The sequence below is a fragment of the Halodesulfovibrio marinisediminis DSM 17456 genome (genome assembly GCF_900129975.1).
Lineage (GTDB): Bacteria > Desulfobacterota > Desulfovibrionia > Desulfovibrionales > Desulfovibrionaceae > Halodesulfovibrio > Halodesulfovibrio marinisediminis.
In genome coordinates this window covers 1-57671 of record NZ_FSRG01000008.1, presented here as the reverse complement: position 1 = coordinate 57671, position 57671 = coordinate 1, and the positions used below count along the sequence as shown (strand labels likewise).

Sequence of the window (57671 nt, the reverse complement as noted above, 5' to 3'; positions counted from 1 at the left end):
TTCCAGTATGCCAGAGTGCGGTTGAGCCACTCTTTATCGTTACGTTCCGGATAATCATCGCGTGTATGTGCCCCGCGGGATTCAGTGCGTTTGAGAGCGCCGAAGGCGGTGCATTGTGCAAGCTTGATCATGCCTGGAATACGTAAGGCTAACGAGATTTCCGGATTAAACCCGATGGCATTGCCTTGCAGACCGATGTTCTTGGAACGAGCGTACAGTTCTTCCAGTTTGTCCACTGCTGTCTGCAGGTCCTTACCATTACGGAAGATTCCTACGTAGTCCATCATTATATCTTGCATTTCATCACGTAAGCCGATGGCGCTTTCTTTTCCTGCCCCACTGGCAAGGAACTTGATGTGTTCGTCAACCTTCATGTGAGCATCGCGTAGGGCAGCCTGTTTGAAGTCAACAACGTTGCCTTGCAGGAACTCCACAACCTTTTTACCCACGTAGCGCCCTGCTACAACGGTTTCTGCAAGGGAGTTACCGCCGAGACGGTTAAATCCGTGCATGTCCCAACATGCGGCTTCGCCTGCGGAGAATAGACCTTTAAGGCCGTATGCAGCACCGTCTTTGTTGGTGCGTACGCCGCCCATTGAATAGTGCTGTGTCGGGCGAACTGGAATGAGCTGAGTAATAGGATCTACACCGAGGAAGCTGGTGCAGATATCATAAACTTCACGCAGCTTGGTGGTGATGTGTTTTTCACCGAGATGACGAATGTCGAGCCACAGGTGATCACCGTAAGGAGATTTAACACCGAAACCTTTTGCCATGTGTTCCTGCATACGGCGGGAAACAACGTCACGTGAGGCCAGTTCGGCTTTTTCCGGTTCATAATCCGGCATAAAGCGGTACTCGTTTACATCAAGGAGTGTACCTCCGTCGCCGCGGCAGCCTTCTGTTACCAGAATATCTGTCGGAACAGTACCTGTTGGATGGAATTGGATTGCCTCCATGTTACCCATTGGAACTAGGCCAGTATCAAGTGCAGCAATCTGACCGCCGCCATCACAGATAACTGCGTTGGTGGTCGCTTTGTAGATACGACCGTAACCACCTGTAGCAATGAGGGTGGCAGTGGCATAGTAAGCCATGAGCTCGCCAGTGCGCAGGCAGCGTACAATTGCGCCAATGCAGTTTTCGCCATCGTGGATAAGGGCTTCTGCCTGAGTACGATCATGAATGTTAACGTCGTAGCGCAGACACATGGAGTCGAGTGTGTTAAGAACTGAACGACCTGTCCCGTCTGCAGTGTAACATGTACGCCATTTGGCTGTTCCTCCGAAAGCACGGGCATGGATGAGGCCGTGCTTTTCTTTGCTTTCAACAGCTTCAAACGGTTTTCCGCCTTTGTAGTACGTGGCAGGGCCTTGTTCAACACGGTTCCATGGAACCCCCCAGTGCGCTACTTCACGCATAACGATAGGAGCGGTGTCCGCAAAAATTCTGGCTACTTCCTGATCGCATCCCCAGTCTGAGCCTTTTACAGTGTCTGCAAAATGAATATCAGGCGAGTCGCCTTCCCCCATGACGCAGTTGCCAAGAGCAGCTTGCATGCCGCCTTGAGCCGCAGATGAGTGGGAGCGGCGCGGTGGAACAATTGAAAGACAAGTGGCTTTGAATCCGGACTTTGCAGCTTCAACAGCTACACGTTCTCCGGCAAGACCTGCGCCAATGCATAATAAGTCGGTGTAGAAAATTTGCATCTGAATATTCCTTCTAGCTTACATGCCACTGTGCAGGGGCAGATACATAAAACGGACAAGAGTGATGAGGCCGATGAAGATGAAGCCGCCCATAAGTGCATATTCTTTTCGTTTGTACCAAGTACGGTTATTGGCAGTGATAACCCCGTACTTAACGCCAATGCGGTAAAAACCGATTCCGACGTGGGATTCGGCAACAGGAAGGAGGATGAGATAGAAAGGTAACCAGCCGCCATGCTGAATGCGGGCTGCGCTTTTAACGGCAGTAATCGGCAGGTCAGTAAGTACGACCCACATATGGATTCCAGCCATAATGAGGATTATAAGAGCCGTCACAACCTGTGCAACCCACATCCATGTGTCGCGGTGTTTCATCATGATGCTGTGTTTAATGAAGGCTTCGGATTCTGATATTTTCCAAGGCATCTTCCGTGCAGCAAGCAGAAAATGCGTAAAGATGAGAATACCAATAAGTGGACCGCCAACTTGAGCCATGTACGTAACTTCAAAGAACCACGCGATGGCGTTCATAAGGCTTGGGCTGATGATTACACTGGAAACAAGAAGCATGTGCGCCCACAGGAAAAGGATAAGCAGGACACCGGAAAGCATTTGGAGAAAATCCAGCCGACCAGAAGTCTTGGTTTTAGTGGGGACGTGCAGAGTAATGGTGCTAGAAGTCATTATTCATCCTCCATACTGGTTCCATAAAAAAGTTTTTAGTTGTGCGATAATAGGCAAAAAAAAAGAACAAATCCACATAGTATCCTAATTATATTAGTGCATTATGCGGATAAACAAAAAGCGCATGGTTGAGCGCGCATATGAAATGAAAAAAGATCTTTTAATATCGGAGTGTTGTTTTTATTAAGAGTAGATTGGGCAAATAAACAGGGCGGCTATATCAAAGTATGGTGTAACACACAATGAATAGTGAGCAGTGCAACGACGGGTAGCCAAGAAGAAATCTTGTCCGTTTCGTTATTGTGAAGAGGTAATAAGAAATGTCCGAAGGCTGTTAGAGAGGGTAGGATTCCCGGGTCTTTTGATGTGTAAAGCAAACCTTACAAAAGATAACCAAAATGCCCTCTGCGTGGAACAAACGTTCCTATGCAGGCGTTATCGAGGCGGTAGTTATCAATGTGCGATGTATGGTATACAGTATGAGTACATAGACATTTTCTTGCTTTAGAGTCCGGCCACCCTTGGGTGCATTGTCTCCAGACTCGAAAGCTGTTGCGCATAGGGTAAAAAAAGAAACTGTCAGTAAAACGCAAAAGACCCGGGAAATTCCAATAAACACCATGAGGGGCAGCTCATAGTGTCTTAGGCTGATTACGCGTGCAACCTGCTTGGACTCTACAATACCTTTTTGCAAAGTATACGGTTACGTATCGGTGCTATAAGATATGTGAATCCAGCACTGCACTAACTTGTCTCAGCCTGCAAAGCGGAAAAATTCAAGGAGCAACGCTTTTCCAGTGTGTGCACCAGAAAAGCGCACTCCTTTGAATATCTCTCACATTTTGTAGATTGAAATATGCTAGTAATTTCAATTTGTTCTACTGCAAGAGATACGCCTGCAAAAATAAAAAATCTCCCGCTCGTGGTACAGGAGATTTTTCAACAAAAAAGGAGGAAGAAGGTCATATATATTCACGTATCTTATAAATATGGCAGTACTAATAAGATACTTGAATTTGCGCTGTGAAGAGACAATAACCGGAGTAGATTTAATTTCAAGTTTATAATATTGAAAGATACATTCATTTTTTTTGAAAGAGGATCCTATGAATATTACCATCAGGCAAATCGAATTATTCCTTTCGCTTATGCGTAATCCACATATTGGAGCAGTAGCTCAGGAGCACTTCTTGACGCACTCTGCAGTTTCAATGGCGATTAAAGCATTAGAGCAGACTGTGGGTGAACGATTGTTCGACCGAATCAGCAATAGGCTCGTACCCAACGAGAATGGTAAAATTCTTATGGAGTGTCTTGAGCCTGCGTTTGAGCAGATACGTGACGTTGAAACCTTGTTTAAGCGTGACAGAATGGCTGGCGTGCTTCGTGTTGGCGCAAGCTCTACCTTTGCGGACTACATCCTTCCGCAAGTTCTCTATGCGTTCAAAACAAAATATCCTCAGAGTCAGGTTGAGGTTCTTAACTTCAACTCAGAGCAGGTTGTAGAGCAGGTCGAGAGTGGCGAGATTAGTTTAGGCTTTATTGAGGGTGATTATGAATCACGTTCTGCTGAGTTTGAGGAAATTTATAAAGAAGAGCTGGTTGTTGTGACCGCTGACAAATATTTAGCGGGATCACAGGAATATCAGTTGTCAGAATTGTTGGATCTGGACTGGATTCTGCGTGAGCAGGGATCTGGTACTCGTCAGACAATGTGGAACCATCTGGGACAGTCCAAAAAAGATTTAAATATCTTTATGGAACTTGAGCACATGGAAGCTATTAAGTCTGTCTTGAAGAATCCGGGAACGTTGAGTTGTATGTCTCCGTTCAGCTTCCAGCGCGAGTTGGCAAAAGGCGAGCTGTTCCCTGTACAGCTTGAGGGCATACGCCTTAAACGTAGTTTGTATGCCGTTATGAACCGGCAGAAGTATCGTTCCAACCTGCTTAATCAGTTTGTATTTGATGTACGAGAACATCTTGCGAAGATGTTACCTCAGATTGCAGGAGAAGAAGAGTAAGCCTTGCAATCGATATACAGCGAAAAACGTTGTTTTTAAGGGAAAGCCTGAGGAATCAGGTTTTCCCTATTTTTTTGTCCAATAACTGAAATCAGTAACCCCAAAAAAAGTACTATTTTTTGCAGATATAATAACAATATACTAGCATTAAATGCTGTTCTTATTCACCGTACAGGTACTCCCACAAATTTCTGGAAAAAAGCAAATCAAGGAGAAGGATATGGTATATTTCTTTTTGGCAGTAGCTGCTCTGATTGTGGGCTATCTAGTTTATAGTAAGGTGGTAGAAGCAAACTTTGGTGCAGATACCTGTAGAGCCACTCCTGCCTGCAGACTGGAAGACGGTGTAGACTTTGTTAAGATGAATAAGAAGCAGGCATATCTTATCCAGCTTCTCAACATTGCTGGTCTGGGACCTATTTTTGGTCCTATTCTCGGTGCACTGTACGGCCCGACAGCTCTTGTATGGATTGTTATAGGTAGTATTTTTGCCGGTGGCGTACACGATTACTTTTCAGGTATGATGTCTGTCCGCTACGATGGTAAGTCAATTCCGGATGCTGTTGGCTACAACCTTGGGAAGTTCGCCAAGCAGTTTATGAATGTTTTTTCCATCGTTCTCCTGCTGTTAGTAGGGGTCGTTTTTGTACTCGGTCCGGCAGAACTCTTGGCTAAAAAAATCGGTTTCGGGTTCGATAACATTACCTATGCAAAGTATACATGGACAGCACTCATCTTCGGTTACTACTTCATCGCAACAATTCTTCCTGTGGATAAAATTATTGGTCGTCTCTATCCTCTTTTTGCCGTAACTCTCATCATTATGGCGTTTGGCTTAAGCTTTATGCTTATTTGGGATGGCTACGAATTCTATCCAAATGGTCTTTCCCTTGCTAACACTAACCCGCAAGGCTTACCTCTCTGGCCGCTTATCTTCATTACCATCGCATGTGGTGCTATTTCCGGTTTCCATGCTACTCAGTCCCCACTCATGGCCCGTTGTATTCCGGACGAACAATGCGGACGTCCTGTATTCTATGGTGCAATGATCGGTGAAGGACTCATCGCTCTCGTATGGGCAACCTTAGGTATGACCTTCTACAAAACTCCAGATGCTCTGCAAGCAGTTATCTCCAATGGTGGCCCAGCAGCCGTAGTTGATCAGATTTCTGTAACGCTCATGGGGCCTATCGGTGGTTTCCTCGCAATTATCGGTGTAATCGCACTCCCGATTACTTCTGGTGATACCGCGTTTCGTTCTGCACGCCTCATTATTGCAGACTTTTTTGATATGCCACAGAAGGCTGCCATCAAGCGTCTTCTTATCGCGGTACCGTTGTTTGCAGTTGGCTTCCTTATTACCAGAACTGAATTCTCCGTTATCTGGCGTTACTTTGGTTTTGCGAACTCAACACTCGCAACCATTGTACTCTGGACTGCCGGTGTTTACCTTGTTCGACATGCCAAGAACTACTGGATCGCCGTTATTCCGGCTGTTTTCTTGACTGGTGTGGTTAGCACTTACCTTGCAAACGCTAAAATTGGCTTTAACCTCCCGTATGACATATCTTGCTGGTTCGGCGTGATCATCGCAGCTGGTTGTTTTGTTTGGTTTATGGTGAGAAAAGGTTCACTTAAAGTAGATCCTGATGCCGCTGATGGTCCTGGATTTATTGGATAGAGTGTTTTGATGTCTCCGATGGGCGGGGCTTTGCCCCTGCACCCCACAAGGGGGAATTCCCCTTGACCCGATTATACGCGGAACAATACACGCCTCTTATCGTGCTGGAAGCCGCGATTGTGGCGAACTTTCCATAAATAACAGAAATAGAGGGCTGCTCTTTTTGAGAAGGGCAGCCCTTTTGCTTCTGTGGTGATATTGAAAAAAGAATGCAACCAATCGTAGGTGATAAGAAAGCCCCTCCCAATGTTTCTTGGAAGGGGCTTTTTGTTTTTTGAAAAGTAGTGGAGCATAAGCCGCGAGATTATGTGAGCAACGTGCTGATCTCGCGAATAAAAGTTTTAGGAGATTCTTAAGAAGCCCTTTTTCAAAAGGGTTCTTAAGCCGCCGGAGGCAAGCCCCGCAGGGTCGCCGAAGGCAATGTACAAATCGAAATTACTTTTTCAGCCCACAGGTTTCTTTAAACTCTTTAGCGTAGCGTTCGCCTTCTGAGTAGAGGCAGCCGCAGTATTGCTGACGATATACGCCCCAGTCTTTGGAGGTTTCGATGCCCTCTTTCCAGCCGGTGCGGAAGTCGCGGTACAGAAACTTGGTTTTGCCGCCTTGTGTCATATCTTCCCCGAGTTTTTTGATTTCTTCATGCTTTTGCATTCTGGAGTAGAGCAGGGTTGTGGTCACGTAGTCGAAGTTTCCTTTGCGCCCAATGGAGAACGTGCGTTCCATACGCATGGCGTAGCAGTGGAAACAACGGTTTTCTTCTCTGTAGCACATGGCACGGAACCATTTTTGCGGGTCGTATTCCTGGTCACGCATGATGACCTTGATGTTGAACCGCTCGGCTACTTCGAGTGCTCCTTCACGTCGACGCAGGTATTCCTTTGTCGGGTGAATGTTAGGGTTGTAGAAGAATCCGGTTACTTCCAGTCCTTCGCTTTGCAACTCCTTGATCGTAGTTATGGAACAAGGGCCGCAGCACATGTGCAGGAGTACACGACTCATTATTATGCCTTGGCGATTTTAATCTCGATGGTAACCTTGTAGGTTTTTTCCAGTTCGAGAAGACGTTCGCGTTTTTGGTTAAGCATGTACATGGCAAGTTCGCGCTCAACTTCGAGTTCGTACTTAGCGGATGCATCTTTGTTGTGACGCAGGCGTCGCAGCAGGTCTTTAAGGGTCTGCAGAGACTGCCATTCCATATTTCGGCGTGAACCGGAGCCGTTACAGCATGGACAGACTTCCGTGCTGATGGACAGCGCAGAAGACCCAAGGCGCTGACGCACAATCTGGAGCAGGCCGAAACGGCTCATTTTGCCAACATCGTGGCGCGCGCGGTCAAGCTTCATGGCATTGCGGAGTGTTTTTTCAACTTCGCGCCAGTGGTTACGGTCGCGCATTTCAATAAAGTCGATAACAATCTGACCACCGATGTCACGCAGTTTAAGCTGCTGTGCAATGGTCTGGGCTGCTTCCATGTTGGTTTTAAGCGCCATGGATTCGAAATTTGTTTTCCCTGCAATTTTACCGGAGTTGATGTCGATAGCCATGAGTGCCTCTGTCTGGTCGAATACCAGACGTCCGCCAGATGGCAGCACAACTTCGCGGGAGTAAATTTGTTCAAGCTGTTTTTGCAGGTTGAAGCGTTCCCACATGGAGAGTTCCGGCTGGTTATGGATTTTTACCTGAAGCCCGCGGCGAGGGAATACGAGTCCTGCAAACTCTTCCACTGCTTCTGCGGTGCCTTCATCATCAATCCATACTTCGCCTACTTCATCTGTGAGATAGTCACGTACTGCGCGTGTTGCGAGGTCGCGTTCACGGTAGAGAAGTGAAGGAGACTCTTCCGTGGTGGCTTTTCTGCGTACATCTTTCCACATTCTTTTGAGGAATCGTAAGTCGCGAAGCAGGGATGTCTTAGGCTGTCCCATGCTGACTGTACGGACAATTACACCGAGGTCTTCACCCGGTTTCTGCTCATCAAAGATTGCTTTCAAGCGTGCACGTTCTTTTTCGTCGTCTACTTTACGGGAAACGCCGATTTGTTCGCGTCCCGGTGTAAGTACGAGGAAACGGCCGGGAATGGAGAGGTACGAGGTAAGAAACGCACCTTTGGTTCCGGTAGGTTCTTTAACAACCTGCACCAGAATTTCTTGTCCGGCTTTAAGAACTTTTTGAATTGGAGGGTATTTTTTACCCTTGGTAGGATCATGCGGTGCAAGGAAATATTCCGGATGTACTTCATCAATCTGAAGAAAGCCGTTTTTTTCTGCACCGTATGAAATGAATGCGGCTTGCAAGTTTGTGTCTATGTTGTTGATAACACCCTTGTAGATATTACCTTTAGTTTTCTGCTGATGCACCATTTCAACATAGTACTCCTGTACTATGCCTTCTTCGGCGAGCAAAACTTCAACCTGTTCGCCCGGCAAGGTGCTGATAAACATCTTACGCTTGCCTTTGCGTGGTCTGACCATTGTGAGTCCTTTAAAAATCCTTTCCGAATGCTGTCGGGGCATTCGGACTACTGGCAGGAGTAGAAGGGCTCATCTGTGTTGAGCGTTGCAGTGCGGTCTGGCTCTGACTTGTAAATGGCGCCTTCATGCTCCAGTGTGTCCAGTGCTCCTAGGACGTTGGATAGAGGAAGGGTGAGAGCAATCGCAAGCTGCGAAGGTGTCTGCGGTCTGCGTGTGAGAGACTCCAGAACACGTTCTTTTACGGCTGACCGGTCTTGTTCCGGCAAGTCCGCAAAGTTTCCAGTGGCAGGCTGCGAGGCAGCCGCTGGGGGTGCGTTTTCCTGTGTAGCGCGTTGGTGGCTGGCTGAGCCATTGGCATCAAATCGAGTTACGCATTCAGAGAGTGCGTTTTGCCATTCTTTGCGTACGTCTGGGGCAACAGCTTTTGCCAAGGAAAAGGCACCGGGTCTGGATAATGTTGTTACATCAACACGATGAGGCTGTAACCGAGTTACATACTCCTTGAGCAGGGTGAGATTCTCTTGTGAATCGTTAATGCCCTGCGACAGTAATATTTCTAGAAAAATTTTGCCGCTGTAGTTTTTGCTGAACTCAATAAGGCATTCAGCAATGTGTGCGGCGTTAACCCCCCCGCAGGGGCGATTCAATTTCGCAAATTCTTTATCTACAAGTGAATCCAGAGAAGGAAGCACGGCATCTGCTTCCCTAAGCGCCTGTTGCACTTCAGGATTACACAAGAGGGTACTATTAGTGAGAACAGCTACAGGGACAGAAGGAAGAATCTGTTTGCAGCCTTTAATTATGATGTCTAATTCACTGTTTAGACACGGCTCCCCTGAGCCTCCCAGAGTAACGTAATCAGGCAAGTTATTGCTATGCTCGTCGCGCCAACGACGTAATTCATTCAGCAGGTCTTCAGCTGGAACATATGGCTTCCGGGTCAAAGTCAATTCTTCTGTTCTGCCTACTTCGCAGTAGAGGCAGTCCATGGAGCAGATTCGATCTCCGAGGAGGTCGAGGCCGAGAGAATGACCGAGTCTTCCTGAATACACCGGACCAAAAATATATGTAAACTTCATGGCAATTATGTTCCGCACTCTGGTAGGATTAGTTATTATACGTACAGGCAGCACAAAAAGACAGCTATTATTTCAATCAAAAAAAGCCGTTAGTCGGCAGGTTTGGCATAAAAACCTTAAAAACCTTGAATTTTTAAGATGAGGCTGTCTCTTGACAGGTACCATATATATAAGTAGGGCGTTGCTCCAACCACGGAGGAAAAAAATTATGATTAAGCAAGGCGAATTGGTTCTGCTTGTTGGCCCGCGCGGAAAACGCGTTATGCGTCGTGCAGAACTCGGTAATGATATACATGGCAATGACGGCATTCTTAAAATGGAAGACATCATGGCTGCCGGTTACGGCAGTGTTGTTTTTACCCATAAAGAAAAGCCATACCGCGTGCAACGCCCTTCGTTGCACGATCTTGTGAAAGGCGTCAAGCGTCAGACACAGGTTATCTATCCAAAAGATATTGGCTACATTTGTATGAAGCTTGGTGTAGGTAACGGTTCTAAAATTATTGAAGCAGGTTCCGGTTCCGGTAGCCTCACTCTTGCTATGAGCTGGTTTGCTGGTGAAAAGGGTGAAATTCACACTCACGAAGCCCGTGAAGAGTTCATGAAGCTTGCTCGTCGTAACCTCGACTGGGCAGGTGTTGGTCAGAACGTAACCCTGTACAACCATAACATCGAAAACGGCTTTCTCGTTGATGATGCCGATGCACTTTTCCTTGATGTTCGTGATCCTTGGGAATACGTAAAATTTATTCCGGGTGCGGTTAAAGCTGGCGCAATGGTTGGCTTCCTCGTTCCTACTGTAGATCAGGTTTCCAGCCTTCTTACCGAATTGGAAAAAGGTCCTTTTGACGAAGTTGAAGTATCTGAGCTTCTCGTTCGTAACTGGAAACCAGTGCCGGATCGTCTGCGTCCAAACGATCGTATGGTTGCACACACCGGTTTCCTTATTTTTGCGCGCCATCAGGAAGGTCTTGAAGCTCTCGAAGGCCACAAATACGTTGGCACCCGTGAACGTAAGCAGGAAGCGGCACGTAAAGAACGTCTTGCAGCAGCAAAAGAAGAATCTGCAGAATAAGCGTTAGCTAAGCAGTTATGCTCCCTTGGTGAGTTTTTGGCACACAGAAAAACTCTGAGATTTTTCGTAGAAAACGTCTTTTGATTTTTTTATGAAAAAACTTATAGGATTTCCTCTGAGGTGAAATGCTGCCGATTCAAATAGATTTGAAATCCCGACTTGTTACGAGTCGGGATTTTTTTTTTATTCCTCACAAAAGGAAAAAAGGTTGCACATATTGTTTCATGTGGTATCTTCTTGAAATATATGTAGAAAATATAAAAAACTTGATTTTCTATCCAAACTTCTGTAAGGTTGGGGGTTAGTTCCGCATAAAAATTTCTTGTATGGAGAATTCACATGACCCGTAAAGACCGTACAGAAGGCATATATAGCCGACGTGAAGTGCTCGACGAAAGCGAACGTCGTCAATTTTACCTTATCCAGCTTAAAGACCTTCTTACCTACGCATACCGCTACTCAGAAGACGTTAAAAAACGTTTTGACCGTGCTCAGTTTCAGGTAGAAAAGTTTAAGTCTCTTTCCGATCTTAAACACATTCCTATCCTTAAGAAGAAAGAACTTATCTTCTTGCAGTCCATGGGCCCTCGCCTTGGTGGTCTTCTCACCAAAGACCTTGGCGAACTGAAGCGTGTTTTCCTTTCCCCTGGTCCAATTTTTGACCCAGAAGATCGCACTGATGATTACTGGGGTTACACCGAAGGTTTCTATTCTGCCGGTTTCCGTCCGGGTGACGTAGCGCAGATTACCTTTAACTACCATCTTGCACCTGCTGGCCTCATGTTTGAAGAGCCACTGCGTAACCTCGGCTGTGCAACTGTACCTGCTGGCCCAGGTAATGCTGCAACTCAGCTGGAAATCATGCAAAAGTTGCGCGTAAGCGGGTATGTTGGAACTCCAAGCTACCTGATGCACCTTGCACAGAAAGCAGAAGAAAAAGGTTTGAACCTGCGTAAAGATCTCTACCTCGAAGTTGCGTTTGTAACAGGTGAGCGTATCTCTGAGAAAATGCGTTCTTCTCTCGAGAAGAAGTTCGACCTTATCATGCGTCAGGGTTACGGCACTGCAGACGTTGGTTGTATCGGTTACGAATGTTACCATAAAACCGGCCTGCACATTGCCAACAGAACTTTTGTTGAAATCTGTCATCCTGATACTGGTATTCCTCTTAAAGACGGCGAAGTTGGTGAAATTGTTGTTACTGCATTCAACAAAACTTACCCGCTTATTCGTCTTGCAACCGGCGACCTCGGTTACATTGACAGATCTCCTTGCCCATGTGGTCGTACCTCTCCGCGTCTCGGCTCCATTGTTGGTCGCGTAGATACCACCGCTCGTATTAAAGGTATGTTCGTTTACCCACATCAGGTTGAACAGGTTATGGCACGCTTTGAGGAAATCAAGCGTTGGCAGATCGAAGTTACCAACCCGGGTGGCATTGACGAAATGACCTTGTACGTTGAAGCAAGCAACTTTAAACGTGGGGATGAACTGCTGCACCAGTTCCGTGAAAAAATTAAACTTCGTCCGGAGCTCAAGGTGCTTACTCCTGGCTCACTGCCTCCGCAGATTCGTCCTATCGAGGACAAAAGGATATGGGATTAACCCTCAGGATTCTTTTTTCTGTAGTGATGATAATGGGTGGTTGCGCTTTGGCGCAACCGCCTCTTTCCCGCGCCGCTCCTGCTCCGTCTGTTCATGAAACAGAGCAAGCCAAATCGGCGACACCTCAACCTGCCAGCCCCCAACCCTCCGAAGGCGAATTTTTTAATGCCAACGGCACAAAAGCTTCCCTTTCAGACGTTCTCGCCCTCGCAAAATCAAGCGACTACATCCTCATAGGCGAAACCCACAACGTTACTTGCGACCACATTGTTCAGGCAAAACTTATTGCTGCACTAGCGGAATCAGACATACGTTTTACTGTGGGCATGGAAATGTTTTCGTTGGATAAGCAGCCGCAGCTTGATGCAGTTAATGCCGGCATTATTTCCCAGGCTGAGTTTCCAGAAAAAGTTGATTGGAAAAACGCATGGGGATTTCCGTATCCTCTCTATGAACCCATTATTGAAAAAATTTATGCGCATAAAATTGAGATCTATGCACTCAATTTTCCTTTTGAAATTGCCAGAAAAATAGGTGACGTGGGGGTAGAGGATCTTACACCGGAAGAGCGTCAATATTTGCCTGAAAATCCTATTCCAGCCATGAAAGAGCAGGAAGAGGAGTTGGCAAAGATTCATGATCACCATGTTGAGCTGATGACAAAGGATAAGAAAAATCCGAAAGCAGCTGAAGTTGCGAAAAAGTCCTTAGCCCATTACCGCAAACGTTTTTTCCTTATCCAGTCGATGTGGGATACTGGTATGGCGGAACAGGCTGTTGCGATACGCAAGAAAACCAATATTCCAATGGTCATTCTGTCCGGTACCGGTCATGTTGAGCATGGCTGGGGGATTGCGTACCGTCTTTCCAAGCTTGATCCTGAAGCAAAGGTACTTTTGATTGTCCCTTGGCGGGATACAAAGCCGCTTGTCGCAGAAAAAGGGCATGTTCAGTTTTATTGTCCACTGACAAAACAAAGCAGACTCGGCTTTACGTTGCGCATGGAAAGTGATGGAGCAACTATTTTAAAGTTGGAAGATTCATCTGTTGCGTACAAAGCAGGCTTCCATGTAGGTGATAAAATCATCAAGGTTGGTGGAATGGACGTTGATTCCATGATGACCCTCCATAGAGCAGGTGTAAAAGCTGCCAAAGAGGGAACAGACATGGTCTTTACAATAATCAGGGGTGGCAAAGAGGAATCAATCTCTATGCCGGTACCGGAACACGCACACTCATCATAATGCCAGAATTACCAGAAGTCGAAACCATTGCCTCCGGTCTGTTACCGATGCTGGCAGATCAGACAATAGAAAAAGTAACCATCCTTAATGACAGCAGTGTGGAAGGTCGATATTTTGCGCTGGAACATTTCGTAGCAGGACGTAAAATTACGCATGTATACAGACGAGGCAAGTTGCTGCTTATGGATCTTTCGATTCCTAAAGAGTATGAAAATGAACTTCCTGTTCCGCGTTCAGAGTATCCTTTGCAGCTTGCATTTCATTTAAAGATGTCTGGTAGATTGTTTGTGTATCCCCATGAAACACCACCAGCACGGCATACACGCATAATTTTTGATTTAAGCAACGGCAATCGTCTGTTCTTTGATGATATGCGTAAGTTCGGTTTTTGCCGTGCGATGGCTCCGTGTGATTTTTTAAATTGGCAGTTTTGGCAGCAGTTGGGACCTGAACCTCTTACTATTAAAACCGAAGATTTTGTTGCTTTGTTCCACTCGCGTAGAACTCGTATTAAGGCTGCGTTGCTTGATCAGAAGGTTCTGGCGGGAATAGGGAATATCTACGCTGACGAATCTCTTTTTAGAGCTGGAATTCGTCCGGATAAGCCCGCGAATGAGATTTCTAAAAAGGATCTTGGGCTGCTGCATGTAAAGATAAAAGAGGTGCTCAAACAGGCTATACTTGAATGTGGTTCGTCCATTCGTGATTATCGCGATGCTCACGGAGACGCCGGTGCGTTTCAGAATAAGTTTCTTGTCTATGGACGTACTGGCCAAGATTGTCGTGTTTGCGGGCAGCCGCTTAAGACTGAAAAAATAGCAGGGCGAACGACTGTATTTTGTGAGAATTGCCAGAAGTAGCCACCCCAAAGAGCGAGTAGTCTCTATTTGAATTCAAAAGCTCCCCCTATTCTTTAGGGGGAGCTTTTATCTTTAGTAAAAGAAAGAGGCAGTCCTGTAGAATGAATTACAGAACTGCCCCGGCGTATGAGGTGTGTATATATGTTTTCCAGCTGCCACTGGAAGAATGTGCTATGGGTGATCTTTAAATTTGTTTTCTGTAGCTTCCGAACCAGAGTGACAAGGAGTGCAGTCTTGCTTGCCTTTAGCGATAGGAGATTCTTTGCCTTTACCGTGACAGGATTCACAGTATTTAACGGAATCTTGTTTGCCGTAGAGGCCTTCAAATTTACCGTCGATTTTTGCGTTCAGAATTTCAATAGCTTTGCGGGAAACATCGGCAGTCAGACGACCACAACGCTCGGAACGAACTTTTGACTTAGCTGGAATTCCGGTGGTGTAAGACCAGCGGGAAACAGAAACGTGGCAGAGAACAGAGTGGCTTACACTTGTTGGAATTTCTTTATTTACAACGATATCTGAAGTAGGTTTGTAGATAGGGAAAGCAGTCTGTTCGTACCAGCGGAATAATTCATCAACCATGGCTTTACGCTCTTTACGACCGTAGAAGAGCGCGAAAGCGGAAGCTGCGCCGAGCAATGCGCCACAGATGGTTGCCCAGTTTGAAATACCGGACTTACCTACTTCCATCATGTGGAATGGAAAATCTTTGTATGGAGCACCGTGCTTTTCTGCCATTTGACCAACGATGGCGTAAAATGCACCGTAACAACAGCCGTAGCCTTTGTGGTAGTAACCGTCGTATCCAAAGCGTTCGCCAATTTTAGGATCAACTTTATGTGGAATCCACTCTGGGGTAACCGCAAAGTTAGATGGTGCTGCAATAGCAGGAAGAGCTGTGGCAACTGCGCCACCCACGATTACTCCTCCAACGCCTGCGATCATCTGGCGACGTGAAATATTTGACATGTTTTGTATCCTCCTCAAGATAACTCAGAACCTTTTTTTTAGCGCACTTCCAATAATACAAAATGCATGCCTGTTAAGGTTTTTTTGTAACATCTTGAATTTTAATGATTGAATGAGTGTGCCGAACGTTTAGGCTGCAAACTGACGTTAACAGTTTGCAGGGGGTGGTGTAACTTCAGGTTACACTTAGGTGACTTTTTTACAGGAAAGCAGATTGAGTTTGCTGAAGTAGGCGTGACGGATATCGATTATCCGTTGTTTTTGCTATGATTTTTGGTATTGGTTGAAAAATAAAGAACTCCCGTGTGCTTTAGAAGCATACGGGAGTTTTTGGTAGTGGAGTTACGTTCTGATTACATGCGTAGTGTAGCCTTGAGTCGCGCAGAGTTCACAAGGGATTCAAGGGCATGCACGATGTCGGGCATAAGTACGTCTGCCGCAAGCAATGCCTTGGTGCTTAGCCCCTCTGGACCGAGGATGGCTATTCCAAGCTCTGCCCGTTCAAGCATGTCTTTATCTACGTTACCGTTGCCTATGGCGCAGACGTTTTCATGACCAAGTTTTTCGATGTATGCTAGCTTTTCGTGAAGTTGGAAGGCACTGCTTACAACTTTTGTTGTGACAGGGAGATGTGCCACTTCCTGAGCAACGTTCTGGTTTGTGTCTGCAGTTACAATATGGACAGTCACTAATTGAGAAAGCATTGAAATTGCAGCTTCTACGCCATTAATAATTTTTCCGTCAAAAGCGATGGTTCCGTTGAAATCCAAAACTAGATGTTCAAATTCCATCGGTTCAAAACCGGGGATTGCAACTTTTAGCATAGAGGCTCCAAGTCGTTTCAGGGCATAAGGCTGATTGATAACACATGCAGCAATGCGAGTATCGTGAACAGCAGGTATAATGTCTAAGCGGAGTAGCCAGATAAGGGAAAGCTAAGATGCAGTGTTCCCGAAAATGTATTCCGCAGTGAAAACAAAATTATTTAGTGGCCTGTGATATTGTATTTTTTGAGTTTGTACTGCAGTAGGCTTTTAGAAATACCTAAAGATTCAGCAGCCTTTACTTGTACAAAGTTACTTCTTGCTAATGCTCTGCGAATAAGTGCAGCTTCGATTTTTTCCAGTGTGTCACTGAGGTCGAGTTGCACAGGCAACAGGTCAACAGCACTCTTTAACTGGCTTTCTTCATCACGAACTTCCGGAGGAAGGTCGTCTACAGTGATATCGGAGCCGGTTCCGAGAACAAGGCAGCGTTCGATAACGTTTTCCAGCTGTCGAATGTTACCTGGCCATTCATAGCCGGAAAGATAGTCTAGAGCTTCAACGGTAAAGTTACGTTCAGTAACATCCTGTTGTTTTGAAATTTTTTCTACAAAGTGGGTTACCAGAAGTGGAATATCTTCGCGGCGTTCACGCAGTGGTGGGATTTGCATGTGAACAACATTGAGTCGGTAGTAAAGGTCTTCACGGAAGTTGCCTTTTTTTACTTCTTCCAGAAGATCTTTGTTTGTTGCAGCAACAATGCGGATGTCCACTTCAATTTCTTCTGTACCGCCTACACGTTCAATGCGTCGTTCTTGAAGTACGCGTAGCAGCTTAACCTGCATATCATGAGACAGTTCTCCGATTTCATCAAGAAAGAGAGTGCCGGAATCAGCGAGTTCGAATCGTCCGCGTTTCATGGCAACAGCGCCTGTAAAGGAACCTTTTTCATGCCCGAAGAGTTCGCTTTCAAGCAAACTTGGGTTTAATGCCATACAGTTTACGCTGACAAATGGTGCTCCCTTACGCGGGGAGGAGAAGTGAATAGCGCGGGCTACAAGTTCTTTACCAGTGCCGGATTCACCTGTGATAAGCACCGTGGACTTACTTGGTGCTGCACGGTCGATAAGGGAAAGAACAGAGCGGATAGCGCTGCTTTTACCGATGATATTGTTACGACCGTATTGAGTTTGGAAATTCTCTGTAAGCAGCTGGTAGTTCTGTCGAGCCTGCGAAAGTTCTACAGCGTTTTGAACAGACAGAAGCAGCTCGTCATTTGAAAACGGCTTAGCAATGTAGTCAAACGCTCCAGTGCGCATAACTTCAACAGCGCTTTGGATGGTGCCAAAAGCTGTCATAATAAGAACCGGAAGACCGGGGTAGTTTTTACGAACATGCTCGAGAACTTCTGCACCGGTGATTTTCGGCATTTTCATGTCGGTAATAACAACGTCAACATCGGATTCTTCTAAAAATGTGAGTGCTGTTTGCGGATCATTGAGAGCAGTGACTTTGTATCCTGCATCAGTGAGAAGTGCTTCGAGAACAAGCAGATAGTTTTTTTCATCGTCCAGAACGAGTAAGTGCTTTTTCTTTTTCATATCTGATTACCTGCCCGGTGTTTTCAGTGGAAATTCCATAGTAACGAGTGCGCCGCCGAGGGGGGATTTGCCGAGTGTCAGTGTGCCGTTGTGGCTTTTGACGATGCTGTTAACGATTGGCAATCCAAGGCCGGTTCCGTTGTCGCGTGTGGTAAAGAACGGGTCGAGCATCTGGCTAAGATGTGCCTTATCAAATCCGCTTCCTGAGTCATGGAATTCCAGTACAGCTGTTTTTCCACGTACACCGCAGATTCGAATTTCTCCTTCACCGTCTAACGCTTGAATGCTGTTTGAAAGAACATTGTATACAGCACGATAGAGTAAGTCGCTATCGCCCTCTATAAAGAATTTTAAATTATAATCCCGTGAGACGGTTATGCCCTTAGATTCAAGCTCGTTTTCCAGGAAACCGAGAGCTTGATTTATAACAAGTGCAAGATCTACTTTATCATGCCGTGCAGGCTTAGGTTTTGCGTAGTCAAGAAAGTCCGTAACAGTCTGGGCAAGGCGTTTCGATTCATCAAAGATGACAGTCAGCATTTTTTTTGTGAAATCGTCAGTGCTGTCTCGTTTGATCATCATTTCTGCGCTGGATGAAATAATGCCAAGTGGGTTGCGTATTTCGTGCGCAATGGATGAAACCATACGCCCCATACCAGCCAACTTTTCATTCTGGTGCAGGTCGTGTTCCAGCTTTTCTTTTTCTTCAAGGCGCTTTGTTAGTACGCGTTCAGCACGTTTGATGATTGAAACAAGGATCGTAAACATCAACATGGATGAGCAAAAGATGGAGACGAAAATAAGACGCTGGAAGCGGATTACGCTCATGTAGTCTTTCGTGATGTCCTGTGTAATTTCAAGAACACCCATAATTGGAAGTTCTTCTGGCTCTTCTCCAAGCTTTCCTTCAAGACGTAACGGGTACGTCGTCCGTAATGTAAAAGAGTCGTCCGGTATTTTAAGCATGAAAAGCGCTTTAACCGGAGATACTTTTGACTCAATTTCAAAACTGTAGGTGTTTTGTTTTACGGCCTTTTGCGCGGCAATACCGGCAATGCTTTTTTTGCCTACATCATCTTTGTTGGTGGAGTAGGACGTAATCTGCTTATTGTCGTAAATACGCAGACCCTTGACGTGTAAACCGTGGATAGTGTTTTGAACGACTTGTTCAAGGCGCGCGTATTGAGTCGGGTTACGGAGCGCAATGCGTCCGTAGCCGATAATGGTAGGAAGTGTGAAACGGCGGAAAATCTGGTGGTTCAGATTTTCCGCCAGTAATAGTGCAAAGTTTTTTTGTTTTTCAATTAAGGTCTTCCGGGCTTGATCCGCAATAAATGTGGACATGAGCAGGCTTGAGATAATGATAACAATGAGCATTGCCCATGAGAGGACTCGAACAAAACCGAATGGCTTTTCGTCCTTGAAGAACCTTAACATTAAACTAGAACTCCTGAATGTCGGGCTCCCTGCCTAAGAAGTGTTCAAGCTGTTTGCTTTCTTCATCATAGCCGGAGGCTCCGAGCCGTGCATTAGCCAGTCGCTTGCCGAGTTCAACATGCGGCTGGTTAAGCGGATTTATTTCAAGCAGCCAGCCTGCAAGCACTGTTGCAGTTTCCAGCAGTGCAATAAGACGTCCGGCTTCTGTTTCTGTAGTTTTACCCACCTTAATTTCTACGAGTGGGGTTTCTGTCTGTGTGAGAGCCATACGTGAACCAAGGGCTTCTGCCTGCAATAAGGTGCCAAATTTTTCACCGCGCAGGTAGTTCCATTTTTCCGGAAGGTCATCGGCAAACGTCATGCCCTCCGGCTGGTTCGGACATGTAAGATAAAGACAGCCTTTATCTCTAGGCCCGCCAAGATACAACTGTTGGGTTGAGTGCTGGTCAGTTACGCCTTTAGCTGGAAGCGGGGTAGAACCTTTTCCGTCTTTACCAAGGCTTTCTGCCCACAGCTGTGCAAACCAGTCCCCGAAAGATGCCCATGTTGGAATATAAGTGAAGAACAAAAGAATATTGTAGTCTTCTTCCATTAGGGTCTTTGCCCATGTTGCAATTTTCCATGAAGGATGATTCTGCAGGGTGTGCTTGCTGCATTCACGCTTACAAAGGCTGTCGCCAACAGACATAGCACCATCAAGCAAAGCTTTCCAGTCAATACCAAGAAAGGCTGCCGGAACAAGCCCTACAGCGCTGAGCACTGAATAACGACCACCAAGATTGTCAGGCACAGGCATAGAGCGCGCGCCTAGTTTGTTCACTTCTTCTCGTAGATAGCCGCTATTGGCATCTGTGATGAGCATGATGTGATCAGTCCAGGCGTCGCCAAGGTGTTGTTTTAACCATTCGCGAACAACAAAGTACTGTGCAATTGTCTCAATTGTTCCGCCGGATTTTGAAATAACAACAACGACTGTTTTTTCAGTAGGTAAACATTTTAGCCATTCTTCAAATGTTCCGGCGTCAACGTTATCTGAAATCCATAAGCGTTTGCCTGTATGGTTAGGCATATCTTGCTCAGGATAAAAGGCACGTTGCAGAGCCCGTGTCCCTAGTGCGCTGCCGCCAATGCCGAGAAGGAGCATGTGGTCAAAAGATTGCAGCCACGGATCATGCTCTAAAAGCTCTTTTTCAAGCTGCTTCCGATAGGGCAGGTTGATAAAAGGCAGTTTGTTATCGTCAAGTTCTTTATACAGGTGCGTGGCGAGTTCTTCGCAGCGGGCAGCATGCCTCTGCTCGTCTTTTTGGGAAAGACGCCCGTTCCACGCACTAGTCCAGTCGAGTGTATTCGTGGTCATAAAGTATTACCCCGCTTCATTCAGATGACAATTAGGTTGCCTGGTTAACAAAAGGCAGTAGGCTGTATGATGAAGCGTAGGGAAAAAGTGAAAAGCTCAATATGATATTTATGTTACCCGAAAAGAATTCGAGCAATTTTGTTTAGAGACTCTTCGAGTGTCTTTTCATCCACGGCGTAGGAAATACGGATACAGTTATCATCGCCGAAAGCAGCACCCGGTACTAATGCAACACCGGCTTCTTCGAGTAGGTATGTACATAATGCAGCAGAGTCCGGATAGGTCTCGTTGTAAAGACGATGTACATCAGGGAAGAGGTAAAATGCTCCCTGCGGTACAGGGCATACGACATTAGGCCACTTACCGATAATGCTCATGGCAAGATCGCGACGTTTGCGGAAGGAAGCACGCATGGTGTCAACCACTTCAAAGCCACCTGTCAGAGCTGCAACAGCACCTTTTTGAGCAAAGGAGCAGACGTTTGAGGTAGATTGTCCTTGAATTTTGCTCATTGCTTTGATCAGATCAACGTGAGCCAAAACGTAACCAATGCGCCAGCCTGTCATTGCAAAACTTTTTGCAAGACCGTTAACGATACATACCTGTTCAGGGTATTTTTCCCACCAAGGAGCAAGAGAGGCGTGCTCTGCTGGTGCGTACACGAGTTGGTCGTAGATTTCGTCGGATATGATAAAGATATTATTGCTGATAGCCCATTCCGCGATAGCATCAATTTCTTCGCGGGAGTAAGCCGCACCAGTCGGGTTGGATGGAGAGTTCAATAGCAGAACTGCGGTCTTGTTGGTACGTACAGCTTCCAGCTGGTCTACTGTAATTTTAAAACCAGCTTCTGCGGAGGCTGCAACTGCCACAGGTACACCTTCTGCGAGCTGTACCATCGGTGGGTAGCTTACCCAGTATGGAGCTGGAATAATTACTTCTTCGCCTGGGTTGATAAGGCTTTGTAACAGGTTGAATAGTGCCTGCTTGCCGCCGTTTGTGATCATAGTGTGTTCAGCACGGGCTGAGGTGCCGTACATGACATTAAAGTAATTTGCTACAGCTGTACGAAGTTCTGGAAGACCCGGTACGGCACCATATCTAGTGAACCCGTCGTCTAAGGCGTGCTTGCATGCGTCGCGAATATAGTCCGGCGTTGGGAAGTCTGGTTCACCAACAGCAAGGCTAACAATTTCTTTACCCTGTGCTTTAAGCTCAAGAGCTTTTGCATTAACAGCCAAGGTAGCAGACGGTTTGAGTTGTGCGATGCGGCTTGAAGTCTTCATGCGTTGCCTCTCTCTAAAATAAAATTTATGCGTATATGGTCGGCGTAGTTATAAGCCAAAAGTATACCGAAGCAGAGAGAGGACACAGTCAGAGTAATGCTGTTGTGTATCCCCTCCGCAATAATTGCTGTTAACTTAATGCATTAAAATGCAGTGGGTTTAAACAATAATTATGATGCTTTCTAGCTTCCTGCGAAGTACCAGTTAACAACACACATGTAAACTTTTAGAACCGGTTTCTTCCTCTAGATTTTTGGCAATCAAACAAAAAAGAATATTGGAATGTAATGTACATACAAGAACCACTTATTTCATATCCTAAGGGATGTATTTCTGGATCCTTTGTCCGTCGTGTAAAACGGTTTAGCGTGGAAATTTTAGTTGAGGGTGAGTCGGTCTGGATCCACTCAAATAATACCGGCTCAATGATGGGGTTGTTAAGGCAGGGATCACCCATTTTAGCCTCTCCTGCTACGAATCCTAATAGAAAGCTAAAGTGGACACAGGAAGCAGTCGGTTTGAATATGCCATCCGGTGTGAAGTGGGTTGGTGTGAACACTCAGGCTCCTAATAAGATGCTCAAAGTTGCTTTTGAAGCTGGAAGATTGCATTGGGCAGAGGGGTATACCGTTTTCAAGAGTGAGGCAAAAGTTGGTGACAGCCGCGCTGATGGAGTATTGAAAACAGAAGATGATTCATTACCACCTCTATGGATTGAGTGTAAAAACGTAACCATGGTGGAAGATGACGTTGCTTGTTTTCCTGACGCGGTGACTGATCGCGGGCGAAAGCACCTTAACAATATGATCAACCTTGTGAAACAAGGGCATCGCGCAGCATTCTTTTATCTTGTTCAGCGTCCAGACGGACATTGTTTTGCTCCGGCTGATGTAATTGACCCGGCGTATGCAGATTTGTTCTATCAGGCTCTTGAACTCGGCGTAGAGGTCTATCCGTACAGGGCAACCGTTACAGAAGCTGGTATTGAGCTTGGCGAATTGCTTCCGGTTAACCCTAAAGCATTTTAATAGGACAGGGCTGTGTAGATTTTATTAAGAGATTGTCTTTGATTTCTGCAAAATACGTCACAGCTGTGAAATTTGAATTCCAACAGTGTCACCTTCTGTAAATATGGCGGTGAAGCTATACGCTGTAAGTTTTGTGTCTTCTACCTGAAGAGAATATTTTACGTAGTGCCCGCCAAACTGCACGCGGGTGATTAGAGCTGTTGAACCTTGCGTCAGAGTAAGTTGTTCCGGTCTAACAATGAAATAGTCTCGGCCTTTAGGGATTGTTGAAGCGGGTAGACTGAGGTTGTTGCATAATTCGGGTGTCAAAATGTTTACTGGACCTAGAAATCGTGCCACTTCAATGGATTTTGGAGAGTTGTAGAGTGCGGATGGATTGTCGAATTGTTCCAGTTTGCCATTGAGCATGATGCCGATTTTGTCTGACATCGCGAAGGCTTCTTCCAGATCGTGGGTAACGCTGACAGTTGTAATACCGAATTCTTTTTGTGTGTCGCGAATAAATTCTGCTGTTTCGAGTTTTAGGTTGCGATCAAGGTTTGCAAATGGCTCGTCTAGCAACAACACTGCCGGATTTACGACCATAGCTCTGGCAATAGCAACTCGTTGCTTTTGCCCTGCTGAAAGTTGCGCAGGGTATTGGTTGCTTTTGTCAGAAAGATGGAAAAACTCAAGAATGGTGTTGACGCGTCTTGTAATTTCAGCAGCAGGCAGTTTTCGGGCTTTTAAGGCAAACGCGGTGTTTTCAGATACTGTAAGGCTCGGAAACAACAGGTAGTCCTGAAACACCATAATGACGGGGTTATCTTTGGATGGTGGTGTTTCAAAGGTGATTAAACCGCTATCTTGTTCTTCGAGCCCAGCGAGGATACGCAGCAGGGTTGTTTTTCCTACTCCAGAAGGGCCGATGAGAGAAACAATGTCTCCTTTGTCCACTGAAAATGAGATACCGGAAATCACAGGCTTTCCGTTATATTTCTTACATAATGAATCTATTGTAAAAACCATTCAATATTGTCCAGATAACGTTCAATTGTTCTAAATGTAGCGTTGTTTTTGAGCACTCGATCTTGTTGTGTGTACTCATACCACGCCATATAGCACCACGATAATCCCCTAAGGATAATTGTTTTTTCCAATATTCCAGTGAGAAGAGAAAGTTCTTCAATGGGGTTTTCTAGACCTGCATGTTCCTTGTATCGTGAAAGGAAATGAAGTCTGTGCTCTTGTGTCGCAATGAAGTCAGTTTTCCATAGCGTTGTTGTAGGAACAATAAAATGCCCAAGATCCTGATAGCGGCTTGAAACAACCGCTTTTTCCCAGTCTACAAGATGTGCCGTGTTGTTTTCTCTGTTAATAATAAAGTTACCGGAATTCACCTCGGTATTTACAATTATCTGGGGTTCTGCCGCAAAGGCAGCTGCATATTCTTCCCCCAGTTTTCTAATTTCATTGCTGTATACTTCAAGTTTATGGCGAATCTCTTTTTTAGGGTGAGCATTGAAGCGTGCAAGTAGTCCGAGTGATTCAGTAACAATGTCGGTAACTGGGTTCTGTTGATATATGAATTTGTTTTGTTCTGGCACTGGCTGTGTATGAACCGTAGCGAAGATTTTGGCGGTATAGTCCAGGTCTTGGGCGTAATCCAGTGGAGTCCCTGAAAGGAATTCCATGAGCAACACACCATGGTTAAAGGCTGGATCAAAATTACCGGCTTTTGCATCATAGAAATATGGAATTGGTGTAACTGAGGAATTTTTAAGTGCGGAAAGTACGTTAAATTCGTATCCGATTTGTTTTGCTCCTAGCCCGAGCTGACTTCCGTGGTTGATGCGGAACACAAAAAATTTTCGATGAAAGGTAGTTTCTTGAGTGGTGGCGGTAACTATCCAGTTTTCATTATATTCACCGGCTGCAAGAAAGGATACGTCTGCAATGCTTCGGCATTTTAGTTTTTCAAGCCAATTGGAAGAGTGCAGGTAGCGGGCAATGATGTTCTTTTTATTCATATGAATTGTTTTGTATTATGTCTGGTTACTGTGTGCGGAATTATAACAGAAAAAGTGGTTAGATGTGAAAAATACATTTATCATGGAAAAGTAGTTGGTTACATTGTGTACTTGTCTAGGAAGATCCCCCCTACTTCTTTTGGTATATATATTCCAACCTTTCTGTAAGTTATTTCCAACATTCGAGTAATAATATGCAAGAAATTCAAAAAGAAGCACTCGTGCAAAAAATGCACGCGGAAGTTGGTCGTTTGAAGCAGGAAGTTGACAGGCTGAGAGAAATTACTAAGCCCGTTGCGCCAGACGACTCTATCGGCAGGCTTTCACGTATGGATAATATTGTGAATATCAGCGTGAATAGGGCAGCGTTATCAAAAGCAGAATCACGATTAGCAGGGCTGGAGTACGTTCTGCGTAATATTGATGATCCAGAGTTCGGCTACTGCATGGAGTGTGGTGCACCAATTCCACATGCTCGTTTGATGGCGATGCCGGGAGCTACGCTGTGTGTTAAGTGCGCAGAATAGAAAAGATATAAAAATGACTATAGCCGCGCATCAGACCCCTCTGATGCGCGGCTATTTATCTGCTGCGGGGACAACAGATTCCTTAGCCAGTGGCATGTACCAAAAGCGAGTTGAACCGGGTACATGGTTACAGCATCTTTTCATCTTGGCTGCACTCCTTTTCCATGAATGGAACAGAAAGCACCGTGAACGGTCTATGGTTAGACTCATTCAGGGGGATTCTTTTCTTATGCCTTTTTTATGCGTTACTAAGATGCCTCTAACTGGGAGAGAGCTGTATAGATCCGTATGATATTTTTTTGATGTAATTTAGCTTAGATAGAATTTAGAGGTGATAACTTATAGATTCGATGTGTCTCGTACGTTTGTTTATGGTAATTTCATGATCAGATTAAAACATTCAAAGTATTTTGGGGGAAAGTACATAATGCTTTATTCTGTTGAAGAAATAGACAAAGAGCATGATCTGTATGAGGCGACTGTGGCAATGCGGTGTGTGGACTTGTATCCGGTTGGGAGAGTTACCCGCTCCTATATTCAGGATGAGTTAGAAGATAGGTGCATCTTACTGGTTGCCTTAAAAAATAGAAAAGTACTTGGATGTGGAAGATTGAGCCTGCAAAGTGAAATCGCAGAGATTTCGCACATTGTAGTTGGAGAGGAATATCGTTTTACAGGCGTTGGCACATCCTTAATGCATAAATTTCTTCAGCGATCAAAAGAGATGGGGGCAAAGAAAATCCATTTGGAGTCTACTCCGGAAGCCGTTCCTTTTTTTAAACGATTCGGTTTTGTGATTGTTGGAAAACCAAAGAAGTTAGAGATTCTTGATTTGCCTGCTCTGGATATGGAGTGCGAACTTTAGATATTTAGCCTTTGAATTGAGTTGGCAAAAAGATAGGAGCTCCCTTTCTCTGTTCAGAAAAGGGGGCCTTTTTTTGTGGCTGGAGTATCTTAAAAAGGAACAAGCATGGATAGTTGTACGGGCTATCCATGCTTGTGGTGTCCCCTCAGAGACCTTAGTTGTGGGAAAGGTCAATGAAGTTCCGTTAGGCGATTTAATTGTGTGTTGGTTTGTGAGACCGCGTACTACATACCATGTTAGCACTTTTCCCCCAAGCACTATCGATGGATTTGGGCAGTTCTAGTGAAGTTTATAATCAAAATAACAGGGGCTAACGATTTTTTGGGCTTTTTTGGCATGATAACGCATAGGGAAGATTAGGAATTATATTTTACAATATCGACTTAGGTCGAGCTCAGCAGAAATCGTTTGAAGAAACTCAGTAGATGTAAATGGAGCTGGGATAAAACGCGCAGCACCGCTGCGCAGAGTATTCATGATGTATCCGAGAGATAGTACTTCACCCATAACAATAACTGGTGTTGCAGCGTTATACGTAGTTTCTTGAAGGATCGACATGAATTCTACTGCCGTCATTTTTTGTGGTGGGGTGTCTTCAATAATCGATTCAGCGACAATGGCATCAAATTTTGAGGCTTCCAATGCAGTGAGAGCAGACGAGAGACTGTCGCAACAGGTGGGAATATAGCCTGTTGCACTAAGAAGCAGTAACAGCCGAACCTGCTCTGCGAGAGAGCTTGTGATGATTAGTATTGATTTCGCCATATGTGTTCCTTCTTTTGTAGAGAAGATAATTATATGGCGTTGTTGCTAACAGGTAAAAGGGTATAGTGTAGATAATAAGCCCCTGATGTTTACCATCAGGGGCTTTTGACGGCTGTCGTAAAGCCTGAAGCGTGAATTCAAAAAAGTCTCTGTGCCCGCTTTAATCGCAGTCAAGAGGGGATCTCACTAGTTGGGAACTAGGAGGGAAGCTCATAAATAATTAAGGTTATTGCAACTCGAAAAAGCGGATTGCATTGTTGCCGCAGGTTGTCCAAAGTTCTTCGACTTCCATATCGAGTTCTTTGGCAATGAACTCTGCTGTAAAGACTGTGTATGCAGGCTCGTTGCGTTTGCCGCGATATGGAACTGGCGTAAGGTACGGGCAGTCGGTTTCAATAAGCATGCGATCTCGCGGAATTACTTTGAGTGCCTCGCGTGCTTCTTCGTTTTTAGGGTAAGTAACCGTGCCAGGAATTGAGAGGTGCCATCCATTTTTAATGATGCGTTCTGCAAGCTCTGCATTGCCGCCGAAGCAGTGCCAGAGTACTGGATAGTCTACAAATCCTTCTGCTTCCAGAACATCAATGGTGTCTTCTGCTGCGTCTCTAGAATGAATAATAACACGGGTGTTGAGCTCTTTTGCAAGATGCAGTTGTTTGATGAAAATGTTCTTCTGTTCTTCGCGTGGGAAGTGATCCCAGTAGTAGTCCAGACCTATTTCGCCGATCCCGCGTAACCTGTTGTCTTCAGAGAAGGCAGCACGCATGGCATCAAGTTCGGCTTCTGTACATTGATCTACGTGACTTGGATGTGTGCCAAGAATAAAGAAAACTTCGTCATGATTTTCAAAGAGATGACGGTTGTTCTTCCATGCCTCGTGTCCGAGGAATACGTTGCAGATGTAGCGTACTCCGGATTCTTTAGCGCGGTCGAGTACCTCTTCGATATCAGAGGAGAAAGGCGGAAGGTCGAGGTGTGCGTGGGATTCTACGCCAGTGTATGGCAGCTTGAGACTTTGTGGCAAAGGTGCCGGTTTGGAATTTTTCTTTTTACCCATTGAAATATATCCTGCTGGAAACTGGCGATGGCCAGTCTTAATGTTCTTCGAGCTGCTGATTATGATAGCCTTGAAGCTGTCTGTCTATAGAAATGAGAAAAGGGTGGAGCATAGGCACCACCCTTTTGTGTTAATGTAGTTTTTGAAACTATGCAGTCTGCTGTTGACGGCGCTCATCAATCAATTCAATTGCACGCTGTGCCAGCAGGGTTACTTCCGGTTTGGAAACCTGCATGTCTGCACCTACGGACTCACCTTTATGGCGGAGTTTATCCGTGATGATTGAAGAGAACAAGATAACTGGTAACTGCTTAAGGACAGGGTCTTCTTTAATTGATTTACAAAGAGAGTGACCGTCCATTGCTGGCATTTCAATGTCTGATACAATTACCTGAACGTAGTCGGTAAGTGGTCTGTTGCTCTGTTCTGCAATGGTCTTGAGCTGACACAGTCTTTCCCACGCTTCTCTGCCGTTGGTATGTGCCTCAACTTGGAAGTTGGCTTTTTCCATCAGGTCGGTGAGCATTTCACGGATAAGGCCGGAGTCGTCTGTGATCAGAGCACGGCGACTTTCGCCGTTTTCCCAGTCGATAGCATCATCGAGTTTGAGTGCAAGATCCGGATTCAGGTTCGCAACAATTTTCTCAAGATCAAGCAAGAAAATGATGCGGTCGTTAATCTTAACAACGCCTGTGATGGACTGGCTGCTTAAATTTGCTACGTAGCCGCTTGGCGGTTCAACCTCTTCCCAGCTGATGCGGTGAATGCGGTTAACGCCGGATACCTGGAATGCGGTACATACGTTGTTGAATTCAGTTACAATAACTTTTGGTGGTTCTGTTTCCTCACGGTGTTTACCAAGCCACATTGAAAGATCCACAAGCGGGATAACCTGTGAACGCAGGTTGAATGCGCCCAAAATGCAGGAATGACCACTTTCAGGAAGTTCTGTTACTGTAGGCATTCTGATAATTTCGAGTACCTTGGCTACGTTTACTCCGTAGTATCCTCGGTAGCTTGTGCCGTCTATTTCGACTTCGTCGAGGAAAAATTCAACAATTTCCAGCTCGTTAGTGCCGGATTCTAAAAGTATGTTTGTCTGCATGTCGTTCTCCGGTGCGTAGTTCTAGTTCGCGCAGACCAGTAAAAGCATTTTTTACAGCTTGGTAAGGAATTCTTCCGTAGCATCAATAACAGAACGCGGGGTTGAAGCACCGGCGGTGAGCCCTACCACTTTCATGCCTTTAAAATCAGAAGCAGAAAGTTCTTCCGATTTTTCAACATGGAAAGTGAGGCACCCTTGTGCACGGGATACATCCGCAAGTCTGCGTGTGTTTCCACTGTTGTAGCCCCCAACAACAACCATTGCATCTACCTCTTGTGCAATTGCAATAGCTTCTTGCTGTCTCTCTCTTGTTGCGTTGCAAATAGTATTAAGTACCTGAAGCCGTTCAGCCAGCTGTGTTTGAAGATACTCATCTATGCGGGCAAATTCCTCTCTGTCCTGTGTAGTCTGCGCAGCGAGGCAATAGTCTATATCGGCAGAAAGTGGAAAATTCTTGAGCTCCTCAAGTGAATTAAACAAAAATGCTCTATCACCAGCGTAACTCATAAGCCCACGCACTTCAGGATGGTCTTTTTCTCCGTATAACAGGAGAAAACATCCTTTGCTGATCATGCTGTGGATACCAAGCTGAGCACGTTTTACTTTGGGGCAGGTTGCATCAACAACATCTTTGCATGCTTTGGTTAATGTTGTTTCGGTTTCTCTCGGTATTCCATGTGCCCGAATAACAACGCGTTCATTTGCATCGGCTTCTTCTGCATTTTTGAGGCAGCGCACATTTTGTTTTTCGTACCGCTCAAGAACTTGTGGATTGTGAATAATCGGTCCCAAAGTCGCAATTTTTGCGTCGTGCTTTTCCACTTCGGCGTCGAGTTTTTCCAACGCCAGTGAAACTCCGAAACAAAAACCAGCTGTTTTGGCTCTACGTACTTCCATGTTTACTCCGATGTATCCTGCATGCTGATGGTTTCTGAGATGCTATCCAGATCAACCGCTTCGCAGCGGGTGAAAAATTCTTCAATAACTGCATCCAGTTCTTCCCAGTCGGTGCATGTGGCAAGTCTCTGACGCAGGGCTTTTGCCCCTTTGAATAACCGCACATACCGTGGAACAAAGGTACGCATTTTAAAGAGTGCGCTGCGCTCATTGGTGTATTCGCGTGCAAGCTCTTTGTGGCGCTGGATGAGGTGCATAGTTTTAAGTGGGTCAGGACGCTTGAGAGTCTCGCCTTTGTAAAGCGTAGTGTACTCGTCAAAAATAGCAGGGTTGCCAATGGCACCTCGTGCAAACATAACAGATGCTGCACCGGTTTCTTTGACGCATCTCACACCATCTTCAGGTTCCAGTAAATCACCACTGGCAATAACAGGGATAGATACAGCGTCTACAATTTCTTTGATGGCAGACCAACGGGCTGTTCCGGAGAAGCCCTGCGCGGCAGTACGCGGGTGCAGGGTTAACCAACCCGCACCGGCATCTTCAAGCCTGAGTGCGAGTTCTTTGAAGACTTCCTGATCAGAATCAACGCCAAGGCGAAACTTAAAGCCGACTTTACCTTTGTCAGCGATGCTGATCATTGCTTTGGCAACTTTTACAGCGTTATCAATGTCGCGCATCATGGAAGATCCGCAACCTTGTTTGAATACTTTGCGGACAGAGCACCCCATGTTCAGGTCAAACCAAGTATAGCCGGCTTTTACCAGTGGCTCCATAGCGTGTGACATGATTTCTGCATCGTTTCCAAAAAGTTGGAAGACGGCAGGAGCTTCTTTTTCTGTTGTCTCAAGTAGCTTATGGGTGTTGTTGCTTTTGTAGTAGAGCCCCTTGGCGCTAACCATTTCAGAGCACACAACAGCTGCACCGAATTCTTTACACAAGAGTCTGAAGCAAAGGTCAGAGTATCCGGCAAGCGGCGCAAGCCAAGGGCGTTCCGGACTGATGTTTAAGCCCGTATTGTCAGTATACTGCATAGATGTAGTACCGTTTTGAAATTTTTTTTATGAGCATGATACAGTCGCGCGGTAACGTGCGTTGCACTCCGGATTATGCGCGCAGATCAAGTCCCCTGCGTTGTGCAGGTATCTCTTTGAAGATTAAAGACAGGATGTCGTGCGCTCCTGCAGGCAGTTCGGAAGTGCCGAGACAGGTACAGTTCGAAGAAGTGGAGGTTGCTCGAGAGGTGTTGTTACCTGCTTTACAATTTTTATCAAGCAGGAGTCGATATGCGAAAGAAACAGGATTGGTGGACAGGTTCATTTGACCCGTTGTGAGAACGTGCTGTGCACCATGTAATATAATACCGGCCGTGACGGTGCAAATATTGTTTTCCGGCTTGGAAATGAGCAGTTCCACACCTCTTCCCGACGGCATTAACCAAGGTATGTACTGAAAGGTACCGTGTCCAGATGCAGTTATCATTTGTTGTACGCTGGAGTGTAGACGCATGACACGGGTGAACTGGTCTAGGGCAGCAGAGGTGCATGTCAAAAAATTGATAAGTGCAGAACGGTATGTCGCAATCGGTTCGTTTTCAGGTGTGGTGAGGGCGTTCCAAAGAGAATTGGATAGCAAGGTGTCAAGCTTATCTCTTTCGGTTAGATATGACCGGATGTAGTCGCGGAGGAAAAAGGAGCCGCGCGGGTCTGTCCCATGTTGTAGCTGACGAAGAAGAATAGAAGGCTCAAGGGAGAGAATAAGAAATTCCATCCACTGTCCTGGTTCAGGCATGGTCTCTACTTGTGCCAGTAGCTCCATATCTCCGATGAGAACCCATGCAAGGCCCTCCTGTTCCACACGAAGCATTCTGCCCTTGAGGAGTTGTCCCACCTTAACTTTGCGCTTGAAGATAGCGCCTCTGCTGGTTGTGGTAGATGGCTGATTGCCGCCGTAAGGATTACTGTTTCGGGAAATACGCATGGTATACCTGACCTGATAGGTGAAGGCAGTACTGCCTTGGATGTACTACCTCGGAGCGGCTTAAACTTTAGTCAGCTTCCATAAGAATCAGCTCAACCTCATCAATGGAAAGGTTGGTTGCTTTTGCAAGCTGAGGAACAGTCTGCCCTTTCTTGCGGCCGGTCAAGATCAGTTCACGCAGGAACTGAGGAGAACGACTGACAGCTTCTGCCTGTTCTAAAAGGGTACGCAGTTCCTGTGCACGTGCTTCAAGCTGTGTTTCAAGTACTTGGAGCTCTTGCTGACGTTTAGCGAAGGAATCAACGATTTCCTGCTCCAGCTCAGCGTTGAAATGCATTTTGGCGACTAAAGATTCTTGTCCTGCCTGCATGGAGGTTAATAGGGCTTCGCTCTTACGCAGACGCATATAAAAGACGATAAGAAGAACCAGTAACAGTAGCTCGGAGCCACTGATAATAAGCAAAAAAAGTTGGGAAAATGTCATTACTATACTTTGGTGTCAATAATTTTGCCTTGCCAGGCGCTTACGGAAGTAGGGTTTGTTCCAATGTCTTCTTCCGGCTCTGACTCATGTTCACTGCCGGAGGAAAGGAACTGATTTTGCTGCCCGTGGCCGTCTTCGTCAACATCAAAATGAGTTTGTTCTGTGGACTGTGTTTCGGTCACGTGGTCGCGGGCGAGTTCACCACCCCTGCGAGCGGCATCCCGGGCTGTTGCCTGTTGCCGTTCGGGACGCGATTTTTCCTGCTCGGCAATTTTCTGCACGCGTCCCATCTGCTGAAGTATTAATGGTATATCAGTTTCTATGGACATAGTTATTTTACCAGATAGTTTTCAATAAAGACATCCTTGAACTGTCCATGTCCCATGTATTGGTTCACAACCGTCAGTAAATCAGACTTAAGCAGCTGCACATTTTCTTTGTCAGAAAGGAACTTCAGATCCTTGTTGCGCAGGTAGTAGAAGATTGCATCGCGAAGCGTTACCTTTTTGTTCTTTGCTTCCCATGCAAGCTTTTCATTATCGGTGAAAACGGCAAATTTGCAGACAAGGAAACGAATTTCTTTCTTGTTGTCACGCTGTTCAACCCAGAATGGTTCCCACGTCACGTCAAATTTATCTTTTTGAACAATCGGTGGTGGGTCGTATTTGCCTTTTTCTTTTTTAACAACCCGCTTAACAGGTCTTGGGACATCTTGTGGTTGTAGCATGTTCCAGCCCACCGCAATAAGGGCAATGACAAGCAGACCGAGCCCACCGAACATGAGCTTACGTTTACGTTTGCGCGCAGCATCGGAAGCCGCTTCAAACTCGGCTGGACTGGAGAAGGAGTCAACGTCAGTAGGCGTGGCATCATCGAATACCTGCTCTTCTTCCTCATCCTCGTCATCCATCAAAAACGGCGCGTCATCAAGATCAAGCTCTACCTTGTCGTCCTTGTTTGGCATCATGGAGCCTGGTGTAGAAAGAGTATCCATGTCTAGTTGAGCCTTTTGAATGCCGGCGCTGCCGGGTCTGTTGGTTGGGTCATTTGCCATCTGTTACCTAGTCTGCGGTTTGTGGTTTATACCACTAAAACAAGGCAATCCGGCAGAGGAAGACAACAAGCACGGTATTGAGCATGTAGTAATTTCCTAAACCGGAATGCATTATTTCTATGAGCAGTAAGCAGTTACGGGAAAATCTTGTCGATTTTCTGCTTCATGATTTCTGCTGTGAACGGCTTTACAACGTAGTTGGAAACTTTTGCCTGAACAGCTTCAATGATGTTTTCCTGCTGTGCTTCTGCAGTAACCATTAAGAATGGCAGGTCTGCAAACTCTTCGCTGCCGCGAACTTTTCTAAGCAGTTCAATACCGGTCATCTGTGGCATGTTCCAGTCAGAAATAATAAATTCGATACGGTCTTTGTTAAGAACTTCCCATGCAGTAGTTCCATCATCTGCTTCTACAATGTTGGTAAAGCCAAGTTGACGAAGAATGTTTTTAACAATTCGTCTCATAGTAGAAAAATCGTCCACAACAAGCACACGCATATTTGGATCAAAGCCCATGATAGACTCCTTCAGTCTTTATAGTCCGCTGTCTTTTCCATGCACTGCATAAAAATTATTACGCAGTTTTAGTAACGCCTGAGAGTGCAACTGTGAAATGCGACCCTCAGTTACCCCCATAACCTCTGCTGCTTCACGCATATTGAGATCGTCGCTATAGTAGAGGGACAATACCAATTTTTCTCTAGGTGTCAATTGTTCAACTAGTTGTGAAATCTGGTATAATGTCTCTTTTGAAGCAGTTTTCTTAAAGGGCTGGCTGTCTGCGTCACTTAACTCATCGGCAGAAACAGTGTCTTGTATTAGATCTAAATTCAGACACAATTGACTTTGCAGGGCAACAAGCCCTTCGCGGACTCCGGCTCTGTCGAGTCCGGTAGCCTGCTGCAGCTCTTCTTCAGTGGCGGAACGTCCTTTATCGTTTTCCACCTGTTGCATGGCTTCTTCGATTTGTCTTACGCGTTGGCGTAAGCTTCTAGGGAACCAGTCAAGGCGTCGTAATTCGTCAAGCATTGCGCCGCGGATGCGGTTTTCTGCGTAGGTATCGAATTTGATGCCCATTTCCGGCTTAAACTTGCCCAACGATTCCATGAGACCAAGCGTACCCGCACTGATAAGTTCACCAAGCTCCACATTTTTAGGGAGCTTCACTTTCAGACGTGATGCAAGGTATCGAACCTTAGGCGCGTAGTGACGGACCACATTTTCTTGTTCGTGGTCGGACATAACGGCCCAGGCCTTCTCGCCGGACTCCAGTAACTCCCAGGCATTACTGCTGGAAGAGGAGTTTTTTCCAGAAAAACTTGATATTTCCATCAAGATTCGCAGATATTTCCCAATTTTGAATCTTGTCTGCAAGTTTGCCGATAGCTTGGCAAACAGGAGATGCAGGATTCTGTTGACAGACAGGACGTTGAGCCACAATAGCTTTACGTACAGCTGGATCGCGCGGCAGGAAGCCAGCGTAATCCAAAGAAACACCGGATAGGAAGTGATCACAGGCAGAGTACAGGCGGATAAACATTTCTTTAGCTGCTTTTTCAGAAGCAGCCATGTTCACAACAACCTTGAAGTGCTCAACACCGTGGTTCAACTTCATTACTTTAATGAGGGAGTACGCATCGGTCAGTGAGGTTGGCTCTGCTGTAAGCACTACAATGCGCTCTTGTACTGCAAGGTTGAAGTACAGAACGTTATCGTTGATACCTGCACCGGTATCAACAATAAGAAAATCTACTTTATCTTCGAGGCTGTCCATTGACTCAAGCAGGTCAAGTTTTTGGCCGGTGGAAAGGGTTAACATTTCACCGATGCCGGAAGATGCTGGTAGAATATCAAACCCATACGGGGTTGAGTACAGAATGTCGGAAAGGGCAACCCCTTCGCTGAACAGGTGAAAGAGATTTCGCTCGGGCGTAAGCCCTAGCAAAACATCTACGTTTGCAAGCCCCAAGTCTGCGTCCAACAAAACAACTCTTTTGCCTTTTTGCGCTAATGAATACGCAAGGTTAACAGAAAGGTTTGTTTTGCCTACTCCTCCTTTACCGGAGGTTACAGACAGGACAAGAGGAAGGTTGCCACTCATGGTTCTATTATCTCCAATATGCCATTAGGCATTCTGGTGAATTGTATATTCGCCGGGAAGCTGGTTCTTAAAAATGAGTCTCCACAACATTACGTCTTGAGCCGGAGTAAGTGTGCCCTTAAGTCCGGAACCGTATGAGAAGGCTGAAATAGGGAGCCCTGTGGAAACAGCTGTATTGATTATCGTACCGAATGTACAAGCTTCGTCGATCTTAGTCCAGACAATGCTACCACCCTTTACTGCACGATATTTTTCAATCGTTGCAGTTAGTTGCTTGTTGCTGGCCGTAGGTGAAAGAACTCTGTGGAAAGTGTTTTCGCGAATAGCATGCAGGCCGAAGTGTTCAATTTGCTCTTTGAAAGAGTCGCGCAACCCAAGTCCCGGCATATCAATGATGATGCGGTCATAGCTTTTTGCAGCGTCCCGTATTGTATTGGCGAAAGTGATACTGTCGCGAATTTCGTAGTATCCCATGTCACAAAGCTGTGCGTAGTGACGCAACAGTAACCTGCCGTTACCACGGGAACAATCTGCATTGATAAAGCAAATGCGCATTGTCTGATTTTGCTTACGCAGTTCCAGTGCCATTCGAACAGCAGCGCTGGTTTTACCTACGCCAAATGGACCTACAAAGGTGTGCACACGGCCTTTCCATTCGTTCCCCCATGGTTTGAAGGTGATTTGATCGCCAAGTGGGGTGAGGATGGACATGCCTGCATCGCTTTTAAGCGGACGCAGAAGCCGAAGGATAACGGAATCTTCAACGTCATGACGCTGGAGATGTTCCAGTGCAAGACGCTGACGGGGGGAAAGCTTGTGCAGCTGAAGACGAGGCTTAACGAGTTCCGTAATGTATCCTTTAAGCTCTGACCATTCTTCATGCCAGCGTCCCCAGCCAGAAGGAGCTGCATAATCCTGAGTTTCCGCTTCCTGAATTTCATCTACCGCACGTTCAACACCGGCAGTAATCTGACACCAGCGTCTATCTGCATCTTTTCCTTCCTGCTTGGAAAGGATTACTGCCTCTTCGCCCATTTCCTGTTTAATTTGGGCGAGTACGGAACGAGTTGTCTGTCCTGAAAAAGTTTTTACCTGCATAATTAGATTCCTACATTACCAACAGTGTTCAAACGAATGTCTGCAGGTATTTCTGCTTGGGAGATAACCGGAATGTTCGGGATAAAACGCATGATCAATTGAGAAAGATGCGGGCGTACCATCGGTGAGGTCAGGATAACTGGCTGACCGTCTGCTACGACTGCATTTTCTACAGCTGAGTTTACGGCCTGAATCACATGTTGTGCAGTGGCTGGGTCAAGAGCAAGGTATGCTCCGCCCTCTGTCTGACGGATGGATTCAGAAATGGTTTTTTCCATATTTGGATCCAGCATAATGATCGGGAGTGTATTTTCCTGATCCATGTACGGTCTAACAATTGTACGGGCTAAACGTTCACGGACATACTCGGTGAGTACATCAGGGTTCTTAACGCTTGTTCCGTAGTCCGCGAGGGTCTCAACAATGGTAAGGAGGTCGCGGATTGAAATATTTTCTCGAACGAGGTTTTGCAGAACTTTCTGCACAACACCCAGTGTAAGTACATTCGGTACAAGTTCTTCCACTGCTTTCGGAGCATGCTTAGCAAGGTTATCCAGCAGAGACTGTACTTCCTGACGACCAAGGAAGTCGGCAAGGCTGCGTTTGAATACCTCGGTAAGGTGCGTTGCAATAACGGTGGATGGGTCAACAACAGTGTACCCTGCAAGAACTGCTTCCTCTTTTTGTGCTTCAGGTACCCACAGAGCAGGCAGGTTGAATGCCGGTTCGCGGGTTTCAATGCCTTTAATGGAGTGGCGGGCATCGCCCGGGTCCATAGCGAGGAAGTGGTCGATGAGAATTTCAGCTCCTGCCATCTCGTTGCCTTTAATGAGTACAGTGTACTGCCCAGGTTTGAGTTGCAGGTTGTCACGCAGATGCAGGGACGGAACAATGACACCCATGTCCAGCGCAAACTGTCTGCGGATTGTTCTGATGCGGGAGAGCAGGTTGCCGTCCTGTGCTTCATCAACAAGCGGGATAAGGCCGTAACCAACTTCCAGTTCCAGAGCATCTAAAGGAAGAAGGGATTGTACTGCTTCTGGAGTATCCAGTGCTTCCTGTGCGTTTTCTCCGCTCGCATTTTCTCCAGGAGCGCTAGCGCCGGTGCGTTCGGCAACGTCTGCGCTTGCGTTTGATGTTAAGCGTGCAATAACAAACATGCAGACCGCGAAGAAGGAGAATGCGATGAACGGCATACCTGGAACCAGAGCGAATACAAGAAGTACGCAACCAACAAGGTTGAGTGCTTTAGAGTTGAATGTAAGCTGACCAATGAACTCTTCACCCATTTTCGCTTCAGCAGCAGCACGGGATACGATGATACCGGCAGCGGTGGAGATAATGAGGGAAGGGATGGTGGATACAAGGCCGTCACCAACGGTGAGTAAGGTGTAAGTGGAGAGTGCATCGCCCCATGACATGCCGTTTTGGAAAACAGCAATCAGGATGCCCGCTGTAATGTTAACAATAGTAATGAGCAGGCCAGCCATTACGTCACCTTGAACGAACTTACCGGCACCGTCCATCGCACCATAGAAATCAGCTTCTCGACGGATGGTTTCGCGGCGCATGGTAGCAGTTTTTTCGTCAAGAAGACCTGCGTTCAAGTCTGCCTCGATAGCCATCTGCTTACCCGGCATCGCATCAAGGGTGAATCGGGCTGCAACCTCAGCGATACGTGTTGTACCGGAGGTAATAACCATTTTGTTCAGGATAAAAAGAATTGCGAAGATTACGATACCGATAACGTAGTTGCCGCCTACAACGAATTGTCCGAAGGATTGAATAACATTACCGGCTGCGTCTGGTCCTTCACTGCCGTGCAGCAGGATGAGACGGGTTGTTGCCACGTTAAGTGCAAGACGGAACAAGGTTGTTACCAGAAGCAGAGTCGGGAAAATGGAAAATTCCAGCGGTGATTTGATGAACATGGATGTTACGAGCACCAGTAACGCCAATGAGATGGACATGCTGAGCATGACATCCATAAGCAGGGTAGGGATAGGGATGAGCATCACAAAAAGAATGAGCACCACACCGCCTGCAAGGAGGATATCTCCGTGCTTTGAGAAGCGATCGTAATTGATTGTAGAAGCGTTTGCGCTGGCAGCCATATTTCCGACACCTTTTTCGAAGAGTTGTATAACGCCTGAGTAAAACCAGTTGTTCTTTTAACCTACTGTTTTTGCTTAAACTTGTTGAGTGAAGCCAGAATGGAAGCTACCGCTTTGTAGAGGTCTTCCGGAATTTGGTCACCCACCTTTACTGATTTATACAAAGCCCGTGCCAGAGGAACGTTTTCTCGAAGAGGAATATCGTTTTCTTTTGCTATTTCTCTGATTTTCATAGCAATATTGTCTGCGCCCATAGCGACAACAATTGGCGCAGGAGCTTCCATTGCGTTGTAACGCAGAGCTACAGAGATGTGAGTCGGGTTTGTGACGATAACGTCTGCTGTAGGAACATCTTGCATCATGCGTTTTTGGGACATCTCGGCCATTTTTTGACGCTGCTGAGAACGAACTTTCGGATCACCTTCAGCCTGTTTGTGTTCGTCTTTTACCTCGTCTTTGGACATCTTAATGTTTTCTTCGTAATCCCAGCGGGAGTAGAAGTAGTCCGCGAGCGCAATGAAGATCATGGCAAGAGTTGCGTACAGGGACACTTTGAAGACAAGCCCGAGCATATATTCAGCTATGCCTTCCGGTGTTGCGTTGTAGAGGAGAATGAAGTTGTCCATCTCGTCTGTAATAACAAGGTAAGGTGCAATGCCGATAACAGCTGCAAACGCGATACTTTTAATGAGTCGGACGAGCGTCTGCATGGAAAGAAACATGTTTTTCATGCCCTTGATCGGGTTGAATTTGTTCCATTTCGGTTTAAATACTTTCATCGTCCACAGGTGGCCTACCTGAACACGCATGGATATTCCGGCAAAGAAAAATAGAAATAGAAAAATAGGGGCGAGTATGATTACGAGGTCAAATGCCATTGTGTTAATGAAGTTAATGGCAGATTTCATGGTCATGTCGAGCGTGGCGTCAAATGTGTAACAGGAGCGCATGATTTCCTGAATACGCTCGTTAATTGTTCCGATCCACGCGTATACTATGATAATGCCTCCAAGGGTGGTGGCAGCTTTGGGAACTTCTTGCGACTTGGCGACGTCACCGTCTTCGCGGGTCTTTTCCCGCTTCTTGGGCGTCGCCTTTTCAGTTTTACTCGGATCACTTTGTGGCATGTCTGTGTATCCTGTTTATTGCAGCAGCGGAGAACCGGCTTTGATGAGATGTGAAAACATAGGGCCAAGGCTCATGATAAGTTCTTCCATACGCTGCCCCATAAGGGTGAACAGCATTCCGATGAACACAAGACCTACAGCAATTTTAACCGGAAAGCCGAGCATAAGAAGGTTCATTTGTGGTGCTGCACGACCCATAAGGCCAAGGGTTAATTCCACCAGCAGAAGAGAGATCATAACCGGAGCAGCAACTTTAATTGCCAAAAAAAACATGGTCAGGGACAAACTGAGTATTTGTTGTCCTAGCGTTGCAGAAAGAACCAGTCCTCCCGGTGGGATAAGTTCAAAAGAATCAGTCAATGCCTTAATGAGATAGAGATGACCGTTTGCAACAATGAAAACGGTAAAACTCAATTGATACAACAGGATAGATGTAATGCCTTCTTGTTCGCCTGAGGAAGGGTTGGCAAGGGTAAGCATGGAGAAACCCATCTGGAATCCGATAACCTGACCGCCGGTTCTGATACCGGCGAAGATAAATTTAACCGCAAGCCCTAACAATACTCCAAGCAAGATTTCGCTGAGCATAATTATCGCAATCTCAAATGGGTGAGCAGGAAGTTCGGATGCTTTGAGTGATAATGACGGAAATATTGCAAGGGTGAGCATGAGGCATACAGACGCCTTTACCAGACGCGGGATTGTTTTTCCCTCAAAGAATGGCAGCAGAAAGACTACGAGGCTTAGTCGCATGAGTGTGAGCAGAAAACTGAAAAATTCTGCCATGTCAAAATTAAAGATGTCCATATATAATGAATAGCAAGAGTTGCGCCAGTCCTTAAAATTTAAGGCTTTCCACGCTGTGGGACATCTCAAGTTGTCTCAACCTGTCAGATAGATGACGTCCTTGCAAAGTATATATGATTCTGGCACTTCACGCAGATTGAGAACAAATCCGTATAGTATGGCGCATCTCAAGGGTACTTGCCCCTGTAGGACTCGTAGAGTCGCCACAGTGAAAGGTTGCGCTGCACTGATTGGTTTTCAATCTGAGCAGAAAGACTTTTTGCAGTTTTTAATGGTTGTATGACATTTTAATTGCACACAATTGTCTTAATGTACGAAAAGGATTTTTGTAGCATACTGGAATCACAAACTTTGGAGAAGTAATGGACCTTTTGCCTATTAAGCGAGCACTGTTGAGTGCCACAGATAAGACTGGATTGGTCGAATTTGCGACGTTCTTGAGCGAAAACGGTGTGGAGCTGGTTTCTACCGGCGGTACTGCACGTATGCTTAAAGAAGCCGGGCTGAAGGTTACACCTGTAAGTGATGTTACCGGATTCCCTGAAATCCTTGGCGGCAGGGTAAAGACTCTGAACCCGTACATCCATGGTGGTATCCTTGCTGATAAGGATAATCCTGAGCACCTTGCTACCCTTAAAGAGCACGAGATTGCAGCGTTCGATTTGATTGTAGTTAACCTCTACAACTTTGAAGATGCAGCAGCTCGCGGTCTTGATTTACGTGGCGCAGTGGAAGAAATCGACATCGGAGGCCCTTGTATGCTCCGCGCAGCAGCGAAAAACTTCCACTCTATCCTCGTTCTTCCTGATCCTTCCCAGTATGATGCTGTTAAGAAGGAGCTTGTTGAAAACGATATGCGCGTAGGACTTGCGCTTCGTCGTGATATGGCGGTAAAAACATTTGCGCGTACTTCCCAGTACGATGGAATGATTACGGAGTATCTTGCAAGCAAAGATATTTAAGCAATATTAAAGAAATGCCTCCGGCGGGTACAAAACTGTCCGCCGGAGGCAATAGAAACAACAGGAGTTCATCATAGCCTCTAAGGTTCTCGGCAACACACACGGACTCAAACCGAGTCAGTTGAAATCTCTCCAGCGGCTTTTTGCCCGCCGTTATCCAGTAAAAGAGGGATACACATCCGAACAGGCACACGAGCTTGCGGCTCTTTCCCGCAGCGTTGGTAGACAGATCGCATTACTTATCGATCGCCAAGGCAAACCTCAGATGGTTCTGGTGGGTGACACCGGCGCTATCTACATTCCGGAACTTCCTCGTGCCCGTTCCAGTAGCGACCGTTTGCGCGGTCTGCGTCTTGTTCACACCCACCTGCAAGATACACTTCTTTCGCAGGAAGACTTGATGGATATGCTCTTCTTGCGTCTGGATTCTGTTTCTGTGCTAACAGTTGACGGCATGGGTGCTCCTGTCTCTTTCCAGTCCGCTCATATTCTTCCAGTCCCTTCAGCGGATGGTACTTCGTACAATGTGCACGACGCTACTTCGTGGGATAAAGTCGATATTGATTTTGAATCGCAGACTGAAGCGCTTGAAGAGGAACTTGCCCGAACAGCCGAAAGTGCTCGCAAGCATGCAGGTGCAGAACATGCGGTACTTGTCAGCGTAAGTACTCAGCCAAAAGAAGTGCAGGAGTCTTACCTGAATGAACTGGCAGATCTTGCTGATACCGCTGGCGTTTCTGTTGCGGGTAGACTTGTTCAGCGCGTACATCAGGTGAATCACAAATTTATTATGGGTAAAGGTAAGCTTGCAGAGCTTGAAATCCTTTGCCTGCAGGGTAATGCTACCATGATTATCTTTGATGGTGAGCTTTCTCCTGCACAGCTGCGAAACCTTACAGAAGTAACTGAGAGAAAGGTTATCGATAGGACCCAGCTGATTCTCGATATTTTTGCGCAGCACGCTACAACGCGTGCCGGTAAATTGCAGGTCGAAATGGCGCAGTTACAGTATGCGCTGCCACGTTTGGTCGGTAAAAACCGTGCAATGGACAGGTTGATGGGTGGTATCGGTGGTCGAGGACCTGGTGAAACCAAGCTTGAAACTGACCGTCGTAAGGTGCGTGACCGTATTGCCCGTTTTAAAAAGGAATTGACCTTGTTGCGTAAGCAGCGAGCCTATGCTCGTGATCGCAGAAACAAGGCACGAGTGCCTGTTGCAGCGCTTGTTGGCTATACAAACGCGGGTAAGTCTACCACGCTTAACGCATTGACTAACTCAACAGTGCTTGCGGAAAACAAACTGTTCGCAACTCTTGATCCTACAACCCGCCGTCTTCGTTTCCCAGAAGAGCGCGAGCTTATTTTGACTGATACCGTAGGTTTTATCCGAAATCTTCCGAAAGAACTACGCGAAGCTTTTCGTGCAACGCTTGAAGAGCTTGAAGCCGCAGATTTGCTATTGCATGTGGCAGATGCTGGGCATTCTGAGCTCGAAAAACAAATTTCCGCTGTTGAACGTATCCTTGAAGATATGGATCTGCATGAAATCCCTACTATACTGATTTTGAACAAGTGGGATACGCTTGATGAAGAACAGCAGGAAAATTTGACACATATGTATCCAAAAGCAATTCGTATTGCTGCAAAAACTCGATTGGGACTTGATAAACTTTCCAAGGTGATCATTGATCGAATTGACTGGGAACGTGGCTTGGTGAGCTAGGACTTAGTATAGAATAATAAAAAACGCCCTTACGGATATTTCGTAAGGGCGTTTTCTTTTTTGAAAAGAGTAGCTTTGCAAGGATACAAATGGCCACACTGGGGTGGAAAGTATCCCTCAGAAAAGACAAAGGCTTGAGGAGCCACCTCAAGCCGAAATATGTCTTTAGTGAATTTAAGAAGTACTTTTTATATAGCACGATGTGTGCCAAAAAGTGGTCTGAGAGTGTTTTGTGGATAAAGCTAAATAAAACAAACGGTTAGTCCGGTGGCCGTATTTTCTTGTGAAATCTAAGCGTAGAAAAAATTGTACTTCGAGGGGGTAAGTCCAGAAAAAACAGTATAAATTTTTGCACCATGCAGGGGGTGTTAGATTTTTTTGCGTCAAAAGTGAGTCTTAATATGAAGAAAAATATACAGAAAATAATGCGAGAGTTGTTTACGGAATAAGTTCTAATACGAAAATAATCTTCGAGGAAAATTCATACGGTGTAGAAAGTTGATTGCTAGAACAATATGGTAGTCACAAAATCGGAATTAACCGTTGCGAGAGAAAGGATTGCGGGAAAATATTGTTTTTTAGGGATGTTGCATGGGGCTGGCGAGTGAAATTGAAGAGTGAATGATTTGGTCAAAAATTTTTTACTATTAGAAAACGATTATATTAGAGATCTATAATCAATAGAATTCTTGTGTAAAAAATCTTTTATAATAGCTGGTTATGTTTTTGGTTTTTTGTGGAGGAGAACTGCTTAGCCCTATGCGACGTCTGTATTACATGGAAATGATGCGACGAATGGGCTTAGTGTTATAGCTGCAACGGGTGATTCCGTAATTGCTGGACAGTTCCTAATCCTGTGCTATTCTCTTATTAAGTGAAGAGACCTGCGGATCGTCCCTAGACGAGGTTTCATAGGGGTTATCGCAGCAATCTCAAGCGAAGTGTAATCGTATTCCCGCCCAATGCGCAACGCACTGTGATATGTCGAATTCACAGGCGAAAAGGCTGATCCGCAGCCTGCGCATAAACGTGGCAGAGGCGTACTTAGTTGAATAACCTCGACAGGAGGTTTTGACTCACGGAAAACCGGTATTCCCATAATGGCAAATAGAGTTGCCCACAATGTGGGGTTGGGTTTTTGCCCCGTATAAGTGCACAAATAAGGTTCATGAAATAATTCATGAACATGCCGGTCACCGGAAAGAGTGCATTTTTTTTTGTCAGTCATCACAGCAGGGCGTTGTTCGCCTCTGCCGGACGTGTCGTTCAATGGTCTGTGCTACAGCATGTTTTGAAGTCGTCTTGAGTAGCCTGCGGAGCTACTTTTTTATGGCCTCTGAATTATTAGTACTACTGGCAGGCAAGGTGCCCTTTAGAGCATTTCTGTTCAGTACACGGTGATAGTTAATATTGCTACATTGCGTGTGGTAGGTGGATTGTAAATTTCGAACCTTGGTTTTCTGCTGCTGTAACTGAAATAGTTCCGCTGTGGTTGTTGGTAATAATGAAGTAGGAGACTGAAAGCCCGAGACCGGTACCGTCACCAATAGGTTTGGTTGTGTAGAATGGTTCAAATACGCGTTTACGTATGTCGTCATTCATTCCGGGACCGTTGTCAGCAACCGTAATCATAACTCCAGAGGCAGACTGCTGAGTTGTAATCACAATAGTCGGCTTTTCAATAGTCGGCTTCGCAGTTGCGAACGCCTGTGCTGCATTTTTTAACAGGTTTAAAAGCACCTGTTCTATTTCTTGCTGAGCGCAGGAAATTTGTGAAACGGTGTCATCGTATTCACGGATTATTTCTATCTGATCGAATTTTTGTTGGGTTTTCAGCTGATAGTCATTTGCAGCAAGTTCAATGGATTTTTCGATAACGTTGTGAACGCAGCACGGCGTTCGTTTAGTATCTGAGCTTCGGCTAAATTCAAGCATATTGGCAACAATAGATGCGGCGCGTTTTCCGCATTCGGTAACTCCGTCCAGCAATCCGAAAATTTCGCGCTGTTCCATATAGGCATTCATTTTCTCCAGCGAAATATCAAGTTCGTCTGCTTTAAGAACATTCGGTGCCAGGTCAGGACTGAGACGGCGTTGAATATTTTGTACGCCTTGAAGAATTCCACCAAGCGGGTTGTTGATTTCGTGCGCCATACCTGCTGCAAGTCCGCTGATAGATGCCATTTTTTCTGTCTGGATAATTCGTTCTTCCATACGCAGACGTTCTGTAATGTCATCAATTCGTAATACTGCAACCTGCTTATTGCTGATGGTAACAGGAAAAATTACGATGTCGTATGTGACAGGGACACCGTTACGAATAGAGGTAACTTTTGGTACAGAGACAGGTGTTGTCGCAGTTAAGGATTTTTGAATGTGACGTTCGATGAATGAAAGCTCTGGTAGCAATTCTCTAAATCGCCTGCCTTCGGCATTATTAGCCATGATGCCAGTGTCTTCTTCAACTGTGTCATTCCAGAGAGCTATCGTCATTTGTTCTGTCACGCCTACGATTAACGATGGCATGCAGTTGATAATGTTCTGCAGCATCTCTTTGGTGGAGATGAGGCGTTGCTCAGCATGTTTTTTAGGTGTGATATCTGAGTGTGTTCCAATAAACCGATATGGCTTACCTTCTTGATCTCTTAGTATCTGAGCTCGCCCAAGGAACCAGCGGTACTCACCGTTCTTGTGTTTAATGCGGTATTCCCTTTCTGTTCGTCCTTCAGAATCATACACTTCTTCTGTTGAAAGGGCTGCAATGGATGAACGGTCATTAGGGTGGACTCGTTTTAACCAGACAGAAAGGGAGTTAGTCAGCTCTTCATCTGTGTAGCCGAGCAACTCTTTCCAGCGTGAAGTGTATAGCAGGTGGTCCTGGTTAACTCTGCACTCAACAAAACCATCCATTGTGCTTGCAGCAATGAGGCTGAATTGTTCCTGACTTTCCCGAAGCTGATATTCGATGCGTTTTCTTTCCTCGATGTTTTCCTGCAGCCGTTTGTTTATCTTTGTAAGCTCAGCTTCACGAGATGCGACTTCTTTTGCCATTTCTTTAAAATTGATGGCAATGTGTTGCAGTTCACGTGTGTTAAGAGTCGGATAATGCTCAGGATATGTGCCTGTACGCAACTGATCTATCATACTGCTCAGTTGAGCAAGTGGTTTCTTGAGATAGATATCTAGTACCTTATGGGTGAGGCTAAGAATAGCAATAAGCAGTAAACAAATAATAAAGAGATATCTTATGAGTTCTTGCTGTTGCTCTTTCTTAAGGGCTGCAAATGAAAGATGTACTGTTACGCGACCAATATGCTGATCATTATAGTAAATATCTCTTGATATGACTTTTTCTGCGGGAACAGTTAGGTCGCTGATTTTGTCAGCAATAAGTTTTCCATCAGGTTCTTCAACTTGAATTCTGGTGACGGTTTTTATTTCGGAAGCAATAGAGATAATTCGGTCAACAGTGTCATGTTCAATATTCCAGATAGGGATAGAGAGAACTTCTGCAAGATGTTGAATGCGCTTTGAGGTACCTTTTTCAACTCGATCTAAGGTAGTGCAGTATGTTTGTGAATAATGATAGATGCCAAGCATCATTATCATCGCGCATACTATGCTAATTATTCCAAGCAATAAATTGTGAGAGAGTGAGTTGTTGTTGCAGAATCGTACGAATGTGCGAGAGTTGGCGCCTTGCATGAGCACTCCTGTAATCCCGAATCATAAAGAATAGTCGCTGTTAAAATCGAGACAAATAATATAGAAATGATGCAGATAGTCAATGAACAGTAATAGATATGCCGAGCGTTGAAGTGGTGACCTTTGTCGGGTAAGAATAGTGCAAAATAACTCAAAAAAAGTATAAAAAATCTCTCGAAACCTTTGGCTACTTGACTCTGACGCAGGAATGAGCAAAGTATTTCGGTTCGTATATTAAAGATAAAAACAACAGAGAATTTGTTCTCTGGTATGTAAAGGATGGACTATGGGGTTCTTTTCTAAACTAAAACGACTTTGGACAACTGAAGATGCTCCTAAACAGGCAGAGCAGGAAGCGCCGGAAGGTGCAGAAGAAGCTGCTGCGGAAGAAATAGAGAGTGCGGAACCGATAGCTGCCGAGCCTGAATCGCAGGAGTTGCCAGCAGAAGAAGTGCAGCCCGAGGCGCCTGAGCAAGCTGCCGAAGAAGTAGTTGTAGAGTCAGAAGAACCTGTTCAGGAAGCTGCGGTAGAAGCACCAGAAAGTGTGCAGCCTGAAGTTGTCCTTGAGCCTGAATTTATTACAGAAGTAGAGCCGGCTGTTGAAGTAGAGCCTGCTGAGGCCGCAGAGGAACCGGAAGTAACTGAAGAGCCTGAACCTGTTGAAGAACCGGAAGTTGTAGTAGAGCCTGCTCCTGAAGTAGCACCAGAGCCAGTAGTGGTTCCTGAGCCTGAACAAACTCCTGTTGCTGCTCCTGTAGAACAGGCAAAGCCTGAAGCTGCAACCTTGGTCACAGAAGATCAGCCTCAGTGGCAGAAAGATCTTACTATTGCTCTTCGTGGTGCTGAACCGAAGCTGTCCGTTTGGCTTGAGCATGTTCTCGACGGTATTGAGGAAGTTGGTGATCCCCTTTGGGAACGCTTGCGTTTCTTCTTTGATGCACTGGATGCTCCAAAAGACGAAACTGAGTCCTTTATTTCCAATTTTGCTGATTGGCTTGATGACATGGAATACGACTATGTCAGTGATTTCCGATCAGAACTTCAGTTTCGTTTAGCACTCGCTCTTGATCTTGAGGATGAAGAAGACGAACGTTCTCGTCTGTTCCTGAAGCTTTCCGAAGGTCTTTCTAAGACAAAAGAGCAGATCACCAAGCAGATTGATGGATTGCTCGCAACTCACTCAGAGATTGATGAATCTTTCTGGGAAGAGTTCGAAGAAATCCTCATCATGTCTGACGTTGGTTTTGAGCCGACCATGAAGCTTGTTGAGCGTCTGCGAGAGCGTGTACGTAAAGCAGGCACAAAAGATCCTGCTAAATTTAAAGAATTTATGCGTGAAGAGCTGGAAGAAATCTTCAAAACCGGCCCTCGCATTACTGTTGTTAACAAGCCAGAGGTTGTTCTTATGGTTGGCGTTAACGGTGTTGGTAAAACTACTACCATCGCTAAGCTCGCTTACCGTGCACAGCTTCAGGGTAAGAAAGTACTTATCGCTGCTGGTGATACCTTCCGTGCAGCAGCAATTGAACAGCTTCAGGTGTGGGCAGACCGTATCGGCGTTGATTTCCACGCTAAGTCTGCAAATTCCGATCCAGCAGCAGTTGCTTACGAAGCTGTAGAAAAAGCTGTAGAAGGTGGTTATGACCTTCTGTTTGTTGATACTGCTGGACGTCTTCAGACCAAAGTTGGTTTGATGGATGAGTTGCAGAAAATTCGTAACGTACTCGGTAAAAAACACGAAGGTGCACCTCACCGTACCATTCTTACTATTGATGCAACAACTGGTCAGAATGCGTTGTCACAGACCAAGTTGTTTAACGAAGTTGCAAGTCTTGATGAGATTATTCTTACCAAGCTTGATGGCACCGCAAAAGGTGGTATCGTTGTAGCAATCGCAATGGAATTCAATATCCCAATTACCTACATCGGTCTTGGTGAAAAAATGGAAGACCTCAGACCGTTTAACGGTGCCGACTTCGCAACCGCGTTGCTCGGACTTGAGGATGCGCCAGAAGCATAGCTTCTGTTGCCTTCGGCTAGTCTGCGACGCTTTTGCCTCCGACGGGCAGGCTGCGCCTTGCATCCGCAAGGGATATTGTTCCCTTGACCCCGACTAGAGGGGAGGGACAGAGCACAAAGTTAGTCGCGCGAAAGGCACTTTACTTATTAATAAGAATAAGACGGATGGGGAAACCTGTCCGTCTTTTTTATAGACGAGAGGAGAAATCCATGATCCCGCAAGATTGGTGTGAAGCTGTACCGTATTTTAACGAGGGCAGGCATGAGCGGATTTTGCAAAAAATAGCAGGACTGCGGGAGACAACCACAGTTTTTCCACCGGAAGAGCAAGTCTTTGCAGCGTTACAGGTTGTGCCGTTTGATGACGTGCGAGTTGTCATCCTCGGTCAAGATCCATATCACGGTGCTGGCCAAGCACACGGGTTGTCTTTCTCTGTACCTGAAGGTGCAAAGTTTCCGCCGTCTCTCCGGAATATCTTTAAAGAAATAGATGCAGAGTTTCATGGTGGTATCAAGCGTGACGTTTCAACAGATCTTACCCGTTGGGCGAAGCAAGGCGTACTTCTTCTAAACGCAACGCTCACAGTGCAAGAGGGAAAAGCAGCATCGCACGCAAAGCTTGGTTGGAACGCAGTTACTGATGATATTATTAAGGCGATAAGTCGTAAGCGCAAAAATCTTGTATTTCTCCTTTGGGGAAAACATGCTCAGGACAAGCGACCGCTCATTGCTGACAATGATCACTGCATCCTTGAAGCTGTGCATCCATCGCCGCTTTCCGCATCGCGTGGCTTCTTTGGTTGTAATCATTTCATTTTGACCAACGATTGGCTGCGGGAGCATGGTCAATCTGAGATTGAGTGGTAGTCTATTGGCTCCGGCGGCTTAATGCTCTTGGCGTGAATAATATAAGGGCTGTCCAACATAAGTAGGACAGCCCTTTTTATATTTTATTGAAAGGTAGTGGAGCGTAACCCGCGAGATTATGAAAATAACATGATCGTTTCGCGGTTAAAAGTTTTAGGAGATTCTTAAGAAGCCCTTTTTCAAAAGGGTTCTTAAGCCGCCGGAGGCAAGCCCCGCCGAAGGCTAACAAAAAACTTTTTAGCAAATACGCGGCAGCTGTTCACCTTCAAGCATGTTGAGCAGACGATGCCCGCCGAGTGGTGTTTCGAGCACAACCTGTCCGGCTTTGCCTGGTGAATCATTTGGATCAAGCACGGAACCAACCTGCACTGCATCTTCGCCGTACTTCATGGATCGCATGAGGGTTAAAGCGGCTTCTGCTTTTTCCTGAGGAAGAATGCAGATGAGCTTTCCTTCGTTTGCGAGGTAGAACGGGTCAAGACCGAGGAAAGAGCAGCCGTTGCGAACGGATTCGCGGACGGGAACTTGGCTTTCTTTGAGATTGATAGTGACATTGGACTGTCCTGCGATCTCGTTGAGTGTGGTGGCAAGACCGCCACGGGTCGGATCGCGGAGAACGTGAATGTCACCAATCTCGTTGATAAGCGCTTCAATAATGTGGTTGAGCGGCGCAGAGTCGCTTTGTACGTCAGTGGCAAAGTTTAGTCCTTCACGGTTTGAAAGGACTGTGAGACCATGGTCGCCCATGGTTCCGGAAACAAGGATGGCGTCACCTGGTTTGGCGTGTGCGCCGGAGGTTGCTTCTGAAAGAATAAGCTCACCGATGCCAGTGGTGTTGATAAAAATTTTGTCAACGCAGCCACGCGGTACTACTTTTGTGTCACCGGTAACGATGAGTACGTCTGCTTCTCTAGCGGCCTGAGCCATTTCGATAACGATTTTTTCCAGAGTGCTCATTTCAAGCCCTTCTTCAATGATGAAGCCGCAGGAAATGTAGCGTGGTTTAGCGCCAAGCATGGCGACGTCGTTAACGGTTCCGTGTACTGCAAGAGTACCAATGTTGCCGCCGGGGAAGAAAATCGGGTCGACGGTGTAGCTGTCGGTACTCATGGTGATAGGACCGGTGATGTTGAGCAGGGCAGCATCGTTCATTTCATTAAGAATCGGGTTGCCGAAATGCTTGAAAAAGAGATCGCCAATGAGACGGTTGGAGGCCATGCCCCCGCTTCCGTGGTCGAGAAGAAGTGTTGTTTCGCTCATAATTATGCTGTCACCTGATATTTGAAGTATGCTGCACAGCTGCCTTCTGTGGAAACCATGCAAGGACCTACCGGTTTTGCTGGGGTGCATGCCTTAGCGAACAGAGGGCAGTCGTTTGGCTGCATTTTCCCTTTAAGCACCTCACCGCACTTACAGCCCGGGGTTTGCGGTACCTCGGTCAGTGTAATGTCCAGCGCTTTCAGTGCGTCAAATTCTTCGTACTCATTTTTGATAATAAGTCCGCTTTCTGGAATAGTGCCTACACCGCGCCATTGTGCTTCTGCTATATCGAACACAGAGAACATAATTTCGCGTGCTTTGGCATTACCGGAGTCTGATACCGCCCGTTTGTACTGGTTAACAATAGATGCTTTACCTTTTTTGCGCTGTTCCACCATGATGAGCAGAGATTCAAGAATATCTACAGGATCAAATCCGGTGATGACACCCGGTGTGTTGTATCTTTCTGCCACAAATTGATATGGTTCTATTCCGAGTATGGTGGACACGTGTCCTGGTAAGAGGAACGCGTCTACTGCGCATTCTGGATCTTCAAGCAGTACTTTGAGTGCTGGCGGAACCAGTTTGTGGAATGAAAGCACCTTGAAATTTGTAATGTTCTGCTGCTTCGCCATCTGAATGGAAGCAGCGATTGTTGGTGCTGTTGTTTCGAACCCGACGCCGAGGAATACGACTGTGTCGTTCGGGTTGTCTTGAGCAAGCTTGAGTGCGTCCAGCGGAGAGTAGACGATTTCAATGCGGGCACCTTCTGCTTTAGCAAGTTTCAGGTTGCGGCCTTTCGGTCCAGGTACGCGCATAAGGTCACCGAAGGTCGCGAGGATAACGCCGTCTTTTCCTGCGAGGTCGAGGAAGGCTGCAACTTCACTCTCGTGTGTTACACATACAGGACAACCGGGACCGGAAAGGTGTACAATCTCTTTTGGTAGCAGTGGGCGTAGTCCGCTCTGGAAAATAGCTACAGTATGCGTGCCGCAGACTTCCATAAAACGAAGTGGAGCATCGAGTTCATTATGCAGTTGTTCCAGAAGTTTTTTACATAATTCTGGATCTTTAAAGGAATCAGATACATTCATTGTGCACTTCCTTAATATATGTTGAGCATAGGGATAGACGCGGCAGGGTATCCGCACACTGAATACTGCTACGCTTTCAGTTTAATGGTGTCAACGGGGTGGAAAAAGTGGGTGCCAGAACCTCTCTTTGCTTTTTTTGCACCCACTTGCTACAAAAAGCTGAAAGCCGGTTTGTTTTTGAAATTATCTTGCCGGATACATAGAGGTTTTTTATGCGGTCACAGTCAGATTCTCAACATAAACAACGCGCATTTAGCGTAGCTCTTCCTTTTCATCGTTTTCCTGTGAATCCGAAGTGGCACATCCCGACAAGAGCTGATTGCAAGGCTTTGTGGGACAAATATAACATGCCCGACCATATTCGGGCGCATAGTGAACAGGTGGCGCATGTTGCGACGACCTTGGCTGAGCTTGGTGTGCAGCGAGGACTGAATGTTTGTGTAGAAAGCATTACTTCAAGCGCACTTCTGCATGATATCGCAAAAGCCTACACTATCGAGTTCGGTGGCGATCATGCATGGCTAGGCGGTTCAATAGTTTTGTCTGAAACAGGTAATCCTTATGTTGCTCAAGGTGTGCTGCATCATGTGCATTGGGAGTGGCCTGTTGATTCAGAATTGTGTTTTTTGCCGTTGGCGATTATCTACGCTGATAAGCGAGTGAAGCACGATAATGTAGTCTCGCTTAATGAACGCTTTGAGGATCTTGTCGTACGTTATGGAAAAACTGACAAGATTATTGCTAATATAATGAAGGCAAAGGTACTTGCAGAAGAAATTGAGCAGGCCTTTTCCGAACAATTAGGAATTTCACTACATGAATATTCTTTTGATAGCGGGCGGATGGTCTAGCGAACGTGAAGTTTCGCTGAACGGTGCAAAAGGCATCCATCTTGCGCTGATGCGCCTTGGACATTCCGTAACTTTTTTTGATCCGCAAAATTCCTTGGACGGCTTGCTTACCGCTGCAAGGGATCATGATTTCGCATTTATCAACCTGCATGGTTCTCCAGGTGAGGACGGCATGGTGCAGGCACTGCTGGAATCTGTAGGCTGCCCATTTCAGGGGAGCCGTGCTGTAGGCTCTTTCATAGCATTGAACAAGTCAGTATCTAAACAGGTTTTTCTTGATAATGCTCTCCCGACCCCTGAGTGGGAGTTTTTGGCTAAGCGTCCTTCAAAAGATTGGCGCCCTAAATTTTCTTATCCTATTTTTATCAAGTCAAACACTGGTGGTTCCAGCTTAGGGCTTTCCCGTGTAGCAAATGAGAATGAGCTTCAAGATGCTCTGGATTCTTTGTTTGCTACAGAAAGTGAGCTTATTGTTGAGCCGTTGATTGAAGGTGTCGAAGTAACCTGTGGTGTGCTTGGTAATGAAGCGTTGCCTCCTGTTCTTATTGAACCGGCTGATGGCTCTATTTTCTTTGATTATGAGGCAAAGTACCGTCCAGGTGGAGCGCGTGAAGTTTGTCCGGCCCCATTGCCGGAAACCATTACCGCTCAGGTAAAATATTTTGCACTTAAGGCTCACAAAGTTCTTGGACTTAGTGGGTATAGTCGCGCTGATTTTATTTACTCACCAGATGGTAGCCTGCACTTGCTGGAAGTAAACACCCTTCCGGGTATGACTTCTACCAGCTTGCTTCCTCAGGAAGCTGAAGCGGTTGGAATTTCTTTTGACGAGCTTATTGCAAGATTGATTCAACTCGGTTTAGCCGAAGATAACTAGCAAACATAATGCACTACATTGCTTTGGAAGCCGTATTTTCAGTATTGGAAATACGGTCTCGAAGCGTGTAGTGCATCTGTATATCGTATTTGCTTGAAGGATTTGTTAGCGGACTCACTCTCAAACTTAGGATGCTTTTATGAGCCTTGGATTCTCGCACAACTTGATGCTTGCAGCCTATGGAACTGCATGGCGTGTCGCCCGCCCCGTTCTTGATCGAAATAAACGCTTGAAACATGGACTTTCCCAGCGGCTTGTGCCGTACGGCTGGTCAAAACGGGCACATGTGTGGATTCAGGCTGCCTCCGGTGGCGAGGCATATCTTGCATGGCAGATGCTTCGTGAAATGCCGGATGATCAGCAGATGACAATTCTTCTGACATCCTGCACTAAGCAGGGCATTGAAGTGTTGGAAAAAGCCAGAGAGTGGGCTGCTAAAGAAAAAAGCTATCTTGATGTTGTCGTAAACTATTTCCCGTATGACCAGCCGCACTTGATGACACGTGCAGTGGAAATGGTAGCTCCTAAGACTGTGGTTCTTCTTGAAACAGAACTTTGGCCGGGGCTTATGACTGCCTGTGCTGTACTGGATATTCCGGTGGTGGTTTTCAATGGACGCATGAACCCGCGTTCGCTTGCTGGATACCTTGCTACGATTGGGTTCTGGCGACGCATTCGACCGACTATGGTTCACGCCATTTCCGACAAAGATGCCCGCAGATATTCGGCTCTTTTTGGCGAACAAGGTGTGTATACTATGAACAATATTAAGTTCGACAGTGTTTCCGTTGGTCATAAGGCAGGCAAGAATCCGCTTGTGGGTAAGGTTGTTAAGAAAAATACACCGCTTGTTGTTCTTGGTTCTGTTCGTGAAGAAGAAGAGTCCGATATTCTGGATCTTGTTATCCGTCTAAAAGAAGCACGTCCAAAAACAAGCATTGCGCTTTTCCCACGACATATGGAACGTGTAGGGCTGTGGGAAATGATGCTGAACGGGGCGAACCAACCTTTTGTTCTTCGTTCAAAAATTACAGAGCCGCCAGCACCGGGAACCGTTATTTTATGGGATGCGTTCGGTGAATTGGGCCATGCGTATCAGTTAGCTCGCGCTGTGTTTGTTGGTGGAAGCCTGGCACCGCTTGGTGGTCAGAATTTCCTTGAGCCGCTTGCGGCTGGCAAGAACCCGGTAATTGGCACCAGCTATCATAATTTCCAGTGGGCAGCTGGCGTTATCGATGAAAAGATGGTGTATTCCATGGATGACGTGGACGGTGTTTTCGATCAGATCATGCGTATTCTTAAACGATCTGCAAAGCCAGATACAGTGAAGAAGCGTTTCGCCGCTTGGCTTCAGGATCACCAAGGTGGAACGAAGCAGGTGCTTAACGCACTCTTATTGTTATTGAAACGCTCCAGCTAGTGTTGCTTCTTTTCAAAACAAAACTTGTTGACACAACAAAGCTTATAGATTTACAGTTCACACATGCAGAAAATTAACAATTCCTCCATTCTTTCTCTTCGCAATTGGTGGTGGCGCTGGTAACAGGCGCCGTGGATTGTTATTGTCTGCGTAAAAAAATTACGTAGAACTTACTAAAACCGCGGTAGTGCAAACTGACCGCGGTTTTTTTGGTCTAAGCACTGCCGTAACATATTAAGGAGACTCATTATGTCTACAGCAGTGAACAACGAAGTTACAGCGGCGGGTTTTTTTGGCGAGTACGGCGGACAGTATGTTCCGGAACCATTAAAGCCTGTTCTTGCTGAGCTGGAAGCAGCTTTCGAAAAATACCGTAATGATCCTGAGTTCATCAAAGAGTACAATTACTACTTAACTCAGTTCTCCGGCCGTCAGACTCCTCTTTACCTCTGTTCCAACCTTACCGAAAAGCTTGGTGGTGCAAAAATCTATCTTAAACGTGAAGATTTGAACCATCTTGGCGCGCACAAAGTAAATAACACTATCGGTCAGATTCTTCTCGCAAAGCGTATGGGCAAAAAGCGCATCATTGCTGAAACCGGTGCTGGTCAGCACGGTGTTGCAACTGCGGCAACTGCTGCTCTTATGGGCATGGAATGTACTATCTACATGGGCGAAGTAGATATTGAGCGCCAGAAGCTTAACGTATTTCGTATGCAGATGATGGGTGCTAAGGTTGTTGCTGCAACCAGTGGTCAGCGCACTCTTAAAGAAGCAGTTGATGAAGCTCTTGCTGAGCTTGTTAATTCTTCCGAAGACACCTTCTACCTGCTTGGCTCCGCAGTTGGACCGCATCCGTACCCAACCATCGTTCGTGAATTCCAGCAGGTAATTAGTAAAGAAGCAAAGCAGCAGATCCTTGAGCAAGAAGGTCGTCTGCCAGATTGCTGTCTCGCTTGTGTTGGTGGTGGTTCAAACGCAATCGGCATGTTTGCAGACTTTATTGAAGATGAAAGCGTGCGTCTTATTGGTGTAGAGCCTGCAGGCCGTGGGCTTGAGTACGGTCAGCATGCTGCTTCTCTTAGTCTTGGTGAACCGGGCATTATGCACGGCTTTAATTCTTACATGCTTAAAGATGAGAATGGCGAAGCAGCAGAAGTATACTCTATCTCTGCTGGCCTTGATTACCCAAGCGTAGGTCCTGAGCATGCATACCTCAAGGATGCGGGTCGCGCAGAGTACGCATACATCAGTGATAAAGAAGCAATGGATGCATTCTTTGCGCTTTCCCGTACTGAAGGCATCATTCCGGCAATAGAATCTTCCCATGCTCTTGCACATGCAATGAAGCTTGCACCGAAGATGGAAAAAGATCAGATCATGATTGTATGTCTTTCCGGACGTGGTGATAAGGACGTTGCGCAGATTGAGGAGATGGTTTCTGCTGGCGAAATTATGGTTCCTGAACTGTAATAGGCTACAAAATTACAGAAAAAAGCAGGATGTCGGGAACGAGATCCTGCTTTTTCGATTTTTTAAAGAGAAAAGGCGAAAAAAATTCTCAATCTAATTCAGTAAAAACAGTGTATTATTTTTAGTGTGATTAAAACTTCACAAAAAGTTTTAAAAACTTGTTGACGGAGAGGGCTGGTTTGCATAGAACCTCTCTCGCTGCAACGGAGCAGCCCAAACGGGTCGCAACGGAACAGCTTGTTCATTTTCAAACTAACGACGCAAAACAAAAAGACAACTTCTTAAAAAAAAGTTTTAAAAAGAGGTTGACTCTCGAAGCGGGATAAGGCAGAACGCTTTTCGCACTTCGAAAGACAACTGGTCTTTTGTTGTCACTTTGAAACTCTTTGACAATTAAATAGCGAATCGGATTGATTTAGAGATCAGCTAGCGTCATCTGCTACGATGTAGTGGATGTCACAATACAGAATTATTAAACTGGAGAGTTTGATTCTGGCTCAGATTGAACGCTGGCGGCGTGCCTAACACATGCAAGTCGAACGCGAAAGTTTCTTCGGAAA

49 protein-coding genes and 1 rRNA gene (1 of these 50 running past the window's edge) are annotated in these 57671 nt (G+C 45.9%); 18 read left to right on the top strand and 32 right to left on the bottom strand.

The features are described from left to right. Both BUR09_RS15400 and BUR09_RS15395 read right to left on the bottom strand, forming a co-directional pair. Positions 1–1709 carry the 5' portion of a fumarate reductase flavoprotein subunit gene (locus tag BUR09_RS15400; RefSeq protein WP_074217843.1) on the bottom strand. Its footprint begins 181 nt before the window's first position, so 1709 of the gene's 1890 nt are visible here — the first part of the coding sequence; its start codon is at positions 1707–1709; its stop codon lies off the left edge, out of view. 18 nt (positions 1710–1727) lie between these two features. Continuing rightward, complete coding sequence (locus BUR09_RS15395; RefSeq protein ID WP_074217842.1) at positions 1728–2393, bottom strand: succinate dehydrogenase/fumarate reductase cytochrome b subunit; 666 nt, start codon at positions 2391–2393, stop codon at positions 1728–1730. A 1106-nt stretch (positions 2394–3499) separates the two neighbouring features. On the opposite strand from BUR09_RS15395, the gene BUR09_RS15390 reads away from it, so the two are divergent. Both BUR09_RS15390 and BUR09_RS15385 read left to right on the top strand, forming a co-directional pair. Next, on the top strand, positions 3500–4414 hold the full coding sequence (locus BUR09_RS15390; RefSeq protein WP_084539523.1) for a LysR family transcriptional regulator: 915 nt from the start codon (positions 3500–3502) through the stop codon (positions 4412–4414). A 220-nt stretch (positions 4415–4634) separates the two neighbouring features. Further along, positions 4635–6095 carry a carbon starvation CstA family protein gene (locus tag BUR09_RS15385; protein WP_074217841.1) on the top strand — a complete coding sequence of 487 codons (1461 nt, stop codon included), beginning with the start codon at positions 4635–4637 and terminating at the stop codon, positions 6093–6095. A 435-nt stretch (positions 6096–6530) separates the two neighbouring features. Here the strand turns inward: BUR09_RS15385 and BUR09_RS15380 are convergent, their stop codons facing one another. The 3 genes from BUR09_RS15380 to BUR09_RS15370 are packed head-to-tail and all read right to left on the bottom strand — an operon-like array spanning position 6531 to position 9645. Further along, the gene (locus BUR09_RS15380) at positions 6531–7094 is read right to left on the bottom strand and encodes an epoxyqueuosine reductase QueH (RefSeq protein ID WP_074217840.1); all 564 of its coding nucleotides are present in this window, start codon (positions 7092–7094) and stop codon (positions 6531–6533) included. 2 nt (positions 7095–7096) lie between these two features. Continuing rightward, positions 7097–8566: an Rne/Rng family ribonuclease gene (locus BUR09_RS15375; RefSeq protein WP_074217839.1), complete on the bottom strand. Its 1470-nt coding sequence runs from the start codon at positions 8564–8566 to the stop codon at positions 7097–7099. 47 nt (positions 8567–8613) lie between these two features. Continuing rightward, positions 8614–9645, bottom strand: a complete 1032-nt coding sequence (locus BUR09_RS15370; RefSeq protein WP_074217838.1) for a radical SAM protein — start codon at positions 9643–9645, stop codon at positions 8614–8616. A gap of 208 nt (positions 9646–9853) precedes the next feature. Here BUR09_RS15370 and BUR09_RS15365 point away from each other — a divergent pair, with 208 nt between their 5' ends. The 4 genes from BUR09_RS15365 to mutM all read left to right on the top strand — a co-directional run bounded on the left by BUR09_RS15365 (position 9854) and on the right by mutM (position 14429). Then, positions 9854–10720 carry a tRNA (adenine-N1)-methyltransferase gene (locus BUR09_RS15365; RefSeq protein WP_074217837.1) on the top strand — a complete coding sequence of 289 codons (867 nt, stop codon included), beginning with the start codon at positions 9854–9856 and terminating at the stop codon, positions 10718–10720. Positions 10721–11059: 339 nt separating this feature from the next. Next, positions 11060–12325 carry a phenylacetate--CoA ligase family protein gene (locus tag BUR09_RS15360; protein WP_074217836.1) on the top strand — a complete coding sequence of 422 codons (1266 nt, stop codon included), beginning with the start codon at positions 11060–11062 and terminating at the stop codon, positions 12323–12325. Beyond that, entirely contained in the window at positions 12316–13569 is a 1254-nt protein-coding gene (locus BUR09_RS15355) for a ChaN family lipoprotein (protein ID WP_074217835.1), read from the top strand. The genes BUR09_RS15360 and BUR09_RS15355 overlap by 10 nt, the downstream gene beginning before the upstream one ends. After that, positions 13569–14429 (top strand): bifunctional DNA-formamidopyrimidine glycosylase/DNA-(apurinic or apyrimidinic site) lyase, encoded by an 861-nt coding sequence (mutM, locus tag BUR09_RS15350; protein ID WP_074217834.1) that lies wholly within the window; start codon positions 13569–13571, stop codon positions 14427–14429. Before BUR09_RS15355 ends, mutM begins: the two co-directional genes overlap by 1 nt. Before the next feature lie 171 nt (positions 14430–14600). Here the strand turns inward: mutM and BUR09_RS15345 are convergent, their stop codons facing one another. The 6 genes from BUR09_RS15345 to BUR09_RS15320 all read right to left on the bottom strand — a co-directional run bounded on the left by BUR09_RS15345 (position 14601) and on the right by BUR09_RS15320 (position 21843). Beyond that, on the bottom strand, positions 14601–15398 hold the full coding sequence (locus BUR09_RS15345) for a split-Soret cytochrome c (protein WP_074217833.1): 798 nt from the start codon (positions 15396–15398) through the stop codon (positions 14601–14603). Between the two features lie 353 nt (positions 15399–15751). After that, positions 15752–16222: an HAD family hydrolase gene (locus tag BUR09_RS15340; protein ID WP_074217832.1), complete on the bottom strand. Its 471-nt coding sequence runs from the start codon at positions 16220–16222 to the stop codon at positions 15752–15754. A gap of 161 nt (positions 16223–16383) precedes the next feature. After that, positions 16384–17763, bottom strand: coding sequence for a sigma-54-dependent transcriptional regulator (locus BUR09_RS15335; protein ID WP_074217831.1), 1380 nt, complete (start codon positions 17761–17763; stop codon positions 16384–16386). 6 nt (positions 17764–17769) lie between these two features. Next, a complete protein-coding gene (locus BUR09_RS15330; protein WP_074217830.1) occupies positions 17770–19200 on the bottom strand; it encodes a sensor histidine kinase in 1431 nt (476 codons plus the stop codon). A 4-nt stretch (positions 19201–19204) separates the two neighbouring features. Continuing rightward, entirely contained in the window at positions 19205–20557 is a 1353-nt protein-coding gene (locus tag BUR09_RS15325) for a glucose-6-phosphate isomerase (protein WP_074217829.1), read from the bottom strand. Positions 20558–20670: 113 nt separating this feature from the next. Next, positions 20671–21843: a pyridoxal phosphate-dependent aminotransferase gene (locus tag BUR09_RS15320; RefSeq protein WP_074217828.1), complete on the bottom strand. Its 1173-nt coding sequence runs from the start codon at positions 21841–21843 to the stop codon at positions 20671–20673. Between the two features lie 287 nt (positions 21844–22130). Here BUR09_RS15320 and sfsA point away from each other — a divergent pair, with 287 nt between their 5' ends. Next, on the top strand, positions 22131–22871 hold the full coding sequence (gene sfsA, locus BUR09_RS15315; protein ID WP_074217827.1) for a DNA/RNA nuclease SfsA: 741 nt from the start codon (positions 22131–22133) through the stop codon (positions 22869–22871). Between the two features lie 57 nt (positions 22872–22928). On the opposite strand, the gene BUR09_RS15310 is transcribed toward sfsA, so the two are convergent. Then, the gene (locus tag BUR09_RS15310; protein WP_074217826.1) at positions 22929–23879 is read right to left on the bottom strand and encodes an ABC transporter ATP-binding protein; all 951 of its coding nucleotides are present in this window, start codon (positions 23877–23879) and stop codon (positions 22929–22931) included. Next, a complete protein-coding gene (locus BUR09_RS15305) occupies positions 23864–24880 on the bottom strand; it encodes a phosphotransferase (protein WP_074217825.1) in 1017 nt (338 codons plus the stop codon). Before BUR09_RS15305 ends, BUR09_RS15310 begins: the two co-directional genes overlap by 16 nt. A 194-nt stretch (positions 24881–25074) precedes the next feature. On the opposite strand from BUR09_RS15305, the gene BUR09_RS15300 reads away from it, so the two are divergent. Further along, positions 25075–25407: a TraR/DksA family transcriptional regulator gene (locus tag BUR09_RS15300; RefSeq protein WP_074217824.1), complete on the top strand. Its 333-nt coding sequence runs from the start codon at positions 25075–25077 to the stop codon at positions 25405–25407. Positions 25408–25834: 427 nt separating this feature from the next. After that, on the top strand, positions 25835–26272 hold the full coding sequence (locus BUR09_RS15290) for a GNAT family N-acetyltransferase (protein WP_175566049.1): 438 nt from the start codon (positions 25835–25837) through the stop codon (positions 26270–26272). A 363-nt stretch (positions 26273–26635) separates the two neighbouring features. On the opposite strand, the gene BUR09_RS15285 is transcribed toward BUR09_RS15290, so the two are convergent. The 16 genes from BUR09_RS15285 to fliR all read right to left on the bottom strand — a co-directional run bounded on the left by BUR09_RS15285 (position 26636) and on the right by fliR (position 40839). Then, a complete protein-coding gene (locus BUR09_RS15285) occupies positions 26636–27037 on the bottom strand; it encodes a DNA-binding transcriptional response regulator (RefSeq protein ID WP_074217821.1) in 402 nt (133 codons plus the stop codon). A 226-nt stretch (positions 27038–27263) separates the two neighbouring features. Then, positions 27264–28094 (bottom strand): TatD family hydrolase, encoded by an 831-nt coding sequence (locus BUR09_RS15280; protein WP_074217820.1) that lies wholly within the window; start codon positions 28092–28094, stop codon positions 27264–27266. A 148-nt stretch (positions 28095–28242) separates the two neighbouring features. Then, entirely contained in the window at positions 28243–29199 is a 957-nt protein-coding gene (locus tag BUR09_RS15275; protein ID WP_074217819.1) for a chemotaxis protein, read from the bottom strand. A gap of 51 nt (positions 29200–29250) precedes the next feature. Further along, complete coding sequence (ispH, locus tag BUR09_RS15270) at positions 29251–30096, bottom strand: 4-hydroxy-3-methylbut-2-enyl diphosphate reductase (RefSeq protein ID WP_074217818.1); 846 nt, start codon at positions 30094–30096, stop codon at positions 29251–29253. A gap of 2 nt (positions 30097–30098) precedes the next feature. Continuing rightward, the gene (locus tag BUR09_RS15265) at positions 30099–31130 is read right to left on the bottom strand and encodes a tRNA dihydrouridine synthase (RefSeq protein ID WP_074217817.1); all 1032 of its coding nucleotides are present in this window, start codon (positions 31128–31130) and stop codon (positions 30099–30101) included. Between the two features lie 73 nt (positions 31131–31203). Further along, positions 31204–32076 (bottom strand): hypothetical protein, encoded by an 873-nt coding sequence (locus tag BUR09_RS15260; RefSeq protein WP_074217816.1) that lies wholly within the window; start codon positions 32074–32076, stop codon positions 31204–31206. A gap of 67 nt (positions 32077–32143) precedes the next feature. Continuing rightward, positions 32144–32560, bottom strand: coding sequence for a hypothetical protein (locus tag BUR09_RS15255; RefSeq protein ID WP_074217815.1), 417 nt, complete (start codon positions 32558–32560; stop codon positions 32144–32146). Between the two features lie 2 nt (positions 32561–32562). Further along, entirely contained in the window at positions 32563–32889 is a 327-nt protein-coding gene (locus BUR09_RS15250) for a hypothetical protein (RefSeq protein ID WP_074217814.1), read from the bottom strand. A gap of 2 nt (positions 32890–32891) precedes the next feature. Continuing rightward, entirely contained in the window at positions 32892–33614 is a 723-nt protein-coding gene (locus BUR09_RS15245) for a flagellar basal body-associated FliL family protein (RefSeq protein WP_084539522.1), read from the bottom strand. Between the two features lie 134 nt (positions 33615–33748). Next, complete coding sequence (locus BUR09_RS15240) at positions 33749–34129, bottom strand: chemotaxis response regulator CheY (protein WP_074217813.1); 381 nt, start codon at positions 34127–34129, stop codon at positions 33749–33751. An 18-nt stretch (positions 34130–34147) separates the two neighbouring features. Beyond that, on the bottom strand, positions 34148–34945 hold the full coding sequence (locus BUR09_RS15235; protein ID WP_074217812.1) for a FliA/WhiG family RNA polymerase sigma factor: 798 nt from the start codon (positions 34943–34945) through the stop codon (positions 34148–34150). Further along, entirely contained in the window at positions 34899–35714 is an 816-nt protein-coding gene (locus tag BUR09_RS15230; RefSeq protein ID WP_074217811.1) for a MinD/ParA family protein, read from the bottom strand. Before BUR09_RS15230 ends, BUR09_RS15235 begins: the two co-directional genes overlap by 47 nt. A 24-nt stretch (positions 35715–35738) precedes the next feature. Next, positions 35739–36812 (bottom strand): flagellar biosynthesis protein FlhF, encoded by a 1074-nt coding sequence (locus tag BUR09_RS15225; RefSeq protein ID WP_074217810.1) that lies wholly within the window; start codon positions 36810–36812, stop codon positions 35739–35741. Positions 36813–36814: 2 nt separating this feature from the next. Further along, a complete protein-coding gene (gene flhA / locus BUR09_RS15220; RefSeq protein WP_074217809.1) occupies positions 36815–38926 on the bottom strand; it encodes a flagellar biosynthesis protein FlhA in 2112 nt (703 codons plus the stop codon). Positions 38927–38988: 62 nt separating this feature from the next. Continuing rightward, positions 38989–40053: a flagellar biosynthesis protein FlhB gene (gene flhB, locus BUR09_RS15215; protein ID WP_074217808.1), complete on the bottom strand. Its 1065-nt coding sequence runs from the start codon at positions 40051–40053 to the stop codon at positions 38989–38991. 15 nt (positions 40054–40068) lie between these two features. Beyond that, positions 40069–40839 (bottom strand): flagellar biosynthetic protein FliR, encoded by a 771-nt coding sequence (gene fliR / locus BUR09_RS15210; RefSeq protein ID WP_322788061.1) that lies wholly within the window; start codon positions 40837–40839, stop codon positions 40069–40071. A 383-nt stretch (positions 40840–41222) separates the two neighbouring features. Between fliR and BUR09_RS15205 the strand changes: the two genes are divergently transcribed. Continuing rightward, positions 41223–41822: an IMP cyclohydrolase gene (locus BUR09_RS15205; protein WP_074217806.1), complete on the top strand. Its 600-nt coding sequence runs from the start codon at positions 41223–41225 to the stop codon at positions 41820–41822. A 121-nt stretch (positions 41823–41943) separates the two neighbouring features. Then, the gene (gene hflX, locus BUR09_RS15200; RefSeq protein WP_139296872.1) at positions 41944–43545 is read left to right on the top strand and encodes a GTPase HflX; all 1602 of its coding nucleotides are present in this window, start codon (positions 41944–41946) and stop codon (positions 43543–43545) included. A gap of 1413 nt (positions 43546–44958) precedes the next feature. Here hflX and BUR09_RS15195 read toward each other — a convergent pair. Continuing rightward, the gene (locus BUR09_RS15195) at positions 44959–47250 is read right to left on the bottom strand and encodes a PAS domain-containing sensor histidine kinase (RefSeq protein WP_074217805.1); all 2292 of its coding nucleotides are present in this window, start codon (positions 47248–47250) and stop codon (positions 44959–44961) included. 286 nt (positions 47251–47536) lie between these two features. Between BUR09_RS15195 and ftsY the strand changes: the two genes are divergently transcribed. Further along, positions 47537–49270: a signal recognition particle-docking protein FtsY gene (gene ftsY / locus BUR09_RS15190; RefSeq protein WP_074217804.1), complete on the top strand. Its 1734-nt coding sequence runs from the start codon at positions 47537–47539 to the stop codon at positions 49268–49270. Between the two features lie 209 nt (positions 49271–49479). After that, complete coding sequence (gene ung / locus BUR09_RS15185) at positions 49480–50136, top strand: uracil-DNA glycosylase (protein ID WP_074217803.1); 657 nt, start codon at positions 49480–49482, stop codon at positions 50134–50136. 237 nt (positions 50137–50373) lie between these two features. On the opposite strand, the gene hypE is transcribed toward ung, so the two are convergent. After that, positions 50374–51396 (bottom strand): hydrogenase expression/formation protein HypE, encoded by a 1023-nt coding sequence (hypE, locus tag BUR09_RS15180; protein ID WP_074217802.1) that lies wholly within the window; start codon positions 51394–51396, stop codon positions 50374–50376. Positions 51397–51398: 2 nt separating this feature from the next. Beyond that, a complete protein-coding gene (gene hypD, locus BUR09_RS15175) occupies positions 51399–52490 on the bottom strand; it encodes a hydrogenase formation protein HypD (protein WP_074217801.1) in 1092 nt (363 codons plus the stop codon). Positions 52491–52702: 212 nt separating this feature from the next. Between hypD and BUR09_RS15170 the strand changes: the two genes are divergently transcribed. From BUR09_RS15170 to BUR09_RS15150, 5 genes are all read left to right on the top strand, one after another. After that, positions 52703–53341 carry an HD domain-containing protein gene (locus BUR09_RS15170; RefSeq protein ID WP_074217800.1) on the top strand — a complete coding sequence of 213 codons (639 nt, stop codon included), beginning with the start codon at positions 52703–52705 and terminating at the stop codon, positions 53339–53341. After that, positions 53307–54218, top strand: a complete 912-nt coding sequence (locus BUR09_RS15165; RefSeq protein ID WP_074217799.1) for a D-alanine--D-alanine ligase family protein — start codon at positions 53307–53309, stop codon at positions 54216–54218. Before BUR09_RS15170 ends, BUR09_RS15165 begins: the two co-directional genes overlap by 35 nt. 139 nt (positions 54219–54357) lie before the next feature. After that, entirely contained in the window at positions 54358–55638 is a 1281-nt protein-coding gene (locus BUR09_RS15160; protein WP_074217798.1) for a 3-deoxy-D-manno-octulosonic acid transferase, read from the top strand. Between the two features lie 249 nt (positions 55639–55887). After that, positions 55888–57111: a tryptophan synthase subunit beta gene (gene trpB, locus BUR09_RS15155; RefSeq protein ID WP_074217797.1), complete on the top strand. Its 1224-nt coding sequence runs from the start codon at positions 55888–55890 to the stop codon at positions 57109–57111. A gap of 474 nt (positions 57112–57585) precedes the next feature. Then, positions 57586–57671 (top strand): 16S ribosomal RNA (locus BUR09_RS15150); the annotation flags it as partial.

Coding starts and splice junctions, on each gene's coding strand:
- BUR09_RS15395 (WP_074217842.1), bottom strand. CDS start 2,393: ATGACTTCTAGCACCATTACTCTGCACGTCCCCACTAAAACCAAGACT.
- BUR09_RS15390 (WP_084539523.1), top strand. CDS start 3,500: ATGAATATTACCATCAGGCAAATCGAATTATTCCTTTCGCTTATGCGT.
- BUR09_RS15385 (WP_074217841.1), top strand. CDS start 4,635: ATGGTATATTTCTTTTTGGCAGTAGCTGCTCTGATTGTGGGCTATCTA.
- BUR09_RS15380 (WP_074217840.1), bottom strand. CDS start 7,094: ATGAGTCGTGTACTCCTGCACATGTGCTGCGGCCCTTGTTCCATAACT.
- BUR09_RS15375 (WP_074217839.1), bottom strand. CDS start 8,566: ATGGTCAGACCACGCAAAGGCAAGCGTAAGATGTTTATCAGCACCTTG.
- BUR09_RS15370 (WP_074217838.1), bottom strand. CDS start 9,645: ATGAAGTTTACATATATTTTTGGTCCGGTGTATTCAGGAAGACTCGGT.
- BUR09_RS15365 (WP_074217837.1), top strand. CDS start 9,854: ATGATTAAGCAAGGCGAATTGGTTCTGCTTGTTGGCCCGCGCGGAAAA.
- BUR09_RS15360 (WP_074217836.1), top strand. CDS start 11,060: ATGACCCGTAAAGACCGTACAGAAGGCATATATAGCCGACGTGAAGTG.
- BUR09_RS15355 (WP_074217835.1), top strand. CDS start 12,316: ATGGGATTAACCCTCAGGATTCTTTTTTCTGTAGTGATGATAATGGGT.
- mutM (WP_074217834.1), top strand. CDS start 13,569: ATGCCAGAATTACCAGAAGTCGAAACCATTGCCTCCGGTCTGTTACCG.
- BUR09_RS15345 (WP_074217833.1), bottom strand. CDS start 15,398: ATGTCAAATATTTCACGTCGCCAGATGATCGCAGGCGTTGGAGGAGTA.
- BUR09_RS15340 (WP_074217832.1), bottom strand. CDS start 16,222: ATGCTAAAAGTTGCAATCCCCGGTTTTGAACCGATGGAATTTGAACAT.
- BUR09_RS15335 (WP_074217831.1), bottom strand. CDS start 17,763: ATGAAAAAGAAAAAGCACTTACTCGTTCTGGACGATGAAAAAAACTAT.
- BUR09_RS15330 (WP_074217830.1), bottom strand. CDS start 19,200: ATGTTAAGGTTCTTCAAGGACGAAAAGCCATTCGGTTTTGTTCGAGTC.
- BUR09_RS15325 (WP_074217829.1), bottom strand. CDS start 20,557: ATGACCACGAATACACTCGACTGGACTAGTGCGTGGAACGGGCGTCTT.
- BUR09_RS15320 (WP_074217828.1), bottom strand. CDS start 21,843: ATGAAGACTTCAAGCCGCATCGCACAACTCAAACCGTCTGCTACCTTG.
- sfsA (WP_074217827.1), top strand. CDS start 22,131: ATGTACATACAAGAACCACTTATTTCATATCCTAAGGGATGTATTTCT.
- BUR09_RS15310 (WP_074217826.1), bottom strand. CDS start 23,879: ATGGTTTTTACAATAGATTCATTATGTAAGAAATATAACGGAAAGCCT.
- BUR09_RS15305 (WP_074217825.1), bottom strand. CDS start 24,880: ATGAATAAAAAGAACATCATTGCCCGCTACCTGCACTCTTCCAATTGG.
- BUR09_RS15300 (WP_074217824.1), top strand. CDS start 25,075: ATGCAAGAAATTCAAAAAGAAGCACTCGTGCAAAAAATGCACGCGGAA.
- BUR09_RS15290 (WP_175566049.1), top strand. CDS start 25,835: ATGCTTTATTCTGTTGAAGAAATAGACAAAGAGCATGATCTGTATGAG.
- BUR09_RS15285 (WP_074217821.1), bottom strand. CDS start 27,037: ATGGCGAAATCAATACTAATCATCACAAGCTCTCTCGCAGAGCAGGTT.
- BUR09_RS15280 (WP_074217820.1), bottom strand. CDS start 28,094: ATGGGTAAAAAGAAAAATTCCAAACCGGCACCTTTGCCACAAAGTCTC.
- BUR09_RS15275 (WP_074217819.1), bottom strand. CDS start 29,199: ATGCAGACAAACATACTTTTAGAATCCGGCACTAACGAGCTGGAAATT.
- ispH (WP_074217818.1), bottom strand. CDS start 30,096: ATGGAAGTACGTAGAGCCAAAACAGCTGGTTTTTGTTTCGGAGTTTCA.
- BUR09_RS15265 (WP_074217817.1), bottom strand. CDS start 31,130: ATGCAGTATACTGACAATACGGGCTTAAACATCAGTCCGGAACGCCCT.
- BUR09_RS15260 (WP_074217816.1), bottom strand. CDS start 32,076: ATGCGTATTTCCCGAAACAGTAATCCTTACGGCGGCAATCAGCCATCT.
- BUR09_RS15255 (WP_074217815.1), bottom strand. CDS start 32,560: ATGACATTTTCCCAACTTTTTTTGCTTATTATCAGTGGCTCCGAGCTA.
- BUR09_RS15250 (WP_074217814.1), bottom strand. CDS start 32,889: ATGTCCATAGAAACTGATATACCATTAATACTTCAGCAGATGGGACGC.
- BUR09_RS15245 (WP_084539522.1), bottom strand. CDS start 33,614: ATGGCAAATGACCCAACCAACAGACCCGGCAGCGCCGGCATTCAAAAG.
- BUR09_RS15240 (WP_074217813.1), bottom strand. CDS start 34,129: ATGGGCTTTGATCCAAATATGCGTGTGCTTGTTGTGGACGATTTTTCT.
- BUR09_RS15235 (WP_074217812.1), bottom strand. CDS start 34,945: ATGGAAATATCAAGTTTTTCTGGAAAAAACTCCTCTTCCAGCAGTAAT.
- BUR09_RS15230 (WP_074217811.1), bottom strand. CDS start 35,714: ATGAGTGGCAACCTTCCTCTTGTCCTGTCTGTAACCTCCGGTAAAGGA.
- BUR09_RS15225 (WP_074217810.1), bottom strand. CDS start 36,812: ATGCAGGTAAAAACTTTTTCAGGACAGACAACTCGTTCCGTACTCGCC.
- flhA (WP_074217809.1), bottom strand. CDS start 38,926: ATGGCTGCCAGCGCAAACGCTTCTACAATCAATTACGATCGCTTCTCA.
- flhB (WP_074217808.1), bottom strand. CDS start 40,053: ATGCCACAAAGTGATCCGAGTAAAACTGAAAAGGCGACGCCCAAGAAG.
- fliR (WP_322788061.1), bottom strand. CDS start 40,839: ATGGCAGAATTTTTCAGTTTTCTGCTCACACTCATGCGACTAAGCCTC.
- BUR09_RS15205 (WP_074217806.1), top strand. CDS start 41,223: ATGGACCTTTTGCCTATTAAGCGAGCACTGTTGAGTGCCACAGATAAG.
- BUR09_RS15195 (WP_074217805.1), bottom strand. CDS start 47,250: ATGCAAGGCGCCAACTCTCGCACATTCGTACGATTCTGCAACAACAAC.
- ftsY (WP_074217804.1), top strand. CDS start 47,537: ATGGGGTTCTTTTCTAAACTAAAACGACTTTGGACAACTGAAGATGCT.
- ung (WP_074217803.1), top strand. CDS start 49,480: ATGATCCCGCAAGATTGGTGTGAAGCTGTACCGTATTTTAACGAGGGC.
- hypE (WP_074217802.1), bottom strand. CDS start 51,396: ATGAGCGAAACAACACTTCTTCTCGACCACGGAAGCGGGGGCATGGCC.
- hypD (WP_074217801.1), bottom strand. CDS start 52,490: ATGAATGTATCTGATTCCTTTAAAGATCCAGAATTATGTAAAAAACTT.
- BUR09_RS15170 (WP_074217800.1), top strand. CDS start 52,703: ATGCGGTCACAGTCAGATTCTCAACATAAACAACGCGCATTTAGCGTA.
- BUR09_RS15165 (WP_074217799.1), top strand. CDS start 53,307: ATGAATATTCTTTTGATAGCGGGCGGATGGTCTAGCGAACGTGAAGTT.
- BUR09_RS15160 (WP_074217798.1), top strand. CDS start 54,358: ATGAGCCTTGGATTCTCGCACAACTTGATGCTTGCAGCCTATGGAACT.
- trpB (WP_074217797.1), top strand. CDS start 55,888: ATGTCTACAGCAGTGAACAACGAAGTTACAGCGGCGGGTTTTTTTGGC.